Annotated in this window: 50 protein-coding genes, 1 tRNA gene and 1 pseudogene (2 of these 52 cut by a window edge); 25 read left to right on the top strand and 27 right to left on the bottom strand. The window is 55.2% G+C overall.

Annotated elements, in window-relative coordinates; all coding sequences use genetic code 11:
• The 4 genes from ACNT1W_RS22710 to ACNT1W_RS22695 all read right to left on the bottom strand — a co-directional run.
• On the bottom strand, positions 1–204 hold the 5' portion of the coding sequence (locus tag ACNT1W_RS22710; protein WP_012146894.1) for a helix-turn-helix domain-containing protein. 411 nt of this gene lie to the left of the window's left edge; the window shows 204 of its 615 coding nt (coding positions 1–204); the start codon lies at positions 202–204; the stop codon falls past the left edge of the window.
• Positions 205–751: 547 nt separating this feature from the next.
• Positions 752–2,047: a cytosine permease gene (locus ACNT1W_RS22705; protein WP_012146893.1), complete on the bottom strand. Its 1,296-nt coding sequence runs from the start codon at positions 2,045–2,047 to the stop codon at positions 752–754.
• Positions 2,048–2,066: 19 nt separating this feature from the next.
• The gene (locus tag ACNT1W_RS22700; protein WP_012146892.1) at positions 2,067–2,756 is read right to left on the bottom strand and encodes a helix-turn-helix transcriptional regulator; all 690 of its coding nucleotides are present in this window, start codon (positions 2,754–2,756) and stop codon (positions 2,067–2,069) included.
• A 25-nt stretch (positions 2,757–2,781) separates the two neighbouring features.
• On the bottom strand, positions 2,782–3,192 hold the full coding sequence (locus ACNT1W_RS22695; protein WP_012146891.1) for a GNAT family N-acetyltransferase: 411 nt from the start codon (positions 3,190–3,192) through the stop codon (positions 2,782–2,784).
• 947 nt (positions 3,193–4,139) lie between these two features.
• On the opposite strand from ACNT1W_RS22695, the gene ACNT1W_RS22690 reads away from it, so the two are divergent.
• Genes ACNT1W_RS22690 through ACNT1W_RS22665 form a run of 6 tightly spaced genes read left to right on the top strand, consistent with a single transcriptional unit; the run spans position 4,140 to position 11,450 of the window.
• On the top strand, positions 4,140–6,674 hold the full coding sequence (locus ACNT1W_RS22690; RefSeq protein ID WP_419246167.1) for a DUF2169 domain-containing protein: 2,535 nt from the start codon (positions 4,140–4,142) through the stop codon (positions 6,672–6,674).
• Positions 6,671–7,741: a pentapeptide repeat-containing protein gene (locus tag ACNT1W_RS22685; RefSeq protein WP_419246166.1), complete on the top strand. Its 1,071-nt coding sequence runs from the start codon at positions 6,671–6,673 to the stop codon at positions 7,739–7,741. The genes ACNT1W_RS22690 and ACNT1W_RS22685 overlap by 4 nt, the downstream gene beginning before the upstream one ends.
• A 9-nt stretch (positions 7,742–7,750) precedes the next feature.
• Complete coding sequence (locus tag ACNT1W_RS22680; RefSeq protein WP_012146888.1) at positions 7,751–8,356, top strand: DUF3540 domain-containing protein; 606 nt, start codon at positions 7,751–7,753, stop codon at positions 8,354–8,356.
• Between the two features lie 10 nt (positions 8,357–8,366).
• Positions 8,367–8,759 (top strand): DUF4150 domain-containing protein, encoded by a 393-nt coding sequence (locus ACNT1W_RS22675; protein WP_012146887.1) that lies wholly within the window; start codon positions 8,367–8,369, stop codon positions 8,757–8,759.
• A gap of 46 nt (positions 8,760–8,805) precedes the next feature.
• Entirely contained in the window at positions 8,806–11,115 is a 2,310-nt protein-coding gene (locus ACNT1W_RS22670) for a type VI secretion system Vgr family protein (protein WP_419246165.1), read from the top strand.
• Positions 11,116–11,126: 11 nt separating this feature from the next.
• Positions 11,127–11,450 carry a hypothetical protein gene (locus ACNT1W_RS22665; protein ID WP_012146885.1) on the top strand — a complete coding sequence of 108 codons (324 nt, stop codon included), beginning with the start codon at positions 11,127–11,129 and terminating at the stop codon, positions 11,448–11,450.
• Between the two features lie 63 nt (positions 11,451–11,513).
• On the opposite strand, the gene ACNT1W_RS22660 is transcribed toward ACNT1W_RS22665, so the two are convergent.
• A complete protein-coding gene (locus ACNT1W_RS22660; RefSeq protein WP_419246164.1) occupies positions 11,514–12,395 on the bottom strand; it encodes an alpha/beta hydrolase in 882 nt (293 codons plus the stop codon).
• Positions 12,396–12,726: 331 nt separating this feature from the next.
• On the opposite strand from ACNT1W_RS22660, the gene ACNT1W_RS22655 reads away from it, so the two are divergent.
• Positions 12,727–13,296, top strand: coding sequence for a MepB family protein (locus ACNT1W_RS22655; RefSeq protein ID WP_419246163.1), 570 nt, complete (start codon positions 12,727–12,729; stop codon positions 13,294–13,296).
• A gap of 114 nt (positions 13,297–13,410) precedes the next feature.
• Here the strand turns inward: ACNT1W_RS22655 and ACNT1W_RS22650 are convergent.
• Both ACNT1W_RS22650 and ACNT1W_RS22645 read right to left on the bottom strand, forming a co-directional pair.
• Positions 13,411–13,652 (bottom strand): annotated as a pseudogene (locus ACNT1W_RS22650) (Arm DNA-binding domain-containing protein); the annotation flags it as partial.
• Between the two features lie 154 nt (positions 13,653–13,806).
• Positions 13,807–13,882 (bottom strand) — tRNA-Phe (locus ACNT1W_RS22645).
• Positions 13,883–14,586: 704 nt separating this feature from the next.
• On the opposite strand from ACNT1W_RS22645, the gene speF reads away from it, so the two are divergent.
• Positions 14,587–16,749: an ornithine decarboxylase SpeF gene (speF, locus tag ACNT1W_RS22640; RefSeq protein ID WP_012146749.1), complete on the top strand. Its 2,163-nt coding sequence runs from the start codon at positions 14,587–14,589 to the stop codon at positions 16,747–16,749.
• 104 nt (positions 16,750–16,853) lie between these two features.
• Entirely contained in the window at positions 16,854–17,966 is a 1,113-nt protein-coding gene (locus tag ACNT1W_RS22635) for a diguanylate cyclase (protein WP_112364224.1), read from the top strand.
• Positions 17,967–18,013: 47 nt separating this feature from the next.
• Here the strand turns inward: ACNT1W_RS22635 and mltC are convergent, their stop codons facing one another.
• From mltC to mutY, 3 genes are read right to left on the bottom strand one after another with little or no spacing between them, the layout of a single operon-like run.
• Positions 18,014–19,090 (bottom strand): membrane-bound lytic murein transglycosylase MltC, encoded by a 1,077-nt coding sequence (gene mltC / locus ACNT1W_RS22630; protein ID WP_017893969.1) that lies wholly within the window; start codon positions 19,088–19,090, stop codon positions 18,014–18,016.
• A 55-nt stretch (positions 19,091–19,145) separates the two neighbouring features.
• Positions 19,146–19,418 carry an oxidative damage protection protein gene (locus ACNT1W_RS22625; protein WP_012146746.1) on the bottom strand — a complete coding sequence of 91 codons (273 nt, stop codon included), beginning with the start codon at positions 19,416–19,418 and terminating at the stop codon, positions 19,146–19,148.
• Positions 19,415–20,515: an A/G-specific adenine glycosylase gene (mutY, locus tag ACNT1W_RS22620; RefSeq protein WP_419246162.1), complete on the bottom strand. Its 1,101-nt coding sequence runs from the start codon at positions 20,513–20,515 to the stop codon at positions 19,415–19,417. The genes ACNT1W_RS22625 and mutY overlap by 4 nt, the downstream gene beginning before the upstream one ends.
• Before the next feature lie 177 nt (positions 20,516–20,692).
• Between mutY and trmB the strand changes: the two genes are divergently transcribed.
• The 5 genes from trmB (at position 20,693) to ACNT1W_RS22595 (ending at position 24,027) form a co-directional block, all read left to right on the top strand.
• Positions 20,693–21,412 carry a tRNA (guanosine(46)-N7)-methyltransferase TrmB gene (gene trmB, locus ACNT1W_RS22615; protein WP_012146744.1) on the top strand — a complete coding sequence of 240 codons (720 nt, stop codon included), beginning with the start codon at positions 20,693–20,695 and terminating at the stop codon, positions 21,410–21,412.
• The gene (locus ACNT1W_RS22610; RefSeq protein ID WP_419246161.1) at positions 21,412–21,738 is read left to right on the top strand and encodes a YggL family protein; all 327 of its coding nucleotides are present in this window, start codon (positions 21,412–21,414) and stop codon (positions 21,736–21,738) included. Before trmB ends, ACNT1W_RS22610 begins: the two co-directional genes overlap by 1 nt.
• Positions 21,739–21,821: 83 nt before the next feature.
• A complete protein-coding gene (gene glsB, locus ACNT1W_RS22605; protein ID WP_026142524.1) occupies positions 21,822–22,745 on the top strand; it encodes a glutaminase B in 924 nt (307 codons plus the stop codon).
• Between the two features lie 30 nt (positions 22,746–22,775).
• Positions 22,776–23,492 carry a DUF2884 domain-containing protein gene (locus ACNT1W_RS22600; RefSeq protein ID WP_012146741.1) on the top strand — a complete coding sequence of 239 codons (717 nt, stop codon included), beginning with the start codon at positions 22,776–22,778 and terminating at the stop codon, positions 23,490–23,492.
• 100 nt (positions 23,493–23,592) lie between these two features.
• The gene (locus tag ACNT1W_RS22595; protein ID WP_012146738.1) at positions 23,593–24,027 is read left to right on the top strand and encodes a DUF29 domain-containing protein; all 435 of its coding nucleotides are present in this window, start codon (positions 23,593–23,595) and stop codon (positions 24,025–24,027) included.
• Positions 24,028–24,062: 35 nt separating this feature from the next.
• Here the strand turns inward: ACNT1W_RS22595 and hemW are convergent, their stop codons facing one another.
• Genes hemW through ACNT1W_RS22565 form a run of 6 tightly spaced genes read right to left on the bottom strand, consistent with a single transcriptional unit; the run spans position 24,063 to position 28,228 of the window.
• A complete protein-coding gene (gene hemW, locus ACNT1W_RS22590; RefSeq protein WP_419246160.1) occupies positions 24,063–25,202 on the bottom strand; it encodes a radical SAM family heme chaperone HemW in 1,140 nt (379 codons plus the stop codon).
• Positions 25,195–25,788: an XTP/dITP diphosphatase gene (locus tag ACNT1W_RS22585; RefSeq protein WP_012146736.1), complete on the bottom strand. Its 594-nt coding sequence runs from the start codon at positions 25,786–25,788 to the stop codon at positions 25,195–25,197. Before ACNT1W_RS22585 ends, hemW begins: the two co-directional genes overlap by 8 nt.
• A 17-nt stretch (positions 25,789–25,805) precedes the next feature.
• Complete coding sequence (gene yggU / locus ACNT1W_RS22580; protein WP_012146735.1) at positions 25,806–26,096, bottom strand: DUF167 family protein YggU; 291 nt, start codon at positions 26,094–26,096, stop codon at positions 25,806–25,808.
• Positions 26,093–26,647 carry a YggT family protein gene (locus ACNT1W_RS22575; RefSeq protein ID WP_012146734.1) on the bottom strand — a complete coding sequence of 185 codons (555 nt, stop codon included), beginning with the start codon at positions 26,645–26,647 and terminating at the stop codon, positions 26,093–26,095. The genes yggU and ACNT1W_RS22575 overlap by 4 nt, the downstream gene beginning before the upstream one ends.
• Before the next feature lie 31 nt (positions 26,648–26,678).
• Complete coding sequence (gene proC, locus ACNT1W_RS22570) at positions 26,679–27,500, bottom strand: pyrroline-5-carboxylate reductase (RefSeq protein ID WP_115183836.1); 822 nt, start codon at positions 27,498–27,500, stop codon at positions 26,679–26,681.
• Between the two features lie 20 nt (positions 27,501–27,520).
• Entirely contained in the window at positions 27,521–28,228 is a 708-nt protein-coding gene (locus ACNT1W_RS22565; protein ID WP_419246159.1) for a YggS family pyridoxal phosphate-dependent enzyme, read from the bottom strand.
• Between the two features lie 20 nt (positions 28,229–28,248).
• On the opposite strand from ACNT1W_RS22565, the gene ACNT1W_RS22560 reads away from it, so the two are divergent.
• Entirely contained in the window at positions 28,249–29,271 is a 1,023-nt protein-coding gene (locus tag ACNT1W_RS22560; RefSeq protein ID WP_419246158.1) for a type IV pilus twitching motility protein PilT, read from the top strand.
• Here ACNT1W_RS22560 and ruvX read toward each other — a convergent pair.
• The 6 genes from ruvX to ACNT1W_RS22530 all read right to left on the bottom strand — a co-directional run bounded on the left by ruvX (position 29,268) and on the right by ACNT1W_RS22530 (position 33,575).
• Entirely contained in the window at positions 29,268–29,690 is a 423-nt protein-coding gene (ruvX, locus tag ACNT1W_RS22555) for a Holliday junction resolvase RuvX (protein WP_012146730.1), read from the bottom strand. The two genes, ACNT1W_RS22560 and ruvX, sit on opposite strands and share 4 nt — an antisense overlap.
• Positions 29,690–30,253 (bottom strand): YqgE/AlgH family protein, encoded by a 564-nt coding sequence (locus tag ACNT1W_RS22550; protein ID WP_012146729.1) that lies wholly within the window; start codon positions 30,251–30,253, stop codon positions 29,690–29,692. Before ACNT1W_RS22550 ends, ruvX begins: the two co-directional genes overlap by 1 nt.
• A 132-nt stretch (positions 30,254–30,385) precedes the next feature.
• On the bottom strand, positions 30,386–31,336 hold the full coding sequence (gene gshB, locus ACNT1W_RS22545) for a glutathione synthase (protein ID WP_112347374.1): 951 nt from the start codon (positions 31,334–31,336) through the stop codon (positions 30,386–30,388).
• Between the two features lie 10 nt (positions 31,337–31,346).
• Positions 31,347–32,078 carry a 16S rRNA (uracil(1498)-N(3))-methyltransferase gene (gene rsmE / locus ACNT1W_RS22540; RefSeq protein WP_115183839.1) on the bottom strand — a complete coding sequence of 244 codons (732 nt, stop codon included), beginning with the start codon at positions 32,076–32,078 and terminating at the stop codon, positions 31,347–31,349.
• Between the two features lie 187 nt (positions 32,079–32,265).
• Positions 32,266–32,961 (bottom strand): deoxyribonuclease I, encoded by a 696-nt coding sequence (gene endA, locus ACNT1W_RS22535; RefSeq protein WP_259191716.1) that lies wholly within the window; start codon positions 32,959–32,961, stop codon positions 32,266–32,268.
• A gap of 101 nt (positions 32,962–33,062) precedes the next feature.
• Positions 33,063–33,575 (bottom strand): SprT family zinc-dependent metalloprotease, encoded by a 513-nt coding sequence (locus ACNT1W_RS22530; RefSeq protein WP_112363511.1) that lies wholly within the window; start codon positions 33,573–33,575, stop codon positions 33,063–33,065.
• Positions 33,576–33,945: 370 nt separating this feature from the next.
• On the opposite strand from ACNT1W_RS22530, the gene fumA reads away from it, so the two are divergent.
• Together fumA and ACNT1W_RS22520 are read left to right on the top strand one after the other, a co-directional pair.
• Positions 33,946–35,592: a class I fumarate hydratase FumA gene (gene fumA, locus ACNT1W_RS22525; RefSeq protein ID WP_261099473.1), complete on the top strand. Its 1,647-nt coding sequence runs from the start codon at positions 33,946–33,948 to the stop codon at positions 35,590–35,592.
• A gap of 169 nt (positions 35,593–35,761) precedes the next feature.
• Positions 35,762–36,628: a helix-turn-helix domain-containing protein gene (locus tag ACNT1W_RS22520; RefSeq protein ID WP_115183841.1), complete on the top strand. Its 867-nt coding sequence runs from the start codon at positions 35,762–35,764 to the stop codon at positions 36,626–36,628.
• Here ACNT1W_RS22520 and ACNT1W_RS22515 read toward each other — a convergent pair.
• A complete protein-coding gene (locus tag ACNT1W_RS22515; protein WP_012146722.1) occupies positions 36,552–37,604 on the bottom strand; it encodes an XdhC family protein in 1,053 nt (350 codons plus the stop codon). The genes ACNT1W_RS22520 and ACNT1W_RS22515 overlap by 77 nt on opposite strands.
• Positions 37,605–37,611: 7 nt before the next feature.
• A complete protein-coding gene (locus tag ACNT1W_RS22510) occupies positions 37,612–38,196 on the bottom strand; it encodes a nucleotidyltransferase family protein (RefSeq protein WP_112363508.1) in 585 nt (194 codons plus the stop codon).
• 204 nt (positions 38,197–38,400) lie between these two features.
• Here ACNT1W_RS22510 and ACNT1W_RS22505 point away from each other — a divergent pair, with 204 nt between their 5' ends.
• From ACNT1W_RS22505 to ACNT1W_RS22495, 3 genes are read left to right on the top strand one after another with little or no spacing between them, the layout of a single operon-like run.
• Entirely contained in the window at positions 38,401–41,190 is a 2,790-nt protein-coding gene (locus ACNT1W_RS22505) for a xanthine dehydrogenase family protein molybdopterin-binding subunit (protein ID WP_012146720.1), read from the top strand.
• Positions 41,187–41,741, top strand: a complete 555-nt coding sequence (locus tag ACNT1W_RS22500; protein ID WP_012146719.1) for a (2Fe-2S)-binding protein — start codon at positions 41,187–41,189, stop codon at positions 41,739–41,741. The genes ACNT1W_RS22505 and ACNT1W_RS22500 overlap by 4 nt, the downstream gene beginning before the upstream one ends.
• Positions 41,738–42,973, top strand: a complete 1,236-nt coding sequence (locus ACNT1W_RS22495) for a c-type cytochrome (protein WP_419246157.1) — start codon at positions 41,738–41,740, stop codon at positions 42,971–42,973. The genes ACNT1W_RS22500 and ACNT1W_RS22495 overlap by 4 nt, the downstream gene beginning before the upstream one ends.
• A gap of 198 nt (positions 42,974–43,171) precedes the next feature.
• Here ACNT1W_RS22495 and ACNT1W_RS22490 read toward each other — a convergent pair whose 3' ends face one another.
• The 3 genes from ACNT1W_RS22490 to ACNT1W_RS22480 form a co-directional block, all read right to left on the bottom strand.
• On the bottom strand, positions 43,172–44,122 hold the full coding sequence (locus tag ACNT1W_RS22490) for a family 43 glycosylhydrolase (RefSeq protein ID WP_112363504.1): 951 nt from the start codon (positions 44,120–44,122) through the stop codon (positions 43,172–43,174).
• A 10-nt stretch (positions 44,123–44,132) separates the two neighbouring features.
• The gene (locus tag ACNT1W_RS22485; RefSeq protein WP_012146716.1) at positions 44,133–45,533 is read right to left on the bottom strand and encodes a glycoside-pentoside-hexuronide (GPH):cation symporter; all 1,401 of its coding nucleotides are present in this window, start codon (positions 45,531–45,533) and stop codon (positions 44,133–44,135) included.
• 195 nt (positions 45,534–45,728) lie between these two features.
• Complete coding sequence (locus ACNT1W_RS22480) at positions 45,729–47,111, bottom strand: amino acid permease (RefSeq protein WP_017893950.1); 1,383 nt, start codon at positions 47,109–47,111, stop codon at positions 45,729–45,731.
• Positions 47,112–47,744: 633 nt separating this feature from the next.
• Here ACNT1W_RS22480 and pdhR point away from each other — a divergent pair.
• The 5 genes from pdhR to acnB all read left to right on the top strand — a co-directional run.
• Complete coding sequence (pdhR, locus tag ACNT1W_RS22475; protein ID WP_012146714.1) at positions 47,745–48,509, top strand: pyruvate dehydrogenase complex transcriptional repressor PdhR; 765 nt, start codon at positions 47,745–47,747, stop codon at positions 48,507–48,509.
• Between the two features lie 170 nt (positions 48,510–48,679).
• Entirely contained in the window at positions 48,680–51,343 is a 2,664-nt protein-coding gene (gene aceE / locus ACNT1W_RS22470; RefSeq protein WP_012146713.1) for a pyruvate dehydrogenase (acetyl-transferring), homodimeric type, read from the top strand.
• A 13-nt stretch (positions 51,344–51,356) separates the two neighbouring features.
• Positions 51,357–53,240, top strand: a complete 1,884-nt coding sequence (gene aceF, locus ACNT1W_RS22465; protein ID WP_419246156.1) for a pyruvate dehydrogenase complex dihydrolipoyllysine-residue acetyltransferase — start codon at positions 51,357–51,359, stop codon at positions 53,238–53,240.
• Between the two features lie 233 nt (positions 53,241–53,473).
• Positions 53,474–54,898, top strand: coding sequence for a dihydrolipoyl dehydrogenase (lpdA, locus tag ACNT1W_RS22460; protein WP_012146711.1), 1,425 nt, complete (start codon positions 53,474–53,476; stop codon positions 54,896–54,898).
• 652 nt (positions 54,899–55,550) lie between these two features.
• Positions 55,551–57,671, top strand: the 5' portion of a protein-coding gene (gene acnB / locus ACNT1W_RS22455) for a bifunctional aconitate hydratase 2/2-methylisocitrate dehydratase (protein ID WP_012146710.1). Its footprint extends 477 nt past the window's final position; only the first 2,121 of its 2,598 coding nucleotides appear in the window; the start codon lies at positions 55,551–55,553; the stop codon falls past the right edge of the window.

Here is a 57,671-nt window from a genome sequence, read left to right as displayed (position 1 = left end):
GCAGGAAACGCCGAAGAAATCTGAAATCCGGTTAACCGTGGCTTGCTGCACATTGTTGACCCGTCCATCGAGGATCTTGTAGATAGTGGTACGCGTCAGGCCAGTACGGTTAGAGAAGGATGCCTTGGTTTCGCCACGGGTGCGCATCAGATATTCAATATTCTTAATGATGTTGCTTTTGCGCTGGGCGTTAGTGGTCTTCATAAGCATTCCTTACAATATTCTGGCCGGCTTTACTATATCGTACGCGCTGACATTGTCCAGAATTGCCATTGGAAGAGGGAGGGTAACCGGCTGATTAATCTTTGAAAACGTATGTTAAACGGCTCCGTATCACCCCTAATGATACTTTCACCCTGTTGAGTGAAAAGTGGAATGAAAGTAATTAAATACAAATCAATCGCTTAGATGATGAACCCATAAAAGTGAACACAAAAGTGGGTTTTGTGTCTACTTTTGTGTTGACCATGGTGCTTTTTGTGAGCTACTGTTCATCCATACTGAAGTGTTTCTTGACGGTCAAAACAGTTAATAACCGATTGTCTGACAACTTCTATAATAAAAAACTCAGGGAGGGAGGCGTTTCCATTCTCTGGGTAATAAAGGATGTTTTAGCTACCGACACCAGGGAATTCCAATCAGGTTTCAGTTTTAAAACCGCAGTTTTTAGTCCACAAAATCCTCATTCTATAGTATTACCACTCACCCGTTGCAGGAGAGTGGTAATAGCATTTCGTCGCTGGCAACCGAATCAGCTTTGCGCCGGGGCCGGTTTCTGCGAACGATTCAGCGCCAACTTGAATACCCAATACAACAGGCTGGCGGCCAGCAATGAGTTGATGGTCGGCACACCCCATTCGGTCACTAACCCGACGATGCTGCCGGCAATGCTGGCGACGATCGCTGCCCAGCCAATGGTCGGCGTCTGGTCGGGCAGTTTGCCTTCCCGGCGACTGTCATCCAGAATTTTACGGTGAGTCCGCAGCAAGTAATAATCCACCAGCATCACGCCGATAATCGGCGGGAACACCACGCCCAGTACCGTCAGGAAGTCGACGAACCGATCCAGGATCCCCAGCACCGAAAGCGTTGTACCCAACACGCCAATCACCAGCGTGGTGGCGGTGTATTTCAGCCTTTTACCGGTCATGCCTTCAACCGCGTTGACGATGCCCAGTGAAGATGAGTACAGGTTGAGGTCATTGACCCTTAAGGTGGAGAACACCACCACCAGCAGGCCAGCCCCTCCGGCGACTTGCGACATGATGGTCACGACATCCGCCGTGCCGAGCGTTTTGGCGATCAGCAGCGCCAGACCGTTAACCACGAACTCCCCGGCGACAATGGTGAGCAGGGTCACGCCAAACACGTGCTTGCCGTTTTTGGAATAACGCGTCAGATCGGGGGTCATCAGGCTGGCAACGATGGCGCCACCGACCACGATGGTGATGCCGGCACTGATCGACAGTGGCTCACCTGGCGGCATTAATTGAATAATTTCCGGCAGATTATGGCCGGTGAGGGTGATGTAAGAGATATAGGCTACCAGCATAATAAACATCGGTACCGCAATTCGGGCGGCGATACGTAATGCCTTGAAGCCAAAGGCCACCAGTATGGTGAGCAGGGTACCGGACAGGCCGGCCGCCAGACCAAAGCCCAGCTTATTGCCCAGTGCGAAATCCAGCGACTTGGCGAAAATGGCGTTCTGTATGCCAAACCAACCCAGCAGGCTGACGGCTACCACCACGCCGATCAGCACCGAGCCCAGTCGGCCAAAGCCGCACCAGCGGGCCAGCAGGCTGCCGGAGATCCCTTCGCGCATCCCTGCCAGCCCGAGGCCGTAGGTGACAACGCCAAAGATCAGACTGCCGACGAAAATGGCGGTAAAGGCATCGAACAGCGTCATTGAGTGGCCCAATACGGCGCCGAGCATAAACTGATCCAGTGCGGTCAGCATGCCCATATGCACAATGGCCACGCTTAAAAACGAGACTCTTTTATCCTGAGGTACCCGGGTTAACGGATAGTCTTCAATTTTGATCACGGTGAGGTATTCCTTGCTATTAAATAAACTGAATGCCTTTAGCTATCAGGCGATCGGGAATGTAATTGTCCAGATGCGCATATTTGCAAAATTCTTCAAACTGCTGCTGTGTATGGACGTCAGATTTTTGATAGATGTTATATATTCTGTTTTCTATGGTTTTATTGCTGATATTGTATATTTTGGCGATCTCTTTCACCGACAGCCGTTGCAACATTAAAAATATCACGTCAAGTTCGGCTCGGGTGAAAATAGTGCTATTGGTTTCTGTGGTCAGAACGCTGGGTTTTTGTTGATTGATAAATTTCAGCGGAGATAAGGTGTTGAGCGGTTTGGCGTTCCACATCACCCCAACCACTTCTTTTTTATCGTTGTAGATCGGCAGTTTTTCGCTGATAAACGGGGTCAGACTGTCTTTCCCGTACCAATAATGCGTTTCTATCACCGCAACCCGCTCCCGCGAGACCTCTGTCATTTTGTCATGTTCGACAAAATCGGCCGCGCATTCGGCCCAGTCGGCGGGAAACTCGTCGTCCAGCTTACCGGCTACATCAAAATCAAGCGGCGTATTGGTATAGAGGTAGGCGGCGTGGTTCATATAAATATGACGGGATGCCAGATCCTTAATGCCCCATGGCTCACTTAAGTGCTCCATCATGGCAATCAGACCTTTCAAATAAAATTCATTATTTTTATCGGACGAATCCATTCTGACCTCTCCGATGACAACCGGATTAAATCTCTTTTGCCAGGTAGTGGCGCGTATGCTTCTTGGCATAGCCGCCCAGGTTGCCGTACAGCTGATAGCCCAATTTTTCGTAAAAGCCGCGGGCCTGGAAGTCGAAGGTATCGACATAGGCCATGTGGCAGCCGCGCTTCCTGGCCTCTTCTTCTGCCTGGAGCATCAGTTGACGGCCATAGCCGCTTTTACGATGCTGGTCGCTGACCCAAAGATATTGCACTTCAAGCCCGCCCCACCAGGTTCTGGCCACCAGCCCGGCAACGATTTTACCTTGCTCATCGGTCACGGTCAGGAACAAGGGGTGGATATCAACGTGTTCGGTTTTTTCATTATGAGCCCAAAGGCTGTCGATAACGAACTCTTCATCCTGCGGATTTGGCTGGTCGGTAATATTGATTTTCATGGATGTGATATGATTCCCTGTGATAATAATGTCTTATGGCAACTAATTTGGGGCTTGCCAACGGCTTTAACTATCACTTTTCGTAATGTATTTCAAGGGTGTTTTTCACCCGTTCCCGTCAGGGGGCCAAACGTTTATATTAACTGTGACGAGGCTAGAAAATAGCGTAATACGTGGTAATAAATAGCCGTTAGCCTTGCTCAGTCAATCTATTCCTATTGTGCCTCACCAGGGCCCCATCCAGGAAATACATTAGCCTTTCAGGCTCCACCGGTAGAGCAAGTCAACTTGCCAAAGGGGAGCCGCTATCTTCAGCCTTCCGATGAATCTGCGTTGAAATTTGCTGCTGTGCGTCGTCGACCGTCGGTCGACAGAGTGCAGGGTCTTGGCGGCGGCTTGTCAGAGGGGGGGCAGAGGAGGTTGAGGCTATTGTATTGTTTTAATACGGGGATAACACCGACGGATCAATTCAGCTCGCCGTATTTAAAAATAACCTGTATGACTTTATCAATCAGGGCTGAACGATGTGTGATTCAATCCTTTGCTTTTCCTCCACGCCTTCCAGTTTAAAATCTATATCAATATCCATGGAACACCACCTTATATTGATAATATAAGGGAATGACGCTTATTAGTAATAGAAGCCACTTTGGGTTAATGCAAAAAAATATCAGTTTAACACCGCTAATTAGGAATAATCTTAATTCTGGATTTGCCAGTCCCCGCCTATTTGCGACAAGGGCCGAGCGCCATAAGGCGTTAGCCCCGCTGGCGCTTGGCCTGAGGGCGCCTGGCGCAGTGGCTGTCTTTTATTCTCTGACATTGGGGAATAATTGTTTCTAACATCCATCTTGCACTGATTAGGTTAATGCGATAGAAAACCTAGACAGATGTATTATCCCCCTTTTTAAGCGCGTTCATTAACTGGCTGCCTAAAGGCGCATTATATGAAGATTATTAAGCCGCTGCGTCTGAGCGTATTAAATCGACCTTTCCGCCAGCAGGGTAAAAATTATCTCGGCGTTTCTGTGATGGCACTGCTGGATATGGGTACGACGCCCCAGTTGCGTCCGGAAGTGGAATTATGGCAACTGGCGGCGGAAGAACTGCAAACCAGTGGCGGCGTCATTGATGTGGCCATTCCGAAAGTCCGGGCTGAATTTCTGGCGACGGGTAATGCTTATACCCGTCATCAGAAGGAAAAAAACAGCTGCGCAGTGCGCATTGACGTGGGCAGCCTCAGCAAAACCCTGGTGGCTTTTGGCGATCGTTTCTGGTCTGGTTCGCAGCCGACCCCGCCACGCAATTTTGAGTCGATGCGCCTTGACTGGAGCCGTGCTTTTGGCGGCGCAGGATACGAAGAGAATCCTCATGGTATTGGCGCCGTGGAAGAGCAGCACAACGGCGCGGCTTATCGTCGCCTGCCGAATATCGAACCGCTACATCAACGTATGACCTCACCGCGGCAGCAGCCCGAGCCGGTAAGTTTTGGGCCGCTGGACATGACCTGGCCGCGTCGTTTTAAGCGCATGGGCAAAGCCTATGACGCCAACTGGCTGAAGAATGACTTTCCAGGCCTGGCCCGCGACGCCGACTGGCGTGTATTCAATGCCGCCAGCCCGGATCAATGGTGGCCGGAACAAGATGAGCTGCCGCCTGAGGCCGAGTGGCGCATTTGGAATATGCATCCGGAAAAACCGCTACAGTCGGGCAAACTGCCGCCATGGCGGGCGCGCTGTTTTATCAATCGTCAGCGTGGGGATGAAACGCTGTTTGAAGAGATTAGGTTGCGTGCCACCACGGTCTGGTTCTTCCCGCATCGGCAACAGATGATGCTGATCTGGCAGGGCAGTTGCCGCATTAACGAGGATGATGCGGCGGATGTGCTGCAACTGATGCCGGCGCTGGAGAAAAACGGCGCCGCTCGTTCGGCCAATCACTATCGCAAGGTGTTGGCCCAGCGGCTGGATAAAGGGAAGGGGGCGCTGTTTGCCTTCCGTGAAAAAGATCTGTTGCCGGAAGAGCTTATCGGTCCCTGGATTGACAGCGAAATGCAGCAAACAGAAAGCCCGATGCAAAACAATATGCAAAACCGGGTAAGTAAAATACGCGAACAGCACCGCGCCAGGCTTGAGGCTGAAGGGCGGGATGTTAACGAGCTACTGGCGGATATGTCGCAGCCAGAGATGCCGAGGCTGGATGAACTGCCGGAGTTTGTCGAACGACTGGAGCGCCAGGCTGAGGAGATGAAAGCGCAGGCCGAGGCGCGCCAGGCTGAAGTGGAAGCCCGCCAGGGTGCCAAACAGGACTCGCGGCCGCGTGGCCCGGAATCAATGCACCGTATGCAGGAGATGCTGCATCAACATGCGGACAGCATGACGGCGAAGAAATTGGCGCAGAGCCGCGAGTCGCTGCACCAGATGTATCTGATGGCGGCCCAGCATCAACCGCCGGCGCAACGCATGACGGGGGATATTGCCCGGATTATTCGCCAGCGCGCTTCGAACACCATGGCGTGCGGAGGGGACTTTAGCGAGTTGGATTTCACCGGCGCGGATCTCTCCGGCATGGATTTTCGCGGCGCTAATTTCCGTAAGGCGTTGCTGGAAAGCGCCGATCTCAGCGGTTGCCAGTTGGACGGCGCTGATTTTAGCGAGGCGATGCTGGCGCGAACCGATTTGCGCAACAGTTCGCTGCGTGAATGCAATCTGACCAAAGCCAGCCTGGCGTTGGCCCAGTGCCGACAGAGCGATTTTAGCGGTGCCAACCTGACGGAAACCCAACTGGAAGACGCCCTGTTTGAAGACTGTGACTTCAGCCGTGCCACGCTAAAAACGCTGTTGCTGCGCCAGGTCGGTATTAGCCATTGTCGTTTCCACCGTGCCGAGCTGGAGGAGTGTATCGTTATGAATTTAACGCTGCCGCAGCTCGATTTCAGCGAGGCCAGGCTGCGTAAGACCGTCTTCCAACAGTGCGAGTTGCAGGCTGCGGTCTTCAACGGTGCGTGGCTTGAGAGCTGTAACTGGGTGGAGAGCAAACTGCCGTACGCCCAGTTTAAAGCGGCCAACCTGCTGACCTGCGCGGCCGTAATGGAGAGTGACTTAAGCGGCGCGGACTTTAGCGAAGCAACGCTGAAAGAAAGTAACCTGCGCCAGGCTTTGCTTACGCAGGCGAACTTTACGTTGGCGAAGGTGGAGAACAGCGATCTCAGCGAGGCGGACTGTCAGAGGGCGAATTTCACCCGCGCCAACCTGGTCGGGAGCCTGTTGATCCGCACTGATTTCCGTCAGGTCAATTTCACCGGAGCCAACCTGATGGGCGCACTGATGCAGAAAACCCAACTGGGTGACGCGGACTTTACCGCTGCCAATCTGTTCCGCGCCGATCTGTCACAATCCTTTATTAATATGGAGACGCGGCTGGACAACGCCTATACCAGCCGGGTGAAGACGCTGCCGAAGCGGGATGAGGAACTGTCATGACGACGCTGAGCGCGGCAGAGCTACAGCAGAAAATAAAAAATGGCGAGATGATTAACGCCTGCAACCTCGATGGTCTCGAGCTGCAAGGATGCGACCTGTCCGGCGGAATTTTTCAGGATGTCTCACTGCTGGGGGCGAACCTGCAGGCGGCCAATTTACATGAAACGGTATTTAATGAGTGTCTGTTGAATGGGGGGACGCTGAGCGGTGCCCGCATGCAACAGAGCGTGTTTAACGATTGTGAAATGACGGCAATCAGCGCCTGCGACACGCTAATGGCGCAGTGCATCTTTAATCATTGCGAGCTTGGCAACGGCGATTTCTCCCGCAGCAGGTTCGACGCTTGCCAATTCATGCGCAGCCCGCTATCCGGCAGCACCTTCAACCAGTCCACGCTGGAACGTACTACCTTCTTCGAGAGCTCGCTGGATGAGGCGCAACTGGAACAGTGCCAGTGCCTGCTGACGACCTTTTTCAATATTGACTTGCGCACGACCCGTTTGGGCCACAGCCAATTCGACCGTACGGTCTTTTTCAACTGCGATCAGCGTGGAAAAAACTATGCCCAGCAGCGCTTTAGCGGCTGTCAGTTTACCGATAATCAGCTCGACGCGGTCGATTTTAACGGGGCGCAGCTGACGCAGTGCAATTTCAAAGGCGCTTCGCTGAGAAAAGCTCAACTCCGTAAGGTGAACGCCAGCCAGGCGCTGTTTATGAGTGCGGACCTTAGCGGAGCCAACTGTCAGGGCAGTTTGTTTGATCAGGCGTTGTTTATCGGTGCCAGGTTACAACAGGCCGATTTTAGCCACAGCCGCCTGTTCCAGAGCATTTTGCAGCAGGTGAAGGCCGAAGACAGCAACTTTGCCCTGTGCGATCTGACCTACAGCGATTTCACCCATGCTGATTTACGCCGGGCCGATTTCCGCAGTGCCACATTTTCCCGCACCCGGTTCCATCGGGCGCAGCAGGAGGGAGCCCACTTTTCCGATCGCCGGGGCATCCTTGAGTATGACGAAGAGTTACTGGCTGCGGAGGCCTGGAGCCTTCAGCATCAGAGCCGCCGTTAAGGAGAGAAGATGAACAATATCAATCACAAACTGCTACAAGCGGCAGCACCGCCACTACAGAGTGCGGGGGTGGTGACCCACTGCTTTTCCAACGGCAGCCTGAGCGTGGAGAGTGAAGGGCGCGGCTGGCACTGCCGGCGTGCTACCAGCTGCGTTATTGCTCCTCAGACCGGGGATCTGGTGCTTATCACCAGCGTGGATAATCAGGTGTGGCTGCTGGCGGTACTGGAGCGCGCCAACCCGGAAATGGCCGAACTGAGCGTACCGGGCGATCTGCATATCCGCAGCAGCGGCGAAATCAGCCTCAGCAGCGAAGCGTTACGCGTCAGCGCCAGCCAGGGCGACTGCCATATCAGCGAAATGCAGTACAGCGGCGATAAGCTTTCCGCCTGGGTAAGCCTTTCGCGCATGGTGGGCAAGCACAGCGAGTCAATCTGGCAAACCATCACCCAGGTGAGCCATAACCTGCTGCGCACTACGCGCCAGACGGAGCAGGTACGCGCCGGCCAACTGGATATGCAGGCTGAAGATTATGCGCGTCTGCATGCGCAAAATACCGTTATTACTTCGAAGGCAATCACCAAAGTGGATGCCGAACAGATCCATATGGGCTGAGGAGGCCGCGATGTTTGCCAACTGTCAACTGATGGGCACCGATTTGGCCTTTCCCGACGTCTGCATGACGCCGATGCCGACCCCAACGCCGATACCTTATCCGGATATCGCGCTTGGGCCAACGGCGGTCCCCAACGCGCTGAATATTCTGTTTATGGGCATGCCTGCCCACAACATGGCCACGGTGACGCCGCTGACCAACGGGGATAATCCCGGTGTTGCCACCGGCGTGGCGTCAGGCACCGTGATGGGGCCGTCGCGGCATCTCACCGGTTCCTTCACCGTGCTGCTCAAAGGCACTCCGGCGACGCGCCTGACCAGCGTCAGCCTGCAGAATTCAACCAATGCCGTGGGGATACGTGCGGTACCCAGCCAGTTCAAAGTACTGATGCTGGCACCATGAGTGGCAGAGCGGCATAACGCAGTCTTAGTTACAGGGGTAAGAAGCTATGTTTGACCGTATCACGGCAACAACGCCTGCGGGTGAGGGAACGCTGAAGTTCTGGAAACTTAGCGGAGAGGAAGTGGTTTCACGCTCATTTGAATTGAGCGTGACGATGCTCAGCACCAACGCCCGCCTGGACCGCAGGGCCATGCTTGGCCAGCCGATTACCCTGACTATCCCTACTCAGGGGCTGCTTGCTGCGCCACGCTATCTCAACGGAAAAATCACCAGGGTCAACGTTCATAGTGCGGATATTAATGGTGAGCGCTACGTGGTTTACACGCTGACCATGGAGTCGGACCTGTGGCCGCTGAAGCGGGACCGCAACCAACGGATATTCCAGAACCAGCGGGTGCCGGACATCATCAAAACGGTGCTCGACGAATATGGCGTGCAGATGGAGAACCAGCTCACCGGTAACTACCGCAATTGGGAATATTGCGTGCAGTACCAGGAGAGCAGCTACGACTTTATTTCGCGTCTGATGGAGCTGGAAGGCATTTATTTCTTTTTCCGCCACGAGTCGGGTAAACACACCATGGTGCTGTACGACGCCTCTCAGCAGCACCAGCCGTTTAGCGGTTATGAGGCCATTCCTTACCACGCTACGCCTTCCGGTGGCAGCACCAGCGAAGAGGGGATCGGCCAGTGGGCGATATCCGAGCGGGTGACGCCGGGGATCTACAGCATCGACGACTACGATTTCCGCAAGCCCAACGCATGGCTGTTCCAGGCGCGACAGAACCCAACCTCACCCTCACCGGGCCAGATTGACTACTACGACTGGCCTGGGCACTTCGTGGAGCACAGCCACGGCGAAACTTACGCCCGGGTGCGCCAGGAGGAGTGGCAGGCGGAGCATCAGCGCATCGACGCAACGGCTACCGCGCTGGGCATCGTACCGGGGTGTACCTTTGCACTGCTCAACCCGCCGTTTGCCAGTGACGGCGGAGAGTATCTGGTGCTGAGTGCGTGTTACGATTTTGAAGAGAACAGCTACGCCAGCGGGGGCGAAGAGGCGGTGCATCGCACCGATTTTGTGGTGATCCCGGCGAGCACGTCGTTCCGCTCAGCGCAGCGTACCCCGTGGCCGCGGACCCATGGCCCGCAAACGGCCCGGGTGGTGGGGCCGCAGGGAGAGTCGATCTGGACCGATAAATACGGTCGGGTGAAGGTGAAATTCCACTGGGATCGTCTGGCGAAAGGGGATGAAAGCAGTTCCTGCTGGGTGCGAGTGTCCAGCGCCTGGGCAGGCCAGGGCTTCGGCGGCGTACAGATCCCGCGAGTGGGGGATGAAGTGGTGATTGATTTTATCAATGGCGATCCGGACCGCCCGATGGTCACCGGCCGGGTGTATAACGAAGCCTGTATGCCGCCGTGGACGCTGCCCGCCGGTGCGACCATGATGGGCTTTATGACGCGCTCCAAAGACGGCCACAGTGACAATTCCAGCCACCTGTTCTTCGAAGATAAGGCGGGCTCGGAGATGGTGCAGCTGCATGCCGAAAAAGATATGAATATTTCGGTGGAGAACGATAAAACGGTGACCGTGGACGGCAATCGCACCACCACCATCCAAAAAGATCAGAAGGATGAGGTGTTCGGTAACGCTATCTTCCAATTCCACGGTATGCGCACCACGACGGTCGACAAACCGGAAACCAAAACCTTTAAGGACGGCGAAAAGGTCACTATCACCAATGGCCGGACGTCGGATATTACCAGCGGCGGAGAAACGCTAACCATTAAGGGAAAGCGGAGCATCGATACGGACGGCACAGAAAATCAATATGTTACCGGCAAGGTAACCCGCACTTATGACGCAGGCATGGACTCCTTCCTCACCGGGGATCGCTATGACAAGGTCACGGGGAAACGCCATAATATCGTCACCCAGGACGTTACTGACGAAATCTTGGGGGGACGGGTACAAACCATCACCAAGGATGCCAAGACGGACATCCTGGGCAGTTGGAAGCAGACGGTGCAAGGCGGGGTATCCATCACCTCACCGAAAATGATCACCATCGACAGTGCGGAAAAAGTGAGCATCAAGACGCCGCATGCTTTTGAATACAAAGATCATAAAGAGTCCGCTTCCATGTTTTCCTTTGATTTCACGGCGGCGAAAATTGTTACGGAAGGCTATTCTATGAGCGTGACTGCGAGCGGCAAGCTCGGGTTGACCAATATGAAATTTGATAAGACAGCCTTTGATCTTACCACCACCGAGGGGCGTGTAGCTTTTATCGATGCGATGGCTCATGTCGGGAAGATAATGTCATCATTTAACGGTCTGACCATGTTCGGCTAAGGGACGAATCGATGAAGTTTGCGATTATTATTTCAGTGATTCTTACAGTAGGCGTCATTGCCTATATTGTTTATCTGTTTAACCGTGACCATAAAATCCAGACACTGGGGCGGGATATTCAGGCTCGGGTGGAGGAGGTCCATTACATCAGTTCAAATGATAACGGGAGCACCAACATAAAATACCGCCTTTCATGGCATGAAAAGGGGATGACCAAGCAGGTAGAAGGCAAGGAAACCATTCCCGCCTTTTACTCTTCAAAGGTCCAGAAAGGCTGTGAGGTTGAGATCAAGTATCTGGACGATGACCATATTTCGTTTGTTTTCGATAAGTAGATAATAAAACTTCTTCGTAAACAGAAAATTAAGATCATCGCCAGATTAGCGGCATGGCGTTATTCAGTCGCCTGCTGCTACCTTATCCAATGCCGGAGCGATGGCCGCATTGAACATGGCACCGTGATCCAGGCCTGGCCATTCCCGGAAATCTACCTTAAGCCCGTTCAGCGTCGCCAGCCGTTCGGCCAGACGCTGAGCGGCATCGGCGGGGAGAGGTTGCTGTTTGATATTGGGCGGCGCACTACGCATTTTCTCACCGCCGCCGGTCCACAGCCACAGATGGGCGGAGATGGCGGGATGCCGTTCAATAACCCGCTGTGCTTCCTGCAGAATAAAGCCCTTTCCCCACCACAGTGAAGGTTCGACGGCGACGTAATTTTGGAATGCGGTTGGCTGGGTTAACAGAGTATGCAGAACGAACAGACCGCCATAAGAGTGCCCCCACAGCGTTTGCCGTTGAGAGTTAATGGCCACCTTCGCCGCCACTGCCGGTTTAATCTGGCTTTCGATCAATTTCAGAAAGGCATCCGCTCCGCCATTGGCCGGCGTGTAATCTTGGCTGCGGCCTTTGGCATCGATACGTAAATCATTGTCATAACTGAGCAGCACCAATACCGGCGGCTGTTTTTGCGCTGCAAGCCGGGCCAATAAGCTGGCATTCAATTCCATCAGCACCGCATTACCGTCCAGCAGGTATACCACCGGATAGCCGGCCGTCGGCGGGGCAATACGCGGTTGCGCTATGCGAATGCGATAACGGCGTTGGCCGTCCGCCGAAGTGATCGGCAGGTCACTGAACTGGTAATCAGGCGAACTCGTATCGGCGACGGTCACGCCAATCTTACGTTCCAGATCGGGCCTGGCCTGCGCCAGCATAGGTGAGCCCACGCCGATAACCAGTATGATAACAAGGGTGAGAAAGCGACGATAAGAGGATGGCATGCTGGATTCGGTTTATGAGAAAAAGGGGATATTAGCATTACAAGAAATGATGTCGTCATTTCTTTTTCGCATTTTTACCGTCATCAAAACTGTTACCGAACTTTGTCCCTGAGGAGTTCAAATATATCTTCCCGGTGTTGGTTTCTGAAAAACTGGCGGAGCAGATCCTATTCTTTAGCCCGATATCCATGTTTACGGTCACAGTCAGGTTGTATGCGACTGTGGTAGTGTTACGAGCAGGTTTTTATTCTGTGCGCATCTTTCTGAGCAAGCAGGGAATATACAATATTATTGGCGAGAGAGTCTCTGATACTAAATAAGGAAATAAAATATGTTGGGAAGTAGTAAAGACATTGAGGGTGTTTGGTTTGCCGATCCGGCGAAAGGGAAAATTCCGGTTCAACTTTCTGACATAATAAACGATGTATTATTGCCTGCCGGAATTCGCATCTCGGAACCCCAGCGAGAATCTGAGAGCAGCGAATATGGCGCCTGTCAGTTTGAGGTGGAAGGCAAGCGAGCATTATTCCGTGTCGCCAATACGACTCCAACTAAGCTCGGGCAATTTGTTACTATGTGGAAAAGACCGCATATACAAGATGAGATTATGCCCATCGATTTTGACGATGGAATTGAGTTCGTATTGGTGAGCGTTTTTGATCATACTCATCGAGGATTCTTTATATTCAACAGACATGCGCTGGCGAAAAAAGGGGTCATGTCAGTTAAGGGGAAAGAGGGAAAAAGAGCTATCCGCGTTTATGCCCCTTGGGTTAAACCTATTGTAAAACAAGCTATCACAACGCAAAAGTGGCAGTTACAGTACTTTGTCCCAGTCACTTCTGGTGAGGTGAATGCCAACAAACTTAAGGCGCTTTTAACAATAGATCGCCTTTTCTAACCTTATTTGTAGGGAAGATATGCGGAATTTGGCTGTACATCAATATGTGTAATTGCCTGATTTTGATATGTTCAATTCACCTTCAGATGAAGGTGAATTTATGGACGAAAACAGTTGCAGGCTCTGGCTAACGAACTGACGGGCGATAGTTTCAAATGTTTTCGCAACATCGGGGACTGGCTTCTTCACCCGTTTTGTTCACAAGGATCGATGCTTTCTGCAATGAGCTTTCTGGCTTCATCACGTTTTGATCAGGCTTCAGATAATGACACTTCGGGATACACGCCGTGGGCGAGGTTTTTTCCCTTTCCCAGAAATCGATAACGGAGTCGCCAGTATCGGGCGCCGTTAGGATGCCCGGACTCGGACAACCGGCGCTTGCGCCGGGTTGAACAACGCTTCAGCGTTGGCCCGCAGGGTGAGGCCTTTGGCCGAATAATCGAACGTGTTCGATGAAGAGTCCTTACGCCAGAAAGCAAAAAACCCGCCATAGGCGGGTTCTTCTAAATATGGTGCCCGGACTCGGAATCGAACCAAGGACACGGGGATTTTCAATCCCCTGCTCTACCGACTGAGCTATCCGGGCAACGGGGCGCATTTAACCCTATTGGCCGGAAATCGTCAATCGCTTTCTGTCACAAAGCCGATCGGTTGCTCTATTTTCATGCAATGGCAGGTGGGGCAGGTGAGAGCCAGTGGTGTTGTTTGGTGATAGATATGCAAAAAAATCGTCTATTTATACCGTTTTGATTTTTCTGTGTTTTATTTTAATTGTTTAATTAACAATATGTTACTCGTTAATCCTTCGTAATCAAAGCAGCATGATTGCCACTTGAACCTCATAAAAAAACATGCAATCATTGCGCAAATTTTGGCACTCTACGTCCCCTAGCGGCGTTCCCGCTCATTTAAGTCAGAGGGTTGCAGGCATGACTGGTTTTGTTACTCAAGCGTCACTGCGCACCAGACATCAAATGATGCCGTTACTCAACCGTTACCCTTCCCGAACGCAATCCGTCAAAAACGCCCAGCCTGCCATGCGGTAAGGCTATCTGATGCTCGCTGTTAGGCATTATTAAAAATAGAGCTGCGGCTCTGCTTTTACTGATGTCTATCGGACGCTGCCGATACCAGTCCCCGATAGTTACCTGATAATCTTAAGAGAGTCAGCCGGTCACGCTTGCGCTTTATGCGCTAACGCCGGACATCAATTTGCCGGGATAATTTTTGTTATCCCATCACCGTGCCCCGTGGCACCACCTCATCCTTAACCGTTTGAGAGTTAGCACAATGAAAGAATTGAAAATAGCCACCAGCGCCAGTTTGGTTGCCACCATTGAAACACTGCGCCAGGTCGTCCGCATCGAGCAAACGGACTACACCGACGTGGCCGCGTTAGTGGTGTCGGTTGATGACGTCAACGCAGGTCATCTGGCGCAGCTCAAAGCGACCGGGTTCGAGATCCCGACCTTTGTGGCGGTGGCAGGGGACGAGCATCTCTCTCCGGACTACCTGCCGTTGATCAGCGGTGTTTTTGCGCTGGAAGGCGCCAGCAAGGCGTTCTATATGGCACAGCTCGAAGCCGCCGCCGATGCCTACGAGCAGGCGCTGCTGCCGCCGTTTTTCAAGACGCTGAAAACCTATGTGGAAATGGAAAACTCAACCTTTGCCTGCCCGGGCCATCAGGGCGGCGAGTTTTTCCGCAAGCACCCGGCCGGCCGGAAGTTTTTTGAGTTCTACGGTGAAACGCTTTTTCGTTCCGACATGTGCAACGCCGACGTTAAGCTGGGCGATTTATTGATCCACGAAGGCTCGGCCAAGGATGCGCAAAAGCATGCGGCCCGGGTATTCAACGCCGATAAAACCTATTTCGTGCTTAATGGTACCTCTGCCGCCAATAAGGTCGTGACCAATGCTTTGCTGACACGCGGTGATTTGGTGTTGTTCGATCGCAACAACCACAAGTCCAACCACCACGGTGCACTGATCCAGGCCGGGGCAACGCCGGTCTATCTGGAAACCGCGCGTAACCCGTTTGGTTTCATCGGCGGCATTGATTCGCGCTGCTTTGATGAGCGTTACCTGCGCGAGCAAATCCGCGAAGTGGCGCCTGAAAAGGCGAATGCGGCACGTCCGTTCCGCCTGGCGATTATTCAGCTCGGTACCTACGACGGCACCATCTATAACGCCCGTCAGGTGATCGACACCATCGGCCACCTGTGTGACTACATTCTGTTTGACTCTGCCTGGGTGGGGTACGAAGGCTTTATCCCGATGCTGAAAGAGTGCTCGCCGCTGTTGCTGGAGCTGGATGAGCTGGATCCGGGCATCTTTGTTACCCAGTCGGTGCATAAACAACAGGCCGGTTTCTCGCAGACTTCGCAAATCCACAAGAAAGACGACCACATCAAGGGCCAGAAGCGCCACTGCAACCACAAGCACCTTAACAATGCTTTCATGCTGCACGCCTCTACCAGCCCGTTCTACCCACTGTTTGCCGCGCTGGACGTTAACGCCAAGATGCATGCCGGGGCTGCCGGTCGTCGCATGTGGCTGGACTGCGTGAAACTGGGTATCGAGACGCGCAAGCAACTGCTGGAACGCTGCTCGCAGCTCAGGCCGTTTATCCCGCCGCAGGTGGCGGGTAAAAATTGGCAGGATTACGACACCGATCTGATCGCCAACGACGCGCGTTTCTTCAACTTTGTGCCGGATGAAAAATGGCACGGTTTTGAAGGTTACGCGCAGGATCAGTATCTGGTCGACCCGTGCAAACTGCTGCTGACGACGCCGGGTATCGACGCGGCTACCGGGCAGTACACCGAGTTTGGCGTACCGGCGACTATTCTGGCCAACTTCTTGCGTGAGAACGGCATAGTGCCGGAGAAATGCGATCTTAACTCGATCCTGTTCCTGCTGACCCCGGCGGAAAACCCGGCCAAGATGGAGCAGTTGGTGGATATGCTGGTGCAGTTCGAACGCTATGTGGAAGAAGACGCGCCGCTGAGCGTGGTGCTGCCAACGGTGTATCGCAAGAATGAACAGCGCTATCGCGGCTATACCCTTCGCCAATTGTGCCAGGAAATGCATGACCTGTACGTCAGCTTTGACGTCAAACAGTTGCAGAAAGAAATGTTCCGCCAGCGCCATTTCCCGCAGGTGATGATGAACCCACAGGATGCCAACGTGGAGTTTATCCGCGACAACGTTGAACTGGTGCCGATTGGCCAGGCGGAAGGGCGCATTGCGGCGGAGGGCGCGCTGCCTTACCCACCGGGCGTGTTGTGCGTGGTGCCGGGGGAAGTATGGGGCGGGGCGGTGCAGCGTTACTTCCTGGCGCTGGAAGAGGGTATCAACCGGCTGCCGGGCTTCTCGCCGGAGCTGCAGGGCGTGTATATCGAGAAAAAGGATCACGGCTGGAAACGTATCTTCGGTTATATGATCAAGCAATAGTCTTGAGCGGCCCGCAACGGCCGCTTTTAAATCATCCCGGCTCGGGATGACAAAGCCGAGTGCTGGCGCTACCTTTAGGTAAAAGTGTCCAGTAGCGGAATAAGATGATGAAAGAAGAGGGTAATCTCGAGTGGGTCGGTAGAGAGAAGCGACGTTCGACGCTACGTAATTTTAACTGGTTCTTATTGGTTAATGTGCTGCTGGCGCTTTATCTGCTGTTTCAGCGTGCCCAAGCATTTGGCGAGCACTCTCTGATTTCTTTGTTACGTGGCGCACCGGCTATCTGCGGCGTAGTATTGGTGTCTGCTCTGTCTTTTGTTGCGTTGCGTCAGTTGGCCGCCCGAGGTGAACAGGCCGCCTGGCGTGGCGGGGTGGTTTGTATTTTGTTGTTGGCCCTGTGTTGGTGCGGCGTTTTTCACCATCTGATCGTCAACGACAGTATTAATCTGCTTTACCCGCTAACCCTCGGCCTGCTGTTTTCTTCTCTGATCGCTTTTTATCTGTCCCCGCGGCTATTTTTCCTGTTCAGCATTCCGGTGCTGCTGGTGGCGATTGCCGAAAATATCTTCATCAACAGCGCATTTTCACTGGTGAACCTGATCTCCTATGCGCTGATGCTGTTTTTGATTTATTCGGCGCGGAGCCGGCTGGAGCAGTGGTTCCAACTGGCGATCGAGCGCGAGCTGGAAAATAAGCAGCTGATTGAACGCCTGAGCAAGCTGGCCAACCGCGATCCGTTGACCGGCATTGCCAACCGCCGCTACTTCGACAACTACTTTGATGCGGTTCTGTTGCGGGAATCAACCCTGCAGGCGCCGTTTTCCCTGATCCTGCTGGACGTCGATTTTTTCAAAAAATACAACGACCACTATGGCCATCAGCAGGGGGACGAGTGCCTGACTCGCTTGGCTACCTGCCTGGAGAGTGCCACCCGGCGTTCGCAGGATCTGGTGGCCCGCTACGGCGGTGAGGAGTTTATTATTCTGCTGCCAAAATCCGACGCAGGCGAAGCCGTGCAGGTGGCGAAGAGGATTGAAGGTTTGCTTGCCGGTCTGGCGATGCCGCATGCGGCTTCTGAGGTGGCGCAATGGGTGACGGTCAGCCAGGGGGTAGCGCAATGGCAGCCGGGACAGAACCGTGAACAACTGCTGGCAGCAGCCGATCAGGCTCTGTACCGCGCCAAGGAGCTTGGCCGTAATGGCTACAGTATTGCTTAGGGATGCTGGTGGTCAGGGCGACGGGAAAGACCGCCCTGACCGGGTGATTAACGGCGTCGATAGCTCTTCTGCGCGTTGTTCACCTTCACCAGATAGCGGCGCGATTCACTGGCCGGATGCTTGGTAGTCAACGTCTGGTAGACGTCGCCCGGTTGCATGCCGTTGATGATGCCGACCGCGCGGGTTCTGTCGCTGGAGAACACTCTTAGCACACTGCCTGCCCCGCCGTTATAGGCGGTGATTACCGCGTAGCGACGCGAGGTTGGGTTCTGGATGCCGCCCAAATAGTTGTTCTGCAATATGGCCAGATAGGCGGTACCGGTGTCGATGTTGTTCTCCGGATCGAACAGGTAACTGCGGCTTGGTTTGCCCCATTTGCCACGCATCTGGAACACGTCCTTACCGGCGGTGTGTTGTACCACCTGCATCAGGCCCAACGCATCCGAACCGCTCACCGCATAGGGGTTAAAGCTCGATTCGGTCTGCATAATCGCCAGGATCAGTGATTCTTCCACCCCGTACTTCTCGGACGCCTTGCGGACCATCGGCAGGTATTTATGCGCACGCTTGTCCAGGTGGTTCGGTACCAGTTGAATGGTGACCGAGTAAATCACGTGCAGGCCGGAGGTGCGTTTTTGCAGTTTGGTCTGCACCAGATAGTCGGCGAAATGCGCTGCACGCCATTCCCAACGGATTGGTGCGCCTTTGTTATCCAGCACCTGGCCGTACAGGAACGGCTCTTTACTGATCTGGATATCGTTGACGTCGGAATACAGATCGATAGAACCCGGATCGTCCCCCATCAGCAAGGTGCTGATAATCGCCTGGCGCAGGTGGGCGGCAGGATCGGTGGTGGCGATGGTTTCAATGGTGATGGCACCAGAATCAAAGTTGATGTGGCTACGAGTCTGATACTGGTCAGTGTATTTAACGTAATCTTTTGGCCCGGCGATCAGAACTTCGTTCAGACCCCAGATATTCTCGATGTTGTGGGCGAATTGGCCCATCAGGATCTCAAAGCCGTTGGTGTCTTTGACCAGGGCTTCGTTGACTTCAGTATTTTTTTTGCCGGAACAGGAAATCAGCAAAGGCGCTATCACTAGCAGAGCTAAAATTTTCTTCATCTTAAAGCCGTATACGGGAAGTGTTGAAGAGGGCCAGCGCCTGGCCCCAACAGCGTTATTCGCTTGGTGGCGTATAGCCTTCGATGTGCACGTCGTGCCCTTCAAACAGGAACTTGATCATCTCTCCTTCCAGCAGTTTGCGGTCATCAACGTTCATCATGTTCAGTTTTTTCTCGTTGATCAGCATGGTTTGTTTTTTCATCCATTCTGCCCAGGCTTCCTTCGAGATCTCGTTATAGATGCGTTTGCCGACTTCCCCTGGATAAAGCTGGAAATCCTGCCCTTCGGCGTCGCGCTGCAGGAAGGTACAAAAAATGGTTCTGCTCATGCTAATTCCTCATCAATGGCTCTATCGCCAAATAAACCCTGTTGGCGCGGGGACTGTTTTGCCAACTGTTGTAACAGGCGGTCAACCGGCGCTGCCAGCCCGACCGATGGCGGCTGCGCCAAGTTATACCAGAGACCGGCGCCCTCATCCATGCTGGCCGCTGCGTCGTTCATTTCCAACCATATCGGCACGATATCGAGATGGAAATGACTGAAAGTATGACGAAATGCGGTCAACTGCTGTTGGCGATTGTTGTTCAGACCGCGTTGTTGCAGCCAGAGTTCCATCTCTTCGCGTTCGCCGAACTGCGGGAAGCAGAACAGACCGCCCCATAAGCCGACGGCCGGACGCTGTTCCAGCCAGGCTCGTTCGCCGTGTTGCAGCAATAAAAAGTAGGCGGTTTTTTCCGGCAGCATCTGCTTGGGCTTTTTGCCGGGGTATTTCGCCCAACTGTGATGGGCATAGGCGATGCAGCCGAGGTTGAGCGGGCACAGCTCGCACTTGGGTTTGGAGCGGGTGCAGACCATCGCCCCCAGGTCCATCATCGCCTGATTGAACTGGCCGACGCCCTGCGCCGGGGTGACGTCTTCACTGATCTGCCACAGCCGGTTTTCGACCTCTTTTTTGCCCGGCCAGCCTTCGATTGCATAGCAGCGAGCCAACACGCGTTTCACGTTGCCGTCGAGGATCGGGTAATGCTGGCCGAGTGCCAATGACAGTACCGCACCGGCCGTTGAGCGGCCAATGCCGGGCAAGGCGTGGATTTCTTCAAAGGTTGTCGGGAACTCGCCGCCGTGCTGTGCGACAATAGTCTGCGCGGCCTTGTGCAGGTTGCGAGCACGGGCGTAGTAACCCAGGCCGGTCCACAGGTGCAGCACTTCGTCCAGCGGCGCTTCTGCCAGCGCACGCACGTTGGGAAAACGTGCCATAAAGCGTTCAAAGTAAGGGATCACGGTGGCAACCTGAGTTTGTTGCAACATGACCTCAGAGAGCCATACTTTATAGGCGGTTTTATCAAGCTGCCACGGCAGGGTTTTACGGCCGTAACGCTGGTACCAGTCAAGCACCACCTGTGCGAACTGTTGTGCTTGCATCATAAGCAGATTCGATATCCGGCAGAAAATGAAGCGCGATTGCAGCATAGAGTCATGATGCTGTAAACCGGAACTTTCCGACGTCGCACGGCAGGGACACAAGATGAACACTTGCTAAACCAATGTATCTTTGCATAATGCGCGTTTCCCTAATTGGCAGCCAAACAGACAGAAAGCACTATGATTAATGACGTCATCTCCCCAGAATTTGATGAGAACGGCCGTGCGATGCGCCGTATCCGCAGTTTTGTCCGCCGCCAGGGGCGGTTGACCAAAGGCCAGCAGCACGCGCTGGACAACTATTGGCCGGTGATGGGCGTGGAGTATCAGGCTGAACCTGTCGATATCACCGCACTGTTTGGGCGCGATGCGCCGACCGTGCTGGAGATCGGTTTTGGCATGGGCGCCTCGCTGGTGACCATGGCGGGCCATAACCCGCAGCAGAATTTCTTGGGGATTGAAGTACACTCGCCGGGCGTGGGCGCCTGCCTGGCCGACGCTACCGAAGCGGAGCTGAGCAACCTGCGCGTGATGTGTCACGATGCGGTTGAGGTGCTGGAGAATATGATCCCGGATGGTTCGCTGGACATGGTGCAGCTGTTCTTCCCCGATCCGTGGCATAAAGCGCGCCACAACAAACGTCGCATCGTACAGACGCCGTTTGTTGAACTGGTGCGGCGCAAATTGAAAGTCGGCGGCGTCTTCCATATGGCCACCGACTGGCAGCCTTACGCAGAACATATGTTAGAGGTTATGAACGGGATCTCAGGCTATCGTAATCTTTCCAGCGATAATGATTACGTGCCGCGTCCGGATTCACGACCACTGACAAAATTTGAATTACGCGGCCAGCGTCTGGGACATGGCGTTTGGGATTTGATGTTTGAGAGGAAAGAATAATGGCTAAGAACCGCAGTCGTCGTTTACGTAAAAAGTTACACATTGAAGAGTTTCAGGAGCTGGGTTTCTCCGTAGCATGGCGTTTTGCCGAAGGCACCGCGGTTGAAGATATCGACAGCACGCTGGACGCTTTCATCGACGAAGTGATCGAGCCGAACGGCATGGCGTTTGACGGCAGTGGCTACCTGCAGTGGGAAGGTTTGATCTGCCTGCAGACTATCGGCCACTGTACCGACGAACAGCGTGAACTGGTCAAAAAATGGCTGGAATCGCGCAAGCTAACCGACGTTAAGGTTAGCGATCTGTTCGATATCTGGTGGGACTGATTTTCCCCGCCTGATTTTGCGCTGTATTCATTGATTGTAAGGTGCCTTAACGGCACCTTTATTTTGTCCGGAGTGTGACCGCGGTGGTAACTACATTGGATAACGCGTTGCTGGAAGAGATCCTGCAACAGGTGCGCCCGCTGATTGGCCAGGGCAAGGTGGCGGACTATATTCCGGCGCTGGCGGAAGTGGCGTCCGATCGTCTGGCGATCGCCGTTTGCACCGTCGACGGTGAAATGTTCCAGGCCGGTAACGCCACCGAGCGCTTCTCTATTCAGTCCATCTCCAAGGTGCTTAGCCTGACGCTGGCGCTGACACGCTATCAGGAGCACGAGATCTGGCAGCGGGTCGGCAAAGAGCCTTCCGGTCTGCCGTTCAACTCGCTGCTGCAGTTGGAGATGGAGCAGGGCAAGCCGCGCAATCCGTTTATCAACCCCGGTGCGCTGGTGGTGTGCGACATGCTGCAAACCCGGCTCAGTGCCCCCAAACAGCGCATGCTGGAAGTGGTGCGCCAACTGGCCGGAGAAGAAGACCTGGCCTATGATTCGCGGGTCGCCCGTTCCGAGTTTGAACACTCCGATCGCAATGCGGCCATCGCCTATCTGATGAAGTCGTTCGGTAACTTTGAAAACGACGTGCTCACCGTGTTGCAAACCTATTTCCACTACTGTGCGTTGCGAATGAGCTGCCTGGAGCTGGCGCGCAGCTTTGTCTACCTGGCCAATCACGGTCGTGACCTGAGCGGGCGTGAAGTGATCAGCCCGCTGCAGGCGCGCCAGATTAATGCGTTGATGATGACCAGCGGCATGTACGATGGCGCGGGGGAATTTGCCTATCGCGTGGGCATGCCGGGCAAGTCCGGTGTCGGAGGCGGTATTGTCGCCATCGTCCCCGATGAGCTGTCGATCGCCGTCTGGTCGCCAGAGCTGGATGCCTCCGGTAACTCACTGGCGGGAACTGCGGCGCTGGAACTGTTGTCTCAACGGATTAGCCGTTCGATTTTTTAATCCCACCACGGAAGGGAGTCAGGAGAAAATATGTTAAAGAAAACCGGGTTAGCCTTACTGCTGTTGACTGCTTCACAGGCCCATGCCGAGTATCAGTGCAGCGTTAAACCCCAGGACGACGTGATTATCAGCCCGCAGAACGTGCAGGTGACAGGAGCCAGCGGCAACCTGCAGATTTCAGCGGATGGCGATGTGACCCGCAACGGGCAGGCGTTGACCCTGACTGACAGCCAGCGCCAGAAGGCCTTCAGCTACCAGAGCGCATTGCGTAAGGAACTGCCGTGGATCGACAACGGCGCGCAGCAACATCTGGAAAAAGCGCGTGTAGCGTTGGATAAGGTGATCGTCAAGGAATTAGGCAGCGACAGCAACGTGCGCAACCGCCTGACTACGCTGAATGGCCAGCTCAAACAGCAGATGAACCGCATCATCGAACACCGCAGCGACGGCCTGACCTTCCACCACAAGGCGATTGATCAGGTTGAGCAGGATGGCCGTAATCTGGTGCAGCAGAGCATGGGTGGCGTGTTGCAGGACAGCCTGAACGAGATGGGCGTCAAGCAGGCGGCCAACAGCGGCGGCAATCCGTTGCAGGCGATCATGGGCAATCTGGGTGGCTTGCAAAAAGCGATTCAGAACGAATGGAACAACCAGGAGCAGGACTTCCAGAACTTCGGCCATGACGTGTGTAACCGCGTTACCGGCCTGGAAACTCAGCGCAAAGACCTGCTTAATGCTTTGAAGTAACACTAAATCACTGCGGGTAGCGTGTTTTTTGACCTCCTGACGGTTATCTGACAGACTGGTTAAACTATGTACAGATTCATGGGTGTTTACGGAGAACGCTATGAGCCATACTCGCTACGAAACTGATGTTGTCGCCTGGGCAAATGAACAGGCTGCTCTTTTGCGCTCCGGAAAATTGTCTGAGATCGATGTTGAAAAGATCGCCGAGGAGATTGAGGACGTGGGAAAGAGCGAGCAAAGGGAACTTGCAAGCCGAATGACGGTGCTGATAGCACACCTGCTGAAATGGAAGTATCAGCCGGCGCGTCGTGGCACCAGCTGGGAAAGAACCATTAAGGCGCAGCGCAAAGAGGTGCTTTATAGCCTGAAAGAGTCACCCAGTTTAAAAAGCAAACTCGGCGATGCAGACTGGCTGGATGTGGTTTGGTCCAAGGCGATAGCGCTGGCGACGACGGAAACCGGGTTGGACGTTTATCCGGAAAACGGGATTTGGGATATTCAGCAGGTGCTTTCCCACGAGTTCTATCCAGATTGAAACAAAAAAAAGCGCTGATAATTCAGCGCTTTTTGCTATTCATCCGCCAGGAACAGCTCCAGCAGCGAGTTCAGGAACAGTTTGCCCTTCTCGGTGATCTGCCAATATTCCGGCGTTTCTTCCAGATAACCTTTCGCCAGCGCTTCATCCAGCGGGGCGCGGATAGTGCTTTCATCCAGCCCGGTGTAGTTGACGAACTCGGCGCGCGGCGCGGCCTCCAGCAGGCGGAAACGGTTCATAAAGAACTCGAATGGCCGATCCGCCGTCGTCACCTCATGCTGCTTGTCCATATACTTGCCCTGCATAAAACCGCGCGGATGCTTGGTTTTCGCGGTGCGCAGAATGCGGCCATCGCTGAAGGTCAGTTTGCCGTGTGCGCCACAGCCAATCCCCAGATAGTCGCCAAAGCGCCAGTAGTTGAGGTTGTGCTGGCACTGATAGCCCGGCTTGGCATAGGCCGAGGTTTCATATTGCTGGTAGCCGGCGGCGCTCAGCAACTCATGACCGCGTTCGAAAATATCCCACAGCGCATCGTCGTCCGGCAGTACCGGCGGGCGTGAGCTGAACAGAGTATTGGGTTCGATGGTCAGCTGATACCACGACAGGTGCGGCGGGTTCAGGGCAATCGCCTGGCGTAAATCGTCCAGCGCCTCTTCCAGCGACTGGTCCGGCAGACCGTGCATCAGATCGAGGTTAAAGCTGCGCAGGCCGAGACCGGTGGCCAGATGCGCTGCGCGTTTGGCCTCTTCCGGGCCGTGTATGCGCCCCAGACGGGTTAACTTCTCGGCGCTGAAGCTCTGCACCCCGATAGAAATGCGGTTCACTCCGGCCCGCTGATAGCCGCTGAAGCGGTCGGCTTCTACGGTGCCGGGGTTGGCCTCCATGGTGATCTCGGCGCCATCAACGACGTTAATGCGCGCCCGCACGCCGTCCAGCAGCGATTGCATCGCCTCGGCACTCAGCAGGCTGGGGGTGCCGCCGCCGATAAAAATGGTACTGACTTCCCGGCCGGCCACCAGCGGCAGATCGGCATCCAGATCCGCCAGCAGGTGATCAACATATTCCTGATGCGGGACTTCGCCCTTTAACGCATGCGAGTTGAAGTCGCAGTACGGGCATTTCTGCACGCACCACGGGATATGGATGTACAAACTCAGCGGAGGCAACTTAAGCATTACGCATGGCTTCCAGCATCAGTTTCAGCGCCTTGCCACGGTGCGATATCGCGCGTTTTTCGTCGCGGCTCAGTTCGGCGGCGGTGCGGCCCAGTTCTGGGACGTAGAAGATCGGATCGTAGCCGAAACCGCCTTCACCTGCCGCAGTGTCGGTGATTTCACCGGCCCAGCTGCCGTGGAACACCAGCGGCGTTGGGTCTTCGGCGTGGCGCAGATACACCAGCACGCAGTGGAACTGAGCGCCACGGCTGCCTTGCGGTACGTCTTTCAGTGCCACCAGCAGTTTGTCGAGGTTTTGCCGGTCAGAGGCGTCAACGCCCGCGTAGCGTGCAGAATAGATGCCCGGCGCACCGCCCAGAGCGTCCACCGCCAGGCCCGAGTCGTCGGCGATCGCCGGCAGGCCGGTGATTTGCGCCGCGTGACGGGCTTTCAGGATGGCGTTTTCGATAAACGTCAGGCCGGTTTCCTCGGCAGATTCAACGCCCAGCTCGGTTTGTGCGACCACATTCAGCCCGAAATCGGCCAGCAGGTCGGCGAGTTCGCGCACTTTGCCCGGGTTACCGGTGGCAAGAACGACTTTTTGCATGATGACTACCTTGAAATTTATTCGATTAGCGCCGCGACCACGTCGGGGATCTGTTGCGGATTAACGATGCGTAACTGTTTATGCCGCCCCAGTTCGCCTTTCTCGATGGTGACGTTGCCTTTCGCCACTTTGAATTGTTTGGCGAGAAACTTGATCAGATGAGCGTTAGCCTGGCCGTCTACCGGCGGGGCGGTAATGGCGACTTTAAGTTCGTCGCCATGCAAACCGACAATCTGGTCGCGGCTGGCTTTCGGCTGAATATATAGCCTGATCGCCAGCCCGTCCAGCACCGGGGTTACTGCACTCACAGCAGGAACCAGATCTCACCGAACAGATCCATGCCCAGGTAGTTGATCAGATACAAGATAAGGATCACCACCATCGCCGAAAAATCAATGCCGCCCATCGCCGGCAGAATACGGCGGATAGGGGACATCAAAGGTTCGGTCAGTTGGTACATCAACTGGTCGATTGGGCTGCGGCCCTGGCTTATCCAACTCATCAACGCGCGGATAATCATTACCCAGAAGATCAGGTAACCGGCCGACTTCACCAGCGAGATCAGGCCAAACAGCAGGTTATACGGGCTGAGTGACATTGCGCCGCCCTGGATCAGCAGCAACAGCGGATACTTGATGGTCATCAGCAGGAACGCCAGCAGCAGTGATGCGCTGTCGATCGGCCCCATCGATGGGATAATGCGGCGCAGCGGGCCGATTACCGGCTGGGTGATCTTCACGATAAACTGCGCGAATGGGTTGTAAAAGTCAGCGCGCGTCCACTGCATCCAGATACGCAGCAGCAGTACCATGACGTACAGATCAATAACGGTTTTGACCAAAAAAGTCAGCGTTAGCATGTAGTAGCCCTTCTCCTTAACTCTCGATTATTTAAAATGATTTTTCCATTTCCTGCGCGCGGGATACTGCCGCCTGCATGGCTTTGGCCACGGTTGCCGGCAGCTGTTGCTCGTTGAAAACGCGCAGTGCTTCGGCGGTGGTGCCGCCTTTGGAGGTGACCTGCTCACGCAAGGTCGACAATGGCGTATCCGGGTTGGCTTCCACCAGCGCAGCCGCGCCGGAGGCAGCCTGCTGCACCAGATTACGGGCGGTCTGGCTGTCGAAGCCCATACGTTCGGCTTCCTGTTGCATGGCTTCCATAAACAGGAAGAAATAAGCCGGTGCGCTGCCTGCTGCGGCGATCACGCTATTAATGCCGTTTTCATCTTCCACCCAACACACCTTGCCGACTGATGCCATCAAATCGCTGGTGTAGTCGCGGTCCTGTTGGCTGACCTGCTGCGGCGCATACAGGCCGCTCATGCCTTTGCCCACCAGCGATGGGGTATTGGGCATGATGCGCACGATGTTCAGCTTGTCACCCAGCAGTTGATAAAAACGGCTGACCTGGATACCGGCGGCGATCGACAGAACCAGCTTGGCGCTGAAATCGACGCCTTCGCGCAACGGCTGGCAGACGTCGGCCATCATTTGCGGTTTGACTGCCAGCACCACGACATCGGCGGCTTGTGTGCAGGCCAGATTGTCGCTGCTGCTGACGATGCCGTAGTCCGCCGCCAGCGCATCACGGTTTTTGGCCGAAGGTGCGCAGACGCTAATGGATTTGGCCGGATAACCGCCCGCCACCAGGCCGGCGATGATAGCGCGCGCCATGTTGCCGGCGCCAATAAAGGTGATCTTGCGATGCTGCATTAGAATCCCTCGTCAGTATATTAGGCCTGTGAATAATCACGGGCGCCAAAAATGGCGGTGCCAATACGCACCATGGTGCTGCCTGCGGCAATTGCCGCCGTCATGTCATCGGTCATGCCCATCGACAGGGTGTCTACCTGCGGATATTGCTTCTGCAGGGCCAGAAAGGCGTCGCGCATTTGGCCGAATACCGCCAACTGGCTCTGATAATCCTCCTGCGGGGCTGGAATAGCCATCAGCCCACGCAGTCTGAGGTTAGGCAGGGCGGCAACCGCCTCCGCCAGCGCCGGCAATTCAGCCAGTACAATGCCAGACTTACTCTGCTCATCGCTGATATTTATTTGGATCAGAACGTTAAGCGGCGGCATGTCCGCCGGGCGCTGGTCATTCAGGCGCGAGGCGATACGCAGCCGATCGACGGTGTGACACCAGGCGAAGTTCTCTGCCACCAGTCGGCTCTTGTTGGATTGCAACGGGCCGATAAAGTGCCAATCCAGCGTTGCGCCTTCCGGCTGCGCGGCGAAATGCTGAACCTTATCCACCCCTTCCTGAACATAGTTCTCGCCGAAGGCGCGCTGACCTGCCGCGATGGCTTCTGCGATCGCCGCCACAGGTTTGGTTTTGCTTACTGCAAGCAGCGTAACTTCTTCTGGAGCGCGTGCGCAGCCTTGAGCGGCCGCGGCAATGCGGTTTCTGACATCCTGCAGATTCTGTTGGATAGTGCTCATTGTTGACCCAGGAGATTGATATGGATATCGATGAATTCGTGGCCCTTAGTGTAAAGCATAATGCTTCCGATCTGCACCTTTGTACCGGTCATCGGCCGATGTTGCGCATTGATGGTGAACTTCAGCCGCTGGAAGGGGCGGAAATACTGAGCGAAGCCAGAATGCAACTGCTGTGCAACGGCGTGCTGCAGCCGTTACAACGACAGCAGTTACAACAACAAGGGCAGTTGGATCTGGCGCTTTCGCTACCGGGTGATATCCGGTTGCGCGCCAATTTTTTTCTGCAAAACCTGGGCGTCTCCGTTGCATTGCGGCTGATAGCGGGCCAATGTCCGACTCTGGCAGCATTGGCGGCGCCAGATATTATCCCTGCGTTGGTGCGACGTGAAGACGGCCTGATTCTGGTGACCGGCGCGACCGGCAGCGGTAAATCCACTACCTTGGCGGCGATGATTGACGACATCAATCAGCACCAGCGGCGGCATATCCTCACGTTGGAGGATCCGATTGAGTTTATCCACCGCAGCAGGCAGTGTTTGATTCAGCAGCGGGAGTTGGGGCGCGACAGCCACAGTTTTGACGACGCATTGCGTGCCGCACTGCGTGAGGATCCGGATGTGATCCTGTTGGGGGAGTTGCGCGATACCGCCACCATCCGCCTTGCTCTGACCGCTGCGGAAACCGGCCACCTGGTACTGGCCACGCTGCATACCCGCAGTGCGCCGCAGGCGGTGGATCGGCTGGTGGATGTTTTTCCGGCGGAAGAAAAGCCCTATGTACGCGCCCAACTGGCCGGGAGCCTGCAGGCGGTGATTGCACAAAAGCTGTTAAGCCGGCCCGGAGGCGGCAGGGTGGCGATTTTTGAGGTGCTGACGGCAACGGCGGCGGTCAGCAGCATGATCCGTGAAGGCAAAATCCATCAGTTGGCCAACGTGCTGCAAACCGGCGGGCAGTCCGGCATGCAGACCTTTGAACAGGGCCTGCAGCAGCGGATCAGCGCCGGCTTACTTGGTGGAGGGCAAGACACTCAGAATAGGGATTAACCCAGCTGCCGCTCAAACCAGCTTTCCAGAATAACCACCGCCGAGGCGGAGTCCACGCTGCCCTTGTCCAACGCGCGGAAGCCGCCACGGTCGAACAGGTTGGCGCGGGCTTCGACGGTACTCAGGCGCTCATCATGCAGCGCTATCTGTACGCCAAAACGGCCGTGCAGGCGGTTGGCGAACTTGCGTGCTTGTTCGGTCACCAATTGTTCTGTGCCGTCCATGTTCAGCGGCAGGCCGACCACCACCAGATCCGGCTGCCACTCTTTGAGCAGTTTTTCGATCTTTTGCCAGTCCGGGGAACCGTCTTGTGCTTTGAAGGCGGCCAGCGCGCGGGCGCTGCCAGTCAGTTCCTGCCCAATGGCGGCGCCAATGCTCTTGGTGCCGAAGTCGAAGGCGATAATGGTGCGGTTGGTCATCAGGCGTGTCCTGCGTGGTTGGCAATGCTGCAGATGTCGATGCCCAGGCGGTTGGCGGCTTCACGCCAGCGGCTGGCGATTGGCGTATGGAACAGAATGTCGGTGTCGGCTTCAATGGTCAGCCAGGCGTTTTCCAGCACTTCTTGTTCTAACTGGCCCTTTTCCCAACCGGCATAACCGAGCGCGACCAGCACGTCATCCGGCTGCTCCGGGGTGCCCAGCGTTTCCAGCACGTCTTTCGAGGTGGTGATCATGGTATCCGGCGAGATCTGAATGCTGGAGCCGAAACCCTTGCGCGGCGTATGCAGGATAAAACCGCGATCGTCTGCTAGCGGGCCACCGGCAAACACCGGTTTATCGAGGCTGATCGCCGGATCACGCGCCTGTGGCATGATCTTCAGTTTGCTCAGCACCGTTTCCACCGTGAACTGCTCCACCGGTTTATTGATCACCAGGCCCATGGCGCCGTCTTCATTGTGCTCGCAGACGTAAATCACCGAGCGTTTGAAGCGAGGATCCTGAAGTGATGGCATAGCGATAAGAAAATGGTGCTGTAAATTCATGGTGTTATTTAAAATAATCAAGTGGTGGTAAGTTGAACAGCCGCCAGTATGCGGCCATCCCCGTCGCCTTTCAAGCCGATAGCGCCAGTTCGGGGGCAGGGTGGCGGGCGACAACGCCGCCCGCACTGCGGATTACTTCGCCGCCAGACGCTTTTCGATCGCGTCCATCAGCATACCGGTGATAGACACCGGGAAGGCCGCTTCGATTTCGCGTGCACAGGTTGGGCTGGTGACGTTGATTTCGGTCAGTCGATCGCCAATCACGTCCAGGCCAACGAAAATCAGCCCTTTTTCTTTCAGCGTTGGCGCTACCGCGCGCGCAATTTTCCAGTCGCTTTCGCTGAGCGGACGCGCTTCGCCCCGGCCACCGGCCGCCAGGTTACCACGGGTTTCGCCCTGGGCCGGAATACGCGCCAGGCAGTAAGGCACCGGCTCACCGTCCACCACCAGAATGCGCTTATCGCCTTCCTTGATCGCCGGAATGAAGTTCTGCGCCATGCAGAAACGACTGCCGTGTTCGGTCAGGGTTTCGATAATCACCGACAGGTTAGGGTCATCCTGCTTCACGCGGAAAATCGACGCGCCGCCCATGCCGTCCAGCGGCTTGAGGATGATGTCGCCATGCTGCTGGTGGAATTTACGGATATGCGCCGCACTGCGGCTGACCAAAGTGTCCGGCGTCAGTTCCGGGAACCAGGCGGTGAACAGCTTTTCGTTGCAGTCACGCAGGCTCTGCGGCTTGTTGACCACCAGCGTGCCCTTGACCTCTGCGCGCTCGAGAATATAGGTCGCGTAGATGTATTCGGTATCGAACGGCGGATCTTTACGCATCAGGATCACGTCCAGATCCTGCAGCGCCAGATCCTGCTCGCTGCCAAAGCTGAACCAGCTCTCTTTATCTTCTTTCACGCTCAGCAGGCGGGTGCGGGCGCGGCCGTCACCGGCGTGCAGATAGAGATCGTCCATCTCCATGTAGTGCAGTTCCCAGCCACGGCGCTGCGCTTCAAGCAGCATGGCGAAGCTGGTGTCTTTCTTGATATTGATGGAGGCGATAGGGTCCATCACGATGCCGAGCTTAATCATCTTTTCTCCTTTAACCCAGATCGCCGAAACGTACCTGCAAAGCGGTAATTGCGGTGAGCGCTGTGGTTTCTGTACGCAGAACGCGTGGCCCCAGCAGGATATCAGTAAATCCGTGGCCTGTGGTCATCGCAATTTCGCCTGTAGATAAACCGCCTTCCGGCCCAATCAGTAACCGGACATGTTCCACCGGTAGCGGCAGGGTGTTGATGCTATGGCTGGCGCGCGGGTGCAGGTTCAGCTTGAGGCTGCCATCCTGCTCGGCACACCAGGCTTCCAGCTGCATTGCCTCGCGGATTTCCGGGATGCGGTTGCGGCCACACTGCTCGCAGGCGGCGATGGCAATCTTCTGCCACTGCTGAATTTTTTTCGCCAGACGTTCGCCGGAAAGCGCAACGCCGCAGCGCTCGGAAAACAGCGGGGTAATGACGTTAACCCCCAGCTCGATGGATTTCTGAATGGTGAACTCCATTTTCTCACCGCGAGAAATTACCTGACCCAGATGCAGATTGAGCGGTGATTCACGGTCTTCCAGCTGGCCGGCGCTGAGCTGCACCTGCACGCTTTTCTTGTCGACCTGGGCGATCACGGCGTCAAACACCTGATTGCTGCCGTCGAATAACTGCAGCGCCTGGCCGGCGTTCATGCGCAGTACACGCCCGATATGGTTGGCGGCGTCTTCGCTTAAGAAGATTTCCGCATGGTCGATTAACGGCTGCGGGTGATAAATGCGAGGTATGCGCATATGAATATTCGATCCTGACTCATGTGCAGTCATCAGTGCTGCAGCTTGAAAAAAAAGAGTATATACCCAAAGTAATTGAAGCTGCAGCAAGGCGGCAAGTGAGTGCATCCCGATGAGCTTACTTAGGTAAGTGATTCGGGTGCGCTTACGCAGTCAACACCGCTGCAGTTTTAAGTACGCAGGGGATTTAGCCTTTTCGTTGCTGGCACGCCTGCTGAACATAAGGATTATGGTTACCCTGTACCTTAGCGATGCGTGCTTCGCGCAGGCATTCCCATTGGTTGACCGGGTATTGGCGATCCCATACTTCAAAAAGCTGGGTCTGCTGGCGTGAAAGCCGCAGTTGATAACGGTCGCGCATATAGAAGTAGGTGCGGGCGATCGTACCGCGGGCGCGGGCAGGCGGTTCGGCCTGCTTATTTTTGAAGTCCACTTTCATCGGGCACTGGCCGTACTGGCCCTCGCCGCCTTTCCATTGGCTGTACATAAAGTTATTACGATCGCCGTTCACTTCACCTATCGCCGGCTGCAGATTGTGCAAATCGGTTTCGATTTGGCGGTAACCGGCGTCTTTATTGCAGTTTTTGCGCCCGCCCTGTTGCCAGCACTGTAATTGGTGACCGAATTGCCAGGCCGGTACCACGTGTTCCCATTCGATACGTTGCGCACGTTGGGCGTTTTTACGCGCCTGGTAGCCACAACTGTTTAGATCGGGGATGCCTTTTTTACCCTGCCAGTCTATCCGGCAGCCGCAGTAGAAGGAGCCGGGGGCGTCCTGATTGATTTTGGCGGCAGCCGCCTTGGCCTGAGAAAAGTTGTTGATGCCGTGCGCCTGTGCGGCACCGGCAGTGAGAACCACCATAAATAAAATTTTGCGAAGCATATTCCAAAACAGCTCAAAATTGGAAAAGCAGGCAGGGTAGCGGAAGTTTGAAGCCGTAGCAAATGGCGATATTTACTTGTTTTAACGTATAAATCGTTACGCTAAACAGGCTCGCCGGCGAAAAATTTCAGTTTGTCGCCACACTGACGGCAGCGATATTCACTTTCTCCGCGCATCACCCGATTGTGGCGGCGCACGGTAAGCTGGTGCAGTTGGCAACCGCAGCGGTAGGGGTAGGTTTTGCTCTGCACCGAGGCAATCTCAAACTGATGAGTACGGCTGGCCGGTACCTGTAATACGCTTTCCATCATCCAGCGCCATTCGTTGCCGTGTGGTGGCACGCGGCCAAACTGGCGAAATACCAGCAGGTGAGCCAGTTCATGCGGTACCACTTCATCGATAAACGGCTGCTGATTTTCCATCAGCAACACCGGATTCAGCCGGATTTCCCAGGCTTGCAGCCAGGCGGTGCCCGCGCTGGTTCCGCGTTGCTGGTAAAGGATTTTTGGCTCAGGGAACTCGACGGAAAAATGCTGACGGGCCAGCTGCAGTTTTTCTCGCAGACAGCGCATCACCGCCTGTTGCAGCGCAATGGGGATTCTTGCTTTGTTCATTGTGGCTAGCTTAAGCAAAGGCGCGCCGGCTGGCAATAAGAGGCAAAGCTAATTTGTCAGGGGTTTACCAGGCAGGTTTTTCACCGCATTGATAACCCGATCGACGCTGATGGATTGTAATCATTGTGTTAACTGCGGGATAATGAACCGTACATGCTGAGTCCCTGCCTGTAGGGGACGAATATATTCGTCCCGATTAACGCGGGCGCAGTATACAGCGCCCCTACAAATCAGAGGGAGTTATGCGATTTAGCGCAATAACCGACTGATTAAAAATACGTAAGGTGTGGGGAGTTTTTTGACGCGGCCTGCCCCGAGCTGGCTGAGTAAGTGTGAATTTAACGCAGCTGATGTTGCAAGTGAGAGATTAATGTCGAATAAACCGTTCCATTATCAAGATCCGTTCCCACTGAAGAAAGACGATACTGAATACTATCTGTTGAGCCGTGACCACGTTTCCGTGAGTGAGTTTGAAGGCCAGGAAGTGCTGAAAGTAGCCCCCGAAGCGTTAACCCTCCTTGCTCAACATGCATTCCATGACGCCTCATTCATGCTGCGCCCGGCGCATCAGCAGCAGGTGGCCGATATCCTTAAGGATCCGGACGCCAGCGAAAACGACAAGTACGTTGCGCTGCAATTTTTACGTAACTCAGAAATCGCCGCCAAGGGTATTTTACCGACCTGTCAGGATACCGGGACCGCCATCATCGTCGGCAAAAAAGGCCAGCGTGTCTGGACCGGCGGCGGTGACGAAGCGGCATTGTCGCGTGGGGTGTACAACACCTTTATCGAAGACAACCTGCGCTATTCGCAAAACGCCGCGCTGGATATGTACAACGAGGTCAACACCGGCAGCAACCTGCCGGCGCAGATCGACCTCTACAGCGTTGACGGTGAAGAATACAAGTTCCTGTGTATCGCCAAGGGCGGTGGTTCAGCCAATAAGACCTATCTTTACCAGGAAACCAAGGCGCTGCTGTCCCCAGGCAAGCTGAAGGATTATCTGGTCGAGAAAATGCGTACGTTGGGTACCGCGGCCTGCCCGCCTTACCACGTGGCATTCGTTATCGGTGGTACCTCGGCCGAAGCGACGTTGAAAACCGTCAAACTGGCCTCGACCAAGTACTATGACGGCCTGCCGACCGAAGGCAATGAGTACGGTCAGGCATTCCGCGACGTAGCGCTGGAAGAAGAGTTACTCAAAGAAGCGCAGAATTTGGGGTTGGGCGCGCAGTTTGGCGGCAAATACTTTGCGCACGACATTCGCGTGGTGCGTCTGCCGCGCCATGGTGCTTCCTGTCCGGTAGGTATGGGCGTTTCCTGCTCCGCTGACCGTAACATCAAGGGCAAGATCAACCGTGACGGCATCTGGCTGGAGAAGCTGGAGCACAATCCGGGCAAGTTTATTCCGCAAGAACTGCGTCAGGCGGGGGAAGGCGAAGCCGTCAAGATTGACCTCAACCGCCCAATGGCCGATATCCTCAAGCAGCTGTCGCAATTCCCGGTGTCTACCCGTTTGTCGCTGAGTGGCACCATCATCGTGGGGCGTGACATCGCCCACGCCAAGCTGAAAGAGCGGCTGGACAACGGCGAAGGTCTGCCGCAGTACGTTAAGGATCATCCAATTTACTACGCCGGCCCGGCCAAAACGCCGGACGGTTACGCCTCCGGTTCTCTGGGGCCAACCACCGCCGGGCGTATGGACTCTTACGTTGACCTGCTGCAGTCCCACGGCGGCAGCATGATCATGTTGGCCAAAGGCAACCGCAGCCAGCAAGTGACCGACGCCTGCCACAAACACGGCGGTTTTTACCTCGGCAGTATTGGTGGCCCGGCGGCGGTGCTGGCGCAACAAAGCATTAAAAGCCTGACCTGCGTCGAATACCCTGAACTGGGGATGGAAGCCATCTGGAAAATCGAAGTGGAAGATTTCCCGGCGTTCATTCTGGTGGATGATAAAGGCAATGACTTCTTCCAGAAGATCCAGGCCGGTCAGTGTTCACGCTGTGTGAAATAACTTTCGTCAATACTTGCCGTCCGCTTTCGGGCGGCAAGTTTCAGGCTTGCTCTGGCCCTGTGTAAAGTCCTGTAGCCCGCTGGACGCCGCGTTTTAACCTGTATACCCTACGTGCGCAGCAGTAATACACGAATAAAGGCATATTTGGCACAGAAGGCTCGGCAACTACATGGAAACGCAAGAAAATCATATCAGGGAACTACTGGTCTGGATTGAAGACAACCTGACCAACCCGCTATCATTGGATATCGTTTCTGCCAAATCAGGCTACTCGAAATGGTATCTGCAGCGAATGTTCAAGACGCAGACCGGTCTGTCGCTGGCCTCCTATATTCGCGCCCGCCGTTTGTATCTCGCCGCTTTCGCCTTGCGCTTTACGCAAAAAACCATTCTTGATATTTCCATTGAATATCAATTTGATAACCAGCAAACCTTTTCCCGCTGCTTCAAAAAGCACTTTGCCGAATCTCCCAGCGTCTATCGTCATGCCCGCAAGCAGGACTTCAGTCATCTGGTTCGTTCGCTGTCAGCCAACCATCCTGGTGATATTCAGGTTGACCGCATCAAGGTGGCCAAAGGGCAGTATGCGATCAAGGGGAAAAGTTACGCTTACCACCTCGATATTGCCGATTTGGATAAGTCGCATTTGCACATTCGCAGCAAAATCAGAGAGCAGTTCTATCACTCGGTGGCCAGCCGGCCGGCGTTGACCTATGCATTGACCCAGTTTATTCCTGATGGAGAGCAGGTCAGAGTGGAATATGCGCTTGGCGTTGCCGAGGACTGCCCGACCAGTGATGCCGCCGGGCTTGAGCCATGGCCGGAAATTCACGGCGATTATTGCCGCTTTTGTTACTCCGGCAAGCCGGTGGCCTTGCACGACCATGTGGTGCAGATTTACACCCAGGCACTACCGGAATTGGGCCTGGCCCGCAGAGTAGGGCCAGACCTGACGATGTTCAACTATTCGCTGAACGAGCGGGAGGAGTTGCAGCTTGAGCTCCAGCATCTGGTGCCAGTGACTCCAATTGGTTGACCGATCGGACCGCGGTAGTGCGGTTTTTCTGCTGCACGATATCCGCCATTACCGCCAGCGCGATTTCCGCCGGGGTTTTACTGCCGAGTGGCAACCCGATCGGGGCATGAATACGTTCCAGTTCCTGTGGGCTGAATTCGGCAATCTGCTGCAGACGCTGGCGGCGGCGCGCGCTGTTGCGCAATGACCCCATGGCACCGATGTAAAATGCCGGGGTGTGGATCGCTTCCATCAGCGTCAAATCGTCCATGCGCGGATCGTGGGTCAGCGCCACAATCGCCGTATTGGCGTGGCAGCCGCCGTCTTCAATAAACTTGGCCGGGAACTGGCGCAACAATGTGACGTTGCCTCTGAGCTGAGGGGCGAAATTATCCAGCGCCTCCGGCCGATTCTCACAAACCAACACTTCAAAGCCCAGTGAGCTGGCGAAATCGGCGCAGTACAGCGCTACGCTGGACAGCCCGGCGATCAACAAACGCGGTGCCGCGGCGATATGCAGAGTGACCTGCGGACCACGACGTTCCACCTGGGTGGCGCTGGCGAAATCGGTCAATGTCAGGCTGGTACAGGCATCGGGCAAGGTCAGGCGTTTGACCAGCGCGTGGTGTCCGTTCAGTGCACCGGCAATTTTTGTCAGATAGGCAATACTGTCGTCACCGGCTGGCAGGGATTCGATCAGCACTTCCAGTACGCCGCCGCACGGCAGTGCTACATTCGGCTCCAGACCCCCTTCACCATAACGGATCACCTGGCTGGCCGCCTGATATTCCCCGGCCGCCACGCGCCGCAGAAAATCCTCTTCCACGCAGCCACCCGACAGCGAACCACAGTAATGCCCATCCTGGGTGGCCACCAGCAGCGCTCCTGGCGATCGCGGTGAGGAGCCGTAGGTGTTCAGTACGGTGCACAGCCACACCGGTTGTTGCTTCAGCCAGCTTATCGCCTGGTTGACCACGGTGATATCGAGATGTTGCATAGATGATTTACTCGCTGGCCGGTAGCTGTGACGGAAGATCAATATCCTGCACCACTTCGGACGTTTCAAGAGAAAGCAGGAACACTGGCTGCCCTTTAAGCAGCTCACGTGCGCCATTATCACCGCGCAATTGGCCCAGTTGTTTGCGCAAAATGGCGGAAAACCCGACCGGGTGGCCCGGCTGCTGCTGGAAAGCGGGGCGGACGATGGCGTGTTGCCGTAGGGCGGCCGCCACCTGCCGGAAAACCGTCGGCGTAACGAAGGGCATATCCGCTAAATGGATCAGCCAGCCTTGCCAGTGCGGGGTGGCGTTAACGCCGGCGGCGATCGATTCTCCGAGGCCAGAGCTTGCCAGTAGCGTGACCGGAACCTGATAGGCCGCGCAGACCTGCTGTACCAGAAGATTGTCCGGGCGGGTGACCACCCATACCGGCAGATCAGAGGCCAGCGCCTGACGCAGCGTTTGTTCAAATATCGAGCGTTGCTGACCAGAATTATCCGCAAACTCGGCATTCAATTTATTGCCTTCGCCCCCGGCCAGAGAGAAACGCTCTCCACGTCCGGCAGCGGCGATCACTATGCCCGTTGTCATCTTACCCGCCCGAATTTGCGCAACTTATTATTACCTTACTAAAAATATGTGTTCTTGAGATGTGTTTTTCTTGAAAACAGCATGTTAATCATCACATAATTTTAGTTATAAGCATATGCTTATGACGTCTACGGCAAGGTCGTCAGCGTTTGCGCAACACCACCGCTGAATACAAAAATACAATAAAGAAGCAAAGGACTTTTTATGAGCAATTTTAGCCCGTCGCGGCGCCGCTTTATCAAAAGCGCCGTGATTGCGGGGGTATCCGTGTACCTCGCGCCACTGTACAGCCGTGCTTATGCCGCGCTGTTTGAGCAAAAAATCCTTCAGTCCCCAAACTGGGATGCCCATGAAAAGCGTATTCGCTTTCGCATCGATGGTCGTGCCAAGGTGATGGGGCAAAAGGTGTTCGCCCGCGACATTCGCGCGGTCGATATGCCGCACTGGCCGCAACAACAGGCGCACGCCTTTATTTTACGCGTCACCAAGGCCGACCGGCTGTTCGAGGGCATCGATCTCTCGTTGCTGGGAGACGATCTGCAGCCCGACCGGCTGGTCACGGCAGAGGATCTGGCGCGTGACGGCCTGGCCTTCCCGGCGTTCTACGGCGACGACATGCTGCTGCCGATCGGCAAAACTCCGGCCTATCTTGGCCAGGCGGTGGCAATTCTGATTTATCACGATTTCGCCCGTTTCCGCTTTGCCAAAGACAAGCTGAAATTCCGTGAGGAAACTCTCAGGTACGGGGCGGAAACCGGCCCGCTGGAGCGGGATCCCTGGGGCACTTTCCGCTATGTGCGCGTGGGGGGCGATAAGCCGTTCGACGACGATCGCTTCTCCAGCCTGAAAGACACGCCGATTTTCCCGGTATCGATGAAGAAACACCTGCCGGTCTGGCCGGAAGGTCGCGAGGGCGGCAAGCTGGATCAGGAAGGGATGTATTACGCCGGCATGATAGCCAATGAGCTGCAAACGCCGCCGGAAGACTGGCTGGTGATGTCGCGTCGCTATACTACGCAATCCGTCGATACTTCGGCGCTGGAGCCGGATAACGCCAACGGCTGGTACGATGCCACGACGCAGACCCTGCATCTGGTGGTGCCTACCCAGTCACCGCAGGAAGTGGCCGACGAAATGCCTCGCATGTTGGCCAAACACAATCCGCCGGTGAAACAGCTGATTTTACACCCGTGCTACACCGTCGGTTACGGTTCGAAAGATCACTTTAACTTCCCGTACTACGGTGCGGTGGCGGCGATGTACGGTGACGGGCACCCGGTACGCCTGGCCAATGACCGTTTCGAACAGTTCCAGACGGCGCTGAAGCGCCATGCCTTCGATATGAATTACCGTATTGCGGTCAACCGTCAAACCGGCGTACTGCAATCATTCCACGGCGAGATGACGGCAGACGGCGGTGGTCGCAGCAACTTTACGCCGTCGGTGGTGATGGTAGCGGCGACGGCGGCACAGTCGATTTACTACTTCCCGAAAAGCGATTTGTCGGCGGTGGGGCTGGCTTCGCGCGCCATTGATGCCGGATCTGCTCGTGGCTACGGCACGCTGCAAAGCATGGCCGCTACCGAGATGATGGTGGATGAACTGGCTGCCGAGCTGAAGATCGACCCGATCGAGTTCCGTTTGCGCAACGTACTCAAATCCGGCATGAAAAATACCCAGGGCGCTATCCCGGCCGGGGCAATTCGTGCCGATGAAGTGCTGGAAAAGGCAGCGAAGCATGAGATGTGGTTGCAACGTGCCCAGCGGAAGGCGGAGTTTGAGAGCCGGCACCCGGGCAAACGCTATGGCGTCGGCTTTGGCTGCGTGCAAAAAGACTTCGGCACCGGGGCCGAGACCTCGTTCGCTCGCGTCGAGCTGGGGGAAGATGGGCGCATCATGCTGCATCACAGCGGTGCCGAGATGGGAACCGGCATGTCGACCTCACAATCGGTGCTGTGCGCACAGTGGCTGGGCAAACCGGCGGATGAGGCGCACTTCTCGGTGACCGACTGGTCGGTACTGCCGATGGTCACCAGCGGCGATCCTTACATTATGTCGCAGGCCGAACAGGACAAGTTGCAAGCCAACCCGGCCTGGACGCCAAGCTATTGCTCACCGTCCAGTGCCAGCAACTCGGCGTATTACTTCTCCCACAGCACGCGCGAAGCGGCGCGTCTGATATTCGATCACGGCCTGTGGCCGGCGGCGATGGCCATTTGGCAATCCGGCCCCGGTGGCGGCCAGGCAGCACCATTAGTGGTGCGCAGAGAAGACGCACGTTGGGTGGAAGGCGGGCTGACCGCGGCCGGCATGGAAGTGCTGAGCCTGGAGCGGCTGGCGAAACAAGCCTACCAGATGGGCGGTATCACCGGTGCGGCGGTACACGTATTTAACCGCTGGCAGTGGGCCGAGGCGGACTTCACCCTGAGCGGTAAAAGCGAGCGTCTGCCGATTGACGGGCTGGCGGTGCGCAATGCCAATGGCGAGTTTAAAACCTTGTCGCGCAGCCAGGCCTACTATCCACCGACCCAACGCAATAACGCGGCGGTCACCTATTACAGCGCCGTCGGTACCCTGGCGGAAGTGGCGGTGGATATCGCTACCGGTCAGGTGGAGCTGCTGAACCACCATTCAATCATGGAGTGCGGCAATCTGATTGTGCCAGAGCTGGTTTCCGGCCAATTGCAGGGCGGCCTGGCAATGGGGATTGGCCATGCACTGCACGAATATTTACCGCTGTACGAAGACGGGCCTGGTAACGGTACCTGGAACTTTAACCGTTACCATCTGCCGCGCGCCAGCGATGTGGCGGTCTGGAAACAGACCGATGACATCCTGCCCGCGCTGTCGGAAACCGATCCACCCAAAGGCATGGCCGAAGTGGTGATGATCCCGGTAGTTGCGGCACTGGTTAACGCTATCGCCGACGCTACCGGCCACCGTTTCCGTGATTTGCCCGTTCGTGCAGAAAATATTCGTGAGGTATTACAATGAGCATTAAAACCCAGCCGATTTCCCTGACCATCAATGAAAAGCAGTACGGCCCGATCGAAGTACCGGAAGGGCTGATGATGATCGACTTCCTGCACGAATATCTCGACCTGACCGGTTCGCGTCTTGGCTGCGGTCAGGGGATCTGCCACGCCTGCGTGGCGATTGTCGATCACCCGAGCGGCACCAGTGAGGAAGTGCGCACCTGTATCACCGGCGCGCATTTCTTCAGCGGCAAGAAAGTGCGTACCGTCGAAGGCCACGCCAAGGTGGATGATCAGGGAGAAGTGGTCGAGCTTTCGCCGATCCAGCAGGCTTTCCTGGAGCATTACAGTTTCCAGTGCGGTTACTGCACGCCGGGCTTTGTTAACGCCGCCACTATTTTTGTCGAGAAGCTCAAGCGCGAGCCGATTGCCCGCGATCAACTGGAAAGCGCGATTGAACAGGCGCTGGACAGCCATATCTGCCGCTGTACCGGCTATGTGCGTTACTACGAAGCGGTACGCGACGTAGTGCTGAAAACCCCTGGCCTGGTGAAGGAGACGGCACAATGAAAAAACGTCTCGCACTGCTGATCCTGCTGGTGGTGATTATCGTCATCGCCGTGCTGTGGTGGCGTGAAAATCGCCATTACGACGGCCCGGTACAGCAGGTAACCGCCAGTACCGAACAGGTTGCCCGTGGCCGCTATCTGGCTCAGGCCGCCGACTGCGCTGCCTGTCATACCGCCAGCGGTGGCGCGCCAATGGCAGGGGGGTATCCGCTGGATACGCCGTTCGGCACTATCTATGGCAGTAACCTGACTCCTTCGGTCGATCAGGGGATCGGCCGCTGGACCAAGGACGATTTCTTCCTGGCGGTGACCCAGGGCGTGGCACCGGGCGGTCGTCATCTGTATCCGGCCATGCCTTATACCTCGTATAAAGGGATGTCGCGTCAGGATGCCGATGATATCTATGCCTATCTGATGACCCGTCCGGCGGTGGATGTTGCCATTCCGGAAAACGCCATGCCGTTCCCGTTTAACCAGCGCATGGCGCTGATTGGCTGGAATCTGTTGTTCCGTAGTCAGGATCCGCTGCCGGTCAGTTCGCAGGGTGATTCGGCGCAGTGGCAACGCGGCCGTTATCTGGCGGATACGCTGGGCCACTGTGGGGAATGCCACACGCCGCGCGGTATGCTGGGTCAAATGAATCTGGCCAAACCTATGCAGGGCGGTGATCTTGGACGCTTTATGGCACCGGACATCACCCCGTACGGGTTGGCGCAGCGCGGCTGGACGCCGGACGATCTGAACCGCTTCCTCTCGACCGGCCTGGCACCGCAGGGTTCCGCCTTTAGTGAGATGCATATGGTGGTGAGTCTCAGCACCCGTCATTTGACGCCGGAAGATGGTCAGGCGCTGGCGACCTATCTGATGGGTGAACAGCCGCCGGCGGCTGTGCCGGTTAAAATCGGTCAGGGCAGCGATGCCGGGCGCATCAGCTATCAGGATCAGTGCTCCGGTTGCCATGCGCGTGAAGGCCAGGGTAAGCCTCATGTGGCGGTCGCGATGCGTGATAACGCTACGCTGCGCCAGCCGGACGCTAAAAACCTGATTGTCTCGATACTGGACGGTTTACCGGCCCAGCAATTCCCTAACGGCGAAAGCATGCAGAGCATGCCGGCCTTTGGCGAACGTCTCGATGATGCACAGGTGGCGGAACTGGTGAACTACCTGCGTGTGACCTGGGGCGGGTTGCCGGCGGATGTGACGGCCGAGCAGGTGAAAGCGCTACGTAAGTAAGGTTCAATGGAAAAATGGCTCGGCATATCGAGCCATTTGAGTTTGATGACAAAGTTGTCTTTGAATCCGAGATACCCGGGCCTAGCGCACCGAGGGGCACTCCGGCGGGCAAGCCGCTACGACCCCTTCGGCACGCTCTCCCTAATAACGGGCTTTGTCAGTAGTCTGAAATGGCTCGGCATATCGAGCCATTTTTGATTAACGATTATCTGCCGGGGGTTCACCGAATACCGGCATTCCTTCCTCATCCCATTCCAGCGGTTTAATCCGTGTATGACGATTTGGGTCATAGAGCGGATCCCCTTCGATTTCCGTGTAATTACGCGCATGGTAAACCAAGATATCTCGCCCCTGTTCATCCAGGGTAAAGCTGTTGTGCCCGGGGCCGAACTGGCGGTTTTTTACGCTGGTGCGAAACACGGGCTGTTCGAGCTTATGCCATTGGGCGGCATCGGTGATGTCGCTGTCGATATCGGCCCATAACAGACCGAGGCAATAATTCTCGTCGGTCGCGCTGGCGGAGTAGCTGATAAATATTCTTTGGCCATGGGCGATCACCGCCGGTCCTTCATTGACCGAGAACCCGACGGTTTCCCAAGGGAGTTCAGGTTGGCTGAGCATCACCGGCCGGCCCTTCAGCGTCCAGGGATCTTCCATTTCGGCCAGATACAGGTTGGAGTTGCCGTGGATCGCCGGATCCTTCTGCGCCCAGAGATAATAGTGTTTGCCACGATGTTCGAAGTGGGTGGCGTCGAGGGAGAAACTGTCGATATGGGTATAAATTCGGCCTTTTTCCTCCCACTCTCCGGTCAGCGGGTTGGCAGCGCTGCATTCCAGAGCAAACATTCGGTGCTGGAACAGGCCATTGGCAATCTCCGGGCTATGGGCTGCGGCGAAGTATAAATACCATTTGCCGTTAATAAAGTGCAGTTCCGGCGCCCAGATTAAATGGCTCATCGGTCCCTGCTGTGGTTTTCGCCATACCACCGTCGGGCTGGCTTGCGCCAGTTCGCTGAGGCTACGCGCGCGTCGAAGTTCTAACCGGTCATATTCCGGTACCGAGGCGGTGAAGTAGTAATAGCCATCGCTGTGGCGCAAAACAAAGGGATCGGCCCGCTGTTCAATCAAGGGATTAGGGTAGTCGCGCATCGCAGGCTCCTTACGGGGTTCGGGTTTTTAGTTGCTGCTCAGAGTAGTCGGTTAGCTCGCGGTAATTAATGCGTCGCTTTTCCAGGTCGATCTGAATCTGACGCATCAGTTGGCGATCAACCTTCAGCAGGCGTACCACGCCGGCAGTGATCAGATATCCGATACCGGGGATCACGGTGAACAACAGCACGATGCTGTTAAGTGCGCCAGCGCTTTGGCTGACCGCATCGGCCTGATAGCCGGACAGCGACATCAGGAAGCCCACCATGGCGCCGGCCACCGCCAGCCCGACCTTAAGGAAGAACAGATTGCCGGAAAAACTGATGCCGGTGATGCGCTTGCCGGTTTTCCATTCGCCGTAATCGTCCACGTCGGCCATTAACGACCAGTGCAGCGGCGAAGGGATCTGATGCAGGATATTCAGCAGGAAATAGGCGGCGACGATCAGTGAAGTGAACTGAGGGTTGAGGAAATAGAAGCCGCACGAAAACGCCGCCAGCAAAATATTGGTCCAGAAGAACACTTTCAGTTTGCAGAAGCGATCGGTCAGGGGCTTGGCCAATGCGCTGCCAACCATCATGCCAACGACGCCCAGCGCGATAAACAGACTGGCAAAGGAGGTTGATTGTTGCATGACGTAGGTGACGTAATACATGGTGGCGGCCATGCGGATAAAACCGGGGCAGACGTTGCAAAACGTCAGCAGCAGAATGCGCACCCACTGATCGTTTTTCCACACGTCTCTCAGATCGGATTTAAGGGCGTCATGGGTTGGCACTGCCGGACGTATACGTTCTTTGACCGTGGCAAAGCAGAACAGAAACATGAACAGGGCAATCAGTGCCAGTACACCCATTGCCATCTGATAGCCACGCGCCTTGTTTGCGCCGCCAAACCATTCAGCCATTGGCAGCAGCGTCAGGGACAGGATCAGGGTAGCGATACCGACCAGGATAAAACGGTAGGACTGACAGGAGACCCGTTCGTGCGGATCGGCGGTGATCACGCCGCCCAGCGAACAGTAGGGGATATTGATCGCCGTGTAGGTCAGCGACATCAAGAAGTAAGTGGCGAAGGCATAGACCACTTTGCTGTTGTAGCTCCATTCCGGCGTCGTAAACATCAACACGCTGAATAATACATATGGCAGGGAGATCCACAGCAACCAGGGGCGAAAGCGACCCCAACGGCTTTGGGTGCGATCGGCTATTGCGCCCATGATCGGATCGGTGATGGCATCCAGCACGCGGACTGACAGCAGCAGCACGCCGACCAGTGCGGGAGTCAGACCGTAGATATCGGTATAGAAATAGTTGAGAAACAGCATAATCGCTCCGCCGATCATGTTGCAGCCGGCATCTCCCATGCCGTAGCCAATCTTTTCTTTTATTGATAGGGCGTTGCTCTTCATGGACATTTTCTCCGCGCCGGCAAAGTCTAACTGAGTGGCAACGATTATTGTCCCGGTTGGCGGCGAGTTATCAGAAGTGAATGGTTGTAGAGATGGACAAATCCACCGTGGCGGGGAAACTGTGAGCCAGCTTGCAAAATAGTCGGCAATAAAAAGGCCCACAGTTTGCACTGCAGGCCTTGTTTTTTGGCTTGGTTACCCGCGACCGGCTGCGCTCACGGCACGCTGGCTACGCTGTTTAATGGCATAGCCGATGCCTAAAATGGCGACCCAAACCGGGATCAGCAACACCGAGATTTGGATCCCCGGCGTCAGGTACATGATCACCAGGATAGCGGCCATAAACACCAGGCACAGATAGTTGCTGAACGGGTACCAGAAGGCTTTGAACTTCGGTTCAACACCTTCGCGGTTCTTGGCTGCGCGGAACTTCAGGTGCGCCAGGCTGATCATCGCCCAGTTGATCACCAGTGCCGACACCACCAACGCCATCAGCAGTTCGAAGGCACGGCCGGGGATCAGGTAGTTAATCAGTACGCAGAACGCCGTGGCGGTGGCGGAAACGGCAATCGCAATGACAGGGACGCCGCGACCGTCGACTTTCAGCAGGCTTTTCGGCCCGTTGCCCTGTTTTGCCAGGCCGTACAGCATGCGGCTGTTGCAGTAGACGCAGCTGTTGTATACCGACAGCGCGGCGGTCAACACCACCACGTTCAGCACCGTTGCTACCAGGTTGCTGTTCAGCGCGTGGAAGATCAGTACGAACGGGCTACCGCCTTCAACCACTTTACCCCACGGGTACAGCGACAACAGAATGGTCAGTGAACCGATATAGAACAGCAGGATGCGGTAGATAACCTGGTTGGTCGCTTTGGGAATGCTTTTCTGCGGGTTGTCGGCTTCTGCCGCGGTGATGCCCACCAACTCCAGCCCACCGAACGAGAACATGATCACCGCCATCGCCATCACCAGCCCCATGACGCCGTTCGGGAAGAACCCGCCCTGCGCCCACAGATTGGTCACTGTGGCTTCCGGCCCGCCCATGCCGCTGAACAGCAGGTAGGCACCGAACACGATCATGCCGATAATCGCCACGACCTTGATGATGGCGAACCAGAATTCCATCTCGCCATACACCTTCACGTTTGCCAGGTTGATGGCATTAATCGCCAGGAAGAATACGGCTGCCGACACCCAGGTCGGGATCTCCGGCCACCAGTACTGCACATAGATCCCCACCGCGGTCAGTTCCGCCATGGCAACCAGGACGTACAGCACCCAGTAGTTCCAGCCGGAAGCGAAGCCGGCGAAGTTGCCCCAGTATTTATAGGCGAAGTGGCTAAAGGAACCGGCCACCGGCTCTTCGACCACCATTTCACCCAGTTGGCGCATGATCAGAAATGCGATAAAGCCGCCAATGGCATAACCGAGAATGACCGAAGGGCCGGCCATCTTTATTGTTTGCGCGATGCCGAGAAATAGCCCGGTACCAATAGCGCCCCCTAGTGCAATAAGCTGAATATGGCGGTTTTTAAGCCCGCGTTTCAGCTGGTCGCCATCATGCTGTTGACCATCCATCAATCAAACCCTCTGTCGTTGCAGAATTACTCACATGCTGTAAAGCAGTGGTTACGATGTGTGTTTTGTTTTATTTACGGCGTTATATCTATTAATTCCACGGAGCCGCTACCGTTTGGCAAAGAATAATGTTATGTGCGCCAGTTTGCACCTGCTTTATGTAGTGAGTGATTAAGATTTCAGCAGTTTAGGAAACAAAATGCGGGTTGTGTGACGACAGGGGGGATTCAATGCATGAAATAAGCATTAACTCACATAATGCGCAAAAATAATTTAGCTCTGGCGGCTGGTTGGTGGCGAAATATTAACCGGCCGAACGCACCTTTTGCGATGTAAATAGGTATTCGTCAAAGTTTAATAAACATGCAATAGAATTCTACTTTAGAGACTTCAGTCTGCCTGACGGCAGGTTTCGCAAAAGTTAAATCAAAAACCTACCTCGTAAATGGTATTACCAAGCGCGCGTTAGCGGTTTGCAGCAGGTCTGGTATTGAGGTGTTAAAATGTGCGGGTAACCTGATTTCGATCAAGGCCCATATGGACAGGAGGTGAATACTTTGTTACTTTACCGTCACGTTTTTGAAATTGGTATTACCAATTGACTCCGCGCCATTCGCAGAGAAGAAATCACCCATGGCCTACAGCAAAATCCGCCAACCCAAGTTGTCAGACGTCATCGAGCAGCAGCTCGAACACCTGATCCTCGAGGGAACACTGCGTCCAGGCGAAAAACTGCCACCGGAGCGTGAACTGGCGAAACAATTTGATGTTTCCCGTCCTTCTCTGAGAGAGGCTATCCAGCGCCTGGAAGCCAAAGGGTTGCTCCTGCGCCGTCAGGGCGGTGGCACCTTTGTACAAACTAATCTGTGGCAGAGCTTTAGCGATCCGCTGGCTGAACTGCTGGCCGACCATCCTGAATCACAATTCGATCTGTTGGAAACCCGTCATGCCCTCGAAGGCATTGCTGCCTATTACGCGGCGTTGCGCGGTACCGACGAAGATCTGGCACGCATCCGCGATTGCCATATGCTGATTCAGCAGGCCCAGGACAGCGGCGATCTCGACGCCGAAGCCGACGCGGTCATGCAATACCAAATCGCCGTGACCGAAGCTGCCCACAACGTTGTGTTACTGCACCTGCTGCGCTGTATGGGGCCGATGCTGGAACAGAACGTGCGTCAGAACTTTGAATTGCTCTACTCGCGCCGTGAGATGTTGGCAAAAGTGAGCAGCCACCGCGCCGGAATTTTTGAGGCGATTGTGGCACGCGAGCCAGAAAAAGCTCGTGAAGCCTCGCACCGCCATTTGGCGTTTATCGAGGAAATTTTGCTGGATCTCAGTCGGGAGCATACCCGACGCGAGAGATCGCTGCGGCGTCTCCAGCAACGCAAGGATTAAGAGCGGTTCTCTTCAGGGCACACCAGCCTGCGGGGTTTACGTTCGAAGTGCTTAATTAAGCATTTAAGTAAGCGGCAACTAAACTGATGGGCCTGTCTTCGTGTGTTTTGCCTCAGAACACAGGAAGACAGGCTCCAAAACAAACCATTAGACAGATAAGGAATACCACCATGTCAGAACGTTTAAACAATGACGTGGATCCGATCGAAACCCGCGACTGGCTGCAGGCGATCGAATCGGTCATCCGTGAAGAGGGTGTTGAGCGAGCTCAGTTTCTGATTGATCAGGTTCTGGGTGAAGCCCGTAAAGGCGGTGTTAGCGTTGCAGCCGGTGCTGCGGCTCACAACTACGTCAACACCATCGCGGTGGAAGACGAACCTGCTTACCCTGGTAACCTGGATCTTGAGCGTCGTATCCGCAGCGCTATTCGCTGGAATGCGGTAATGACCGTTCTTCGTGCTTCCAAAAAAGATCTGGATCTGGGCGGCCACATGGCTTCCTTCCAATCTTCTGCGACCTTCTATGAAGTCTGCTTCAACCACTTCTTCCGTGCACGCACCGAACAAGATGGCGGCGATCTGGTTTACTTCCAGGGCCACATCTCTCCGGGCGTTTACGCACGTGCCTTCCTTGAAGGCCGCTTGACCGAAGACCAAATGAATAACTTCCGTCAGGAAGTTCACGGCAAAGGCCTGTCGTCTTACCCGCATCCTAAATTGATGCCGGAATTCTGGCAGTTCCCGACCGTTTCCATGGGCCTGGGCCCAATCAGCGCCATCTATCAAGCGAAGTTCCTGAAATATCTGGAACACCGTGGCCTGAAGAACACCTCTGCTCAAACCGTTTACGCCTTCCTGGGCGACGGCGAGATGGATGAGCCGGAATCCAAGGGCGCGATCACCATCGCTACCCGTGAGAAGCTGGACAACCTGGTATTCGTCATCAACTGCAACCTGCAGCGTCTGGACGGCCCGGTCACCGGTAACGGCAAGATCATCAATGAGCTGGAAGGCATCTTCGCGGGCGCAGGCTGGCAGGTACTGAAAGTGATCTGGGGTGGTCGTTGGGATGAACTGCTGCGTAAAGATACCAGCGGCAAGCTGATCCAACTGATGAACGAAACCCTGGACGGCGACTACCAGACCTTCAAATCCAAAGACGGCGCTTACGTACGTGAGCACTTCTTCGGTCGCTTCCCGGAAACTGCTGCGTTGGTCAAAGATATGACCGACGAAGAGATCTGGGCGCTGAACCGTGGCGGTCACGATCCGAAGAAAGTCTTTGCTGCACTGAAAAAAGCGCAGGACACCCAAGGCAAACCAACCGTTATCCTGGCCCATACCATCAAAGGTTACGGCATGGGTGAAACCGCGGAAGGTAAAAACATTGCTCACCAGGTGAAGAAAATGAACATGGAAGGGGTTCACCACTTCCGCGATCGTTTCAACGTGCCGGTTGCCGATGCTGACATCGAAAAACTGCCGTACGTCACCTTCGAGAAAGATTCCGAAGAGTACAAATATCTGCACGAACGTCGTCAGGCGCTGGCAGGCTATGTGCCTACCCGTATGCCGAAGTTCACCGAGAAGCTGGAAATGCCGGCTCTGGCAGACTTCAGCTCCTTGCTGGAAGAGCAGAACAAAGAAATTTCTACCACCATCGCCTTCGTGCGTGCCCTGAACGTGATGCTGAAGAACAAGTCGATCAAAGATCGCCTGGTTCCAATCATTGCCGACGAAGCGCGTACCTTCGGCATGGAAGGTCTGTTCCGTCAGATCGGTATCTACAGCCCGAACGGCCAGCAGTACACTCCGCAGGACCGTGAGCAGGTTGCTTACTACAAAGAAGACGAGAAAGGCCAGATCCTGCAGGAAGGCATCAACGAACTGGGCGCAGCCTCTTCATGGTTGGCCGCAGCGACTTCCTACAGCACCAACGATCTGCCAATGATCCCGTTCTACATCTACTATTCGATGTTCGGTTTCCAGCGTATCGGTGACCTGTGCTGGGCAGCAGGCGACCAACAGGCGCGCGGCTTCCTGGTAGGCGGTACTTCAGGCCGTACCACCCTGAACGGTGAAGGTCTGCAGCACGAAGACGGCCACAGCCACATCCAGTCCCTGACTATTCCTAACTGTATCTCTTACGATCCAGCTTACGCGTACGAAGTGGCAGTGATCATGCACGACGGTCTGGTCCGCATGTACGGTGACGCGCAAGAAAACGTCTACTACTACATCACCACTCTGAACGAAAACTACCACATGCCGGCTATGCCGCAGGGTGCAGAAGAAGGTATCCGTAAAGGTATCTATAAGCTGGACACTCTGGCAGGCAGCAAAGGCAAGGTTCAGTTGCTGGGTTCAGGTTCTATCCTGCGTCACGTTCGTGAAGCGGCGAAGATCCTGGCTGACGATTACGGCGTGGGTTCTGACATCTACAGTGTGACTTCCTTCACTGAACTGGCGCGTGATGGCCAGGATTGTGAGCGTTGGAACATGCTGCACCCAACCGAAACTCCGCGCGTACCTTACATCGCTCAGGTGATGAACGAAGCGCCGGCGGTTGCGTCTACCGACTACATGAAGCTGTTCGCAGAACAGGTTCGTACTTACGTTCCAGCCAGCGACTATCGCGTTCTGGGTACTGACGGCTTCGGTCGTTCAGACAGCCGCGAAAACCTGCGCCACCACTTTGAAGTTGATGCTTCTTACGTTGTGGTTGCTGCACTGGGTGAACTGGCTAAACGCGGTGAAATCGAAGCTTCTGTGGTAGCTGATGCGATTAAGAAATTCGACATCAACCCAGAAAAAGTTAACCCGCGTCTGGCATAAGAGGTACAGAAGAATGTCTATCGAAATTAAAGTACCGGACATCGGTGCAGACGAAGTGGAAATCACCGAAATTCTGGTGAAAGTGGGCGATAAAGTTGAAGCTGAACAATCGCTGATCACCGTTGAAGGTGATAAAGCTTCCATGGAAGTCCCATCCCCGCAGGCGGGTGTGGTTAAAGAAATCAAGGTTGCCGTCGGTGATAAAACCGAAACCGGCAAACTGCTGATGATCTTTGAAGCAGAAGGGGCGGCTCAGGCCGCACCAGCTGCCAAGGCTGAAGAGAAACCGGCCGCAGCACCTGCTGCTGCACCGGCTGCCGCTGCTGCCAAAGACGTTGCGGTACCGGACATCGGTGCTGACGAAGTTGAAGTGACCGAGATCCTGGTGAAAGTGGGCGACAAGGTGGAAGCCGAGCAGTCCCTGATCACCGTTGAAGGCGACAAGGCTTCAATGGAAGTCCCGGCACCGTTCGCAGGTACCGTGAAAGAGATCAAAATCGCCACCGGCGACAAAGTCACCACCGGTTCTATGATCATGGTGTTCGAAGTGGCTGGCGCCGCTGCTGCTGCCGCTCCGGCTGCGGCACAGGCTCCGGCTGCTCCTGCAGCACCGGCGGCTTCTGCGGCCAAAGACGTTGCAGTACCGGACATCGGCGGCGACGAAGTAGAAGTCACTGAAGTGATGGTTAAAGTGGGCGACAAAGTTGCCGCTGAGCAGTCACTGATCACCGTTGAAGGTGACAAGGCTTCTATGGAAGTGCCGGCACCGTTCGCAGGTACCGTGAAAGAAATTAAAATCAGCGCCGGCGATAAAGTGAAAACCGGTTCCCTGATCATGGTGTTCGAAGTAGAAGGCGCTGCGCCTGCTGCCGCTCCAGCCCAGAAGGCAGAAGCTGCACCGGCTCCGGCTGCAAGTTCTGCACCGGCCCAACAGGCTGCACCTGCTGCCAAAGGCGAGTTCGCTGAGAACGACGCTTATGTGCACGCTACCCCGGTCATCCGCCGTTTGGCGCGTGAGTTCGGCGTAAACCTGGCGAAAGTGAAAGGCACCGGTCGTAAAGGCCGCATCCTGCGCGAAGACGTTCAGACTTACGTGAAAGACGCGGTCAAACGTGCAGAAGCGGCTCCTGCTGCTGCTGCCGGTGGCGGTCTGCCAGGCATGCTGCCTTGGCCGAAAGTGGACTTCAGCAAGTTCGGTGAAATCGAAGAAGTGGAACTGGGTCGTATCCAGAAAATCTCTGGTGCCAACCTGAGCCGCAACTGGGTGATGATCCCGCACGTGACTCACTTCGACAAAACCGATATCACCGATCTGGAAGCTTTCCGCAAGCAACAGAACGAAGAAGCTGCCAAGCGTAAGCTGGACGTGAAGTTCACCCCGGTGGTGTTCATCATGAAAGCCGTTGCTGCTGCTCTGGAGCAGATGCCGCGCTTCAACAGCTCTCTGTCCGAAGATGGCCAGAAGCTGACGTTGAAGAAATACATCAACGTGGGTGTGGCGGTTGATACGCCAAACGGTCTGGTGGTTCCGGTGTTCAAGGATGTGAACAAGAAGAGCATCACTGAACTGTCCCGCGAACTGATGGCTATCTCCAAAAAAGCTCGTGACGGCAAGCTGACCGCAGGCGAAATGCAGGGCGGGTGTTTCACCATCTCTAGTCTGGGCGGTATCGGGACGACTCACTTCGCACCGATTGTGAATGCACCGGAAGTGGCCATTCTGGGCGTCTCCAAGTCTGCTATGGAGCCGGTCTGGAACGGTAAAGAGTTCGTGCCGCGCCTGATGATGCCAATGTCGCTCTCCTTCGACCACCGTGTTATTGACGGTGCAGATGGTGCGCGCTTTATTACCATCATCAACAACATGCTGGCTGACATCCGCCGTATGGTGATGTAATGAAAAAAGGGCGCAGCATGCTGCGCCCTTATCACTTCAGTAGCAGTTTTGTCGGTTTTTGCACGACTCGACAAAATTGTTGAGACACGGGTCACTCGAACACGCTTTGCAGATTATTAACAATTCTGTAAACTGCTGGCGGTGTAAGCGTCCCGGTGGATGAAGGGCGTTATGAGATCGATTAGCTATAAAAATGACGTCTGACCCGCCGGACAATCAATTAAGAGGTCATGATGAGTACTGAAATTAAAACTCAGGTCGTGGTACTTGGGGCGGGCCCGGCAGGTTACTCTGCTGCCTTTCGTTGCGCTGACTTAGGTCTTGAAACCGTTCTGGTTGAACGTTATTCCACTCTGGGCGGGGTTTGCCTGAACGTGGGATGTATCCCTTCCAAAGCCCTGTTGCACGTTGCCAAAGTGATCGAAGAAGCCAAAGCCCTGGCCGAACACGGCATCGTTTTCGGCGAGCCGAAAACTGACATCGACAAAGTGCGCGTCTGGAAAGAAAAAGTCATCAATCAGCTGACCGGCGGTCTGGCTGGTATGGCTAAAGGCCGTAAAGTGAAAGTGGTTAACGGCCTGGGCAAGTTCACCGGCGCTAACACCCTGGTTGTTGAAGGCGAAAATGGCCCAACCACCATCAACTTCGACAATGCCATCATTGCCGCAGGTTCCCGTCCGATCCAACTGCCATTCATTCCTCATGAAGATCCACGCGTGTGGGACTCTACCGATGCACTGGAACTGAAAACTGTCCCAGAGCGTCTGCTGGTTATGGGCGGCGGCATCATCGGCCTGGAAATGGGCACCGTATACCATGCGCTGGGTTCACAGATCGACGTGGTCGAAATGTTTGACCAGGTGATCCCGGCTGCTGACAAAGACGTGGTGAAAGTCTTCACCAAACGCATCAGCAAGCAGTTCAACCTGATGCTGGAAACCAAAGTGACCGCGGTAGAAGCCAAAGAAGACGGCATCTATGTCACTATGGAAGGCAAAAAAGCCCCTGCAGAACCACAGCGTTACGACGCGGTGCTGGTGGCTATCGGCCGTGTGCCGAACGGCAAACTGCTGGAAGCGGGTAAAGCCGGTGTTGAAGTTGACGAGCGTGGTTTCATCAACGTCGACAAACAACTGCGCACCAACGTGCCGCACATCTTCGCTATCGGCGACATCGTCGGTCAACCGATGCTGGCGCACAAAGGCGTGCATGAAGGCCACGTTGCCGCAGAAGTTATCGCCGGCATGAAGCACTACTTCGACCCGAAAGTGATCCCATCGATCGCGTATACCGAGCCGGAAGTTGCCTGGGTGGGTCTGACCGAGAAAGAAGCGAAAGAGAAAGGCATCAGCTACGAAACTTCCACCTTCCCGTGGGCAGCTTCTGGCCGTGCTATCGCTTCCGATTGTGCAGACGGCATGACCAAACTGATCTTCGACAAAGAAACTCACCGTATTATCGGTGGCGCGATTGTCGGCACCAACGGCGGCGAGCTGCTGGGTGAGATCGGTCTGGCTATCGAGATGGGTTGCGACGCAGAAGACATCGCGCTGACTATCCATGCTCACCCAACCCTGCACGAATCCGTAGGTTTGGCGGCTGAGATCTACGAAGGCAGCATCACCGACTTGCCTAACCCGAAAGCCAAGAAGAAGTAATTCTGTTGGTTTGAAAGGTTGATAAGCGGCTCCTGAAAAGGGGCCGTTTTTTTATGCGTGGAATGCCCGATGACCGACTGCTAAACCGGCAGAACAGACCCGGCTAAATATTACGTTGAAATGAATTTCCAGACATTCTTCTTGTTGGTTTTTTAATCATCGTTGCGCACAATGTCCCTGCTTTGTGGCGCTTGTATCGTTCTTTAACGATGTAAGAAATCCGTAAGGTGCCTGCTAACACCGAACGGAACAACAGAACCGCCTTAACGGCGGTTTTTTTGTGCCTTCCGCTCTCAAATTTTACTATTCGCGACCAATAGCCATTGTAAGTGAATGGGTATTGTGTTGTGCTCGTCAGGCTTAATTTTGTTGTAGACGGACCCAACCTGCAGCCGCGGCTAGCCTTTGCCGCAGCCGATTACACTGTACTCAACGATTCAGCAAAGATTTAATGTTGCTTTTATGTGAACGAATTAACAACCAATTCAAATCCTGATATGCTGGCTGAGCGGAACCGGGCACTGTAACTTACAGTCCAGGACATCGACAGCAGTGCCCCGTCAGGATCAATGGCATCAATACCGTGCGCTAAACCCGGTTTGAATAGAGAACGCCAGGCACAATAAATGACAATGAGAGCGAGGAGAATGTCGTGCTAGAAGAATACCGTAAGCACGTAGCCGAGCGTGCTGCAGAGGGCATCGTCCCTAAGCCGTTAGACGCCACCCAAATGGCAGCGCTGGTTGAATCATTAAAGAATCCGCCAAAAGGCGAAGAAGAATTCCTGTTAGACCTGCTGATTAACCGTGTACCCCCAGGCGTCGACGAAGCCGCCTATGTTAAAGCAGGTTTCCTGGCGGCCATCGCCAAAGGCGAAGCAACCTCCCCCCTGATTACCCCTGAGAAAGCCATTGAACTGTTGGGCACCATGCAGGGCGGCTATAACATTCATCCGCTGATTGACGCGCTGGACAACGAAAAATTGGCTGCAATTGCCGCCAAAGCGCTGTCTCATACGCTGCTGATGTTTGATAACTTCTACGACGTGGAAGAGAAAGCCAAGGCGGGTAACCCACACGCCAAACAGATTATGCAGTCCTGGGCCGATGCCGAGTGGTATCTGTCGCGTCCGCAGTTGGCGGAAAAAATCACCGTTACCGTGTTTAAAGTCACCGGTGAAACCAATACCGATGATCTGTCACCGGCACCGGATGCCTGGTCGCGCCCGGATATCCCGCTGCACGCCCTGGCGATGCTGAAAAACGAACGTGAAGGCATAGTGCCGGATCAGCCGGGTAGCGTTGGCCCGATCAAGCAGATTGAACTGCTGAACAAAAAAGGCTTCCCGCTGGCCTACGTCGGTGACGTGGTCGGTACCGGTTCATCCCGTAAGTCCGCCACCAACTCGGTGCTGTGGTTTATGGGCGACGACATCCCGCACGTGCCTAACAAGCGCGGTGGCGGTGTGGTGCTGGGTGGCAAAATTGCGCCTATCTTCTTCAACACCATGGAAGATGCCGGTGCGTTGCCGATTGAAGTGGACGTCAATGACCTGAACATGGGTGACGTGATCGACATTTACCCGTACAAGGGTGAAGTGCGTAACCATGAAACCGGTGAACTGATTGCCAACTTCGAACTAAAAACCGACGTGCTGCTCGACGAAGTGCGCGCCGGTGGCCGTATTCCGCTGATCATCGGTCGTGGCCTGACCACGAAAGCACGTGAATCTTTGGGTCTGCCGCACAGCGATGTGTTCCGCATTGCCAAAGAAGTGGCAGCCAGCAACAAAGGCTTCTCGCTGGCGCAGAAAATGGTTGGCCGCGCCTGTGGCGTTGCCGGCGTGCGTCCGGGGGAATACTGTGAGCCGAAGATGACCTCTGTCGGTTCTCAGGACACCACAGGCCCGATGACCCGTGATGAGCTGAAAGACCTGGCTTGCCTGGGCTTCTCTGCCGATCTGGTGATGCAGTCGTTCTGTCACACTGCCGCGTACCCGAAACCGGTTGATGTGACCACTCACCATACGCTGCCGGACTTTATCATGAACCGTGGTGGCGTATCGCTGCGACCTGGCGACGGCGTTATCCACTCCTGGTTGAACCGCATGCTGCTGCCGGATACCGTGGGTACCGGCGGTGACTCCCACACCCGTTTCCCGATTGGTATTTCCTTCCCGGCGGGTTCCGGCCTGGTCGCCTTTGCAGCCGCCACCGGCGTGATGCCGCTGGACATGCCTGAGTCGGTGCTGGTGCGCTTCAAAGGTAAAATGCAGCCAGGTATCACGCTGCGCGACCTGGTACATGCCATTCCTTACTACGCCATCCAGCAGGGTCTGCTGACGGTTGAGAAGAAGGGCAAGAAGAACATCTTCTCCGGCCGTATTCTGGAAATCGAAGGTTTGCCGGAGCTGAAAGTTGAGCAGGCGTTTGAACTGACCGACGCCTCTGCCGAGCGTTCCGCTGCCGGTTGCACCATCAAACTGGACAAGGCACCGATCGAAGAGTACCTGAACTCCAACATCGTACTGCTGAAGTGGATGATCTCCGAAGGTTACGGCGACCGCCGTACGCTGGAGCGTCGTATCCAGGGCATGCAGAAATGGCTGGCAGATCCGCAACTGCTGGAAGGCGATGCGGATGCAGAATACGCTGCGGTGATCGACATCGATCTGGCAGAGATCACTCAGCCAATCCTGTGTGCGCCAAACGATCCGGATGATGCGCGTCTGCTGTCAGATGTGGCCAACAGCAAGATCGACGAAGTGTTCATC

Origin of the sequence: Serratia sp. NFX21 (assembly GCF_048517035.1) — a bacterium.
In the GTDB taxonomy this organism is placed as follows: Bacteria; Pseudomonadota; Gammaproteobacteria; order Enterobacterales; family Enterobacteriaceae; genus Serratia; species Serratia quinivorans.
Note: the sequence above shows the minus strand (reverse complement) of the source record. Positions and strands in the feature narration are given on the sequence as shown.

What these genes read in the sequence shown, in the direction of transcription:
- ACNT1W_RS22560 (WP_419246158.1), top strand. Translation starts at nt 28,249, where the DNA reads ATGGATATCGATGAATTCGTGGCCCTTAGTGTAAAGCATAATGCTTCC.
- ACNT1W_RS22685 (WP_419246166.1), top strand. Translation starts at nt 6,671, where the DNA reads ATGACGACGCTGAGCGCGGCAGAGCTACAGCAGAAAATAAAAAATGGC.
- lpdA (WP_012146711.1), top strand. Translation starts at nt 53,474, where the DNA reads ATGAGTACTGAAATTAAAACTCAGGTCGTGGTACTTGGGGCGGGCCCG.
- ACNT1W_RS22495 (WP_419246157.1), top strand. Translation starts at nt 41,738, where the DNA reads ATGAAAAAACGTCTCGCACTGCTGATCCTGCTGGTGGTGATTATCGTC.
- speF (WP_012146749.1), top strand. Translation starts at nt 14,587, where the DNA reads ATGAAAGAATTGAAAATAGCCACCAGCGCCAGTTTGGTTGCCACCATT.
- ACNT1W_RS22675 (WP_012146887.1), top strand. Translation starts at nt 8,367, where the DNA reads ATGTTTGCCAACTGTCAACTGATGGGCACCGATTTGGCCTTTCCCGAC.
- fumA (WP_261099473.1), top strand. Translation starts at nt 33,946, where the DNA reads ATGTCGAATAAACCGTTCCATTATCAAGATCCGTTCCCACTGAAGAAA.
- ACNT1W_RS22600 (WP_012146741.1), top strand. Translation starts at nt 22,776, where the DNA reads ATGTTAAAGAAAACCGGGTTAGCCTTACTGCTGTTGACTGCTTCACAG.
- ACNT1W_RS22515 (WP_012146722.1), bottom strand. Translation starts at nt 37,604, where the DNA reads ATGCAACATCTCGATATCACCGTGGTCAACCAGGCGATAAGCTGGCTG.
- mutY (WP_419246162.1), bottom strand. Translation starts at nt 20,515, where the DNA reads ATGATGCAAGCACAACAGTTCGCACAGGTGGTGCTTGACTGGTACCAG.
- ACNT1W_RS22565 (WP_419246159.1), bottom strand. Translation starts at nt 28,228, where the DNA reads ATGAGCACTATCCAACAGAATCTGCAGGATGTCAGAAACCGCATTGCC.
- ACNT1W_RS22700 (WP_012146892.1), bottom strand. Translation starts at nt 2,756, where the DNA reads ATGGATTCGTCCGATAAAAATAATGAATTTTATTTGAAAGGTCTGATT.
- ACNT1W_RS22625 (WP_012146746.1), bottom strand. Translation starts at nt 19,418, where the DNA reads ATGAGCAGAACCATTTTTTGTACCTTCCTGCAGCGCGACGCCGAAGGG.
- ACNT1W_RS22575 (WP_012146734.1), bottom strand. Translation starts at nt 26,647, where the DNA reads ATGCTAACGCTGACTTTTTTGGTCAAAACCGTTATTGATCTGTACGTC.
- aceF (WP_419246156.1), top strand. Translation starts at nt 51,357, where the DNA reads ATGTCTATCGAAATTAAAGTACCGGACATCGGTGCAGACGAAGTGGAA.
- mltC (WP_017893969.1), bottom strand. Translation starts at nt 19,090, where the DNA reads ATGAAGAAAATTTTAGCTCTGCTAGTGATAGCGCCTTTGCTGATTTCC.
- ACNT1W_RS22670 (WP_419246165.1), top strand. Translation starts at nt 8,806, where the DNA reads ATGTTTGACCGTATCACGGCAACAACGCCTGCGGGTGAGGGAACGCTG.
- ACNT1W_RS22690 (WP_419246167.1), top strand. Translation starts at nt 4,140, where the DNA reads ATGAAGATTATTAAGCCGCTGCGTCTGAGCGTATTAAATCGACCTTTC.
- endA (WP_259191716.1), bottom strand. Translation starts at nt 32,961, where the DNA reads ATGCTTCGCAAAATTTTATTTATGGTGGTTCTCACTGCCGGTGCCGCA.
- ACNT1W_RS22695 (WP_012146891.1), bottom strand. Translation starts at nt 3,192, where the DNA reads ATGAAAATCAATATTACCGACCAGCCAAATCCGCAGGATGAAGAGTTC.
- ACNT1W_RS22680 (WP_012146888.1), top strand. Translation starts at nt 7,751, where the DNA reads ATGAACAATATCAATCACAAACTGCTACAAGCGGCAGCACCGCCACTA.
- ACNT1W_RS22500 (WP_012146719.1), top strand. Translation starts at nt 41,187, where the DNA reads ATGAGCATTAAAACCCAGCCGATTTCCCTGACCATCAATGAAAAGCAG.
- ACNT1W_RS22505 (WP_012146720.1), top strand. Translation starts at nt 38,401, where the DNA reads ATGAGCAATTTTAGCCCGTCGCGGCGCCGCTTTATCAAAAGCGCCGTG.
- ACNT1W_RS22485 (WP_012146716.1), bottom strand. Translation starts at nt 45,533, where the DNA reads ATGAAGAGCAACGCCCTATCAATAAAAGAAAAGATTGGCTACGGCATG.
- ACNT1W_RS22660 (WP_419246164.1), bottom strand. Translation starts at nt 12,395, where the DNA reads ATGCCATCCTCTTATCGTCGCTTTCTCACCCTTGTTATCATACTGGTT.
- pdhR (WP_012146714.1), top strand. Translation starts at nt 47,745, where the DNA reads ATGGCCTACAGCAAAATCCGCCAACCCAAGTTGTCAGACGTCATCGAG.
- ACNT1W_RS22635 (WP_112364224.1), top strand. Translation starts at nt 16,854, where the DNA reads ATGATGAAAGAAGAGGGTAATCTCGAGTGGGTCGGTAGAGAGAAGCGA.
- ACNT1W_RS22610 (WP_419246161.1), top strand. Translation starts at nt 21,412, where the DNA reads ATGGCTAAGAACCGCAGTCGTCGTTTACGTAAAAAGTTACACATTGAA.
- ACNT1W_RS22550 (WP_012146729.1), bottom strand. Translation starts at nt 30,253, where the DNA reads ATGAATTTACAGCACCATTTTCTTATCGCTATGCCATCACTTCAGGAT.
- gshB (WP_112347374.1), bottom strand. Translation starts at nt 31,336, where the DNA reads ATGATTAAGCTCGGCATCGTGATGGACCCTATCGCCTCCATCAATATC.
- ACNT1W_RS22655 (WP_419246163.1), top strand. Translation starts at nt 12,727, where the DNA reads ATGTTGGGAAGTAGTAAAGACATTGAGGGTGTTTGGTTTGCCGATCCG.
- ACNT1W_RS22595 (WP_012146738.1), top strand. Translation starts at nt 23,593, where the DNA reads ATGAGCCATACTCGCTACGAAACTGATGTTGTCGCCTGGGCAAATGAA.
- ACNT1W_RS22480 (WP_017893950.1), bottom strand. Translation starts at nt 47,111, where the DNA reads ATGGATGGTCAACAGCATGATGGCGACCAGCTGAAACGCGGGCTTAAA.
- ACNT1W_RS22520 (WP_115183841.1), top strand. Translation starts at nt 35,762, where the DNA reads ATGGAAACGCAAGAAAATCATATCAGGGAACTACTGGTCTGGATTGAA.
- ACNT1W_RS22490 (WP_112363504.1), bottom strand. Translation starts at nt 44,122, where the DNA reads ATGCGCGACTACCCTAATCCCTTGATTGAACAGCGGGCCGATCCCTTT.
- ACNT1W_RS22510 (WP_112363508.1), bottom strand. Translation starts at nt 38,196, where the DNA reads ATGACAACGGGCATAGTGATCGCCGCTGCCGGACGTGGAGAGCGTTTC.
- ACNT1W_RS22530 (WP_112363511.1), bottom strand. Translation starts at nt 33,575, where the DNA reads ATGAACAAAGCAAGAATCCCCATTGCGCTGCAACAGGCGGTGATGCGC.
- ACNT1W_RS22585 (WP_012146736.1), bottom strand. Translation starts at nt 25,788, where the DNA reads ATGCAAAAAGTCGTTCTTGCCACCGGTAACCCGGGCAAAGTGCGCGAA.
- proC (WP_115183836.1), bottom strand. Translation starts at nt 27,500, where the DNA reads ATGCAGCATCGCAAGATCACCTTTATTGGCGCCGGCAACATGGCGCGC.
- aceE (WP_012146713.1), top strand. Translation starts at nt 48,680, where the DNA reads ATGTCAGAACGTTTAAACAATGACGTGGATCCGATCGAAACCCGCGAC.
- rsmE (WP_115183839.1), bottom strand. Translation starts at nt 32,078, where the DNA reads ATGCGCATACCTCGCATTTATCACCCGCAGCCGTTAATCGACCATGCG.
- ruvX (WP_012146730.1), bottom strand. Translation starts at nt 29,690, where the DNA reads ATGACCAACCGCACCATTATCGCCTTCGACTTCGGCACCAAGAGCATT.
- ACNT1W_RS22665 (WP_012146885.1), top strand. Translation starts at nt 11,127, where the DNA reads ATGAAGTTTGCGATTATTATTTCAGTGATTCTTACAGTAGGCGTCATT.
- trmB (WP_012146744.1), top strand. Translation starts at nt 20,693, where the DNA reads ATGATTAATGACGTCATCTCCCCAGAATTTGATGAGAACGGCCGTGCG.
- hemW (WP_419246160.1), bottom strand. Translation starts at nt 25,202, where the DNA reads ATGCTTAAGTTGCCTCCGCTGAGTTTGTACATCCATATCCCGTGGTGC.